Annotated in this window: 52 protein-coding genes and 1 pseudogene (1 of these 53 cut by a window edge); 35 read left to right on the forward strand and 18 right to left on the reverse strand. The window is 71.6% G+C overall.

The genetic code is table 11. The annotated features are described in order from the left end of the window. Nucleotides 1–14: 14 nt before the first annotated feature. Nucleotides 15–734 (forward strand): polyamine aminopropyltransferase, encoded by a 720-nt coding sequence (locus ABD211_RS01205; RefSeq protein ID WP_344125245.1) that lies wholly within the window; start codon nucleotides 15–17, stop codon nucleotides 732–734. Here the strand turns inward: ABD211_RS01205 and ABD211_RS01210 are convergent. Then, complete coding sequence (locus tag ABD211_RS01210) at nucleotides 713–1,000, reverse strand: hypothetical protein (RefSeq protein ID WP_344125247.1); 288 nt, start codon at nucleotides 998–1,000, stop codon at nucleotides 713–715. The genes ABD211_RS01205 and ABD211_RS01210 overlap by 22 nt on opposite strands. Before the next feature lie 375 nt (nucleotides 1,001–1,375). Between ABD211_RS01210 and ABD211_RS01215 the strand changes: the two genes are divergently transcribed. The 7 genes from ABD211_RS01215 to ABD211_RS01245 all read left to right on the forward strand — a co-directional run bounded on the left by ABD211_RS01215 (nucleotide 1,376) and on the right by ABD211_RS01245 (nucleotide 10,354). Further along, nucleotides 1,376–4,384: a hypothetical protein gene (locus ABD211_RS01215; protein WP_344125249.1), complete on the forward strand. Its 3,009-nt coding sequence runs from the start codon at nucleotides 1,376–1,378 to the stop codon at nucleotides 4,382–4,384. Nucleotides 4,385–4,417: 33 nt separating this feature from the next. Then, on the forward strand, nucleotides 4,418–4,792 hold the full coding sequence (locus tag ABD211_RS01220) for a response regulator transcription factor (protein WP_344125251.1): 375 nt from the start codon (nucleotides 4,418–4,420) through the stop codon (nucleotides 4,790–4,792). A 68-nt stretch (nucleotides 4,793–4,860) separates the two neighbouring features. Continuing rightward, entirely contained in the window at nucleotides 4,861–6,846 is a 1,986-nt protein-coding gene (locus ABD211_RS01225) for a HAMP domain-containing sensor histidine kinase (protein WP_344125253.1), read from the forward strand. 18 nt (nucleotides 6,847–6,864) lie between these two features. Next, complete coding sequence (locus ABD211_RS01230) at nucleotides 6,865–7,908, forward strand: HEAT repeat domain-containing protein (RefSeq protein ID WP_344125255.1); 1,044 nt, start codon at nucleotides 6,865–6,867, stop codon at nucleotides 7,906–7,908. A 3-nt stretch (nucleotides 7,909–7,911) separates the two neighbouring features. Further along, nucleotides 7,912–9,348 (forward strand): glycosyltransferase family 2 protein, encoded by a 1,437-nt coding sequence (locus ABD211_RS01235; RefSeq protein WP_344125257.1) that lies wholly within the window; start codon nucleotides 7,912–7,914, stop codon nucleotides 9,346–9,348. Then, nucleotides 9,348–9,503, forward strand: a complete 156-nt coding sequence (locus ABD211_RS01240) for a hypothetical protein (RefSeq protein ID WP_344125259.1) — start codon at nucleotides 9,348–9,350, stop codon at nucleotides 9,501–9,503. The genes ABD211_RS01235 and ABD211_RS01240 overlap by 1 nt, the downstream gene beginning before the upstream one ends. 89 nt (nucleotides 9,504–9,592) lie before the next feature. Then, nucleotides 9,593–10,354 (forward strand): cellulose binding domain-containing protein, encoded by a 762-nt coding sequence (locus tag ABD211_RS01245; protein ID WP_344125261.1) that lies wholly within the window; start codon nucleotides 9,593–9,595, stop codon nucleotides 10,352–10,354. A gap of 3 nt (nucleotides 10,355–10,357) precedes the next feature. On the opposite strand, the gene ABD211_RS01250 is transcribed toward ABD211_RS01245, so the two are convergent. From ABD211_RS01250 to ABD211_RS01265, 4 genes are all read right to left on the reverse strand, one after another. Then, nucleotides 10,358–11,959, reverse strand: coding sequence for a glycosyltransferase 87 family protein (locus ABD211_RS01250; protein ID WP_344125263.1), 1,602 nt, complete (start codon nucleotides 11,957–11,959; stop codon nucleotides 10,358–10,360). Between the two features lie 385 nt (nucleotides 11,960–12,344). Next, entirely contained in the window at nucleotides 12,345–13,151 is an 807-nt protein-coding gene (locus ABD211_RS01255) for an ABC transporter ATP-binding protein (RefSeq protein ID WP_344125265.1), read from the reverse strand. Continuing rightward, nucleotides 13,148–14,074, reverse strand: a complete 927-nt coding sequence (gene ntrB / locus ABD211_RS01260; protein ID WP_344125266.1) for a nitrate ABC transporter permease — start codon at nucleotides 14,072–14,074, stop codon at nucleotides 13,148–13,150. Before ntrB ends, ABD211_RS01255 begins: the two co-directional genes overlap by 4 nt. Next, entirely contained in the window at nucleotides 14,071–15,312 is a 1,242-nt protein-coding gene (locus ABD211_RS01265; protein ID WP_344125268.1) for a CmpA/NrtA family ABC transporter substrate-binding protein, read from the reverse strand. Before ABD211_RS01265 ends, ntrB begins: the two co-directional genes overlap by 4 nt. Nucleotides 15,313–15,531: 219 nt before the next feature. Between ABD211_RS01265 and ABD211_RS01270 the strand changes: the two genes are divergently transcribed. Beyond that, nucleotides 15,532–16,647, forward strand: a complete 1,116-nt coding sequence (locus ABD211_RS01270) for a uroporphyrinogen-III synthase (RefSeq protein WP_344125270.1) — start codon at nucleotides 15,532–15,534, stop codon at nucleotides 16,645–16,647. A gap of 80 nt (nucleotides 16,648–16,727) precedes the next feature. Here ABD211_RS01270 and ABD211_RS01275 read toward each other — a convergent pair whose 3' ends face one another. Then, on the reverse strand, nucleotides 16,728–17,186 hold the full coding sequence (locus tag ABD211_RS01275) for a nitroreductase family deazaflavin-dependent oxidoreductase (protein ID WP_344125272.1): 459 nt from the start codon (nucleotides 17,184–17,186) through the stop codon (nucleotides 16,728–16,730). 17 nt (nucleotides 17,187–17,203) lie between these two features. Beyond that, nucleotides 17,204–17,803, reverse strand: coding sequence for a 2-oxoacid:acceptor oxidoreductase family protein (locus ABD211_RS01280; protein ID WP_344125273.1), 600 nt, complete (start codon nucleotides 17,801–17,803; stop codon nucleotides 17,204–17,206). Between the two features lie 159 nt (nucleotides 17,804–17,962). On the opposite strand from ABD211_RS01280, the gene ABD211_RS01285 reads away from it, so the two are divergent. The 11 genes from ABD211_RS01285 (at nucleotide 17,963) to ABD211_RS01335 (ending at nucleotide 30,130) form a co-directional block, all read left to right on the forward strand. Further along, nucleotides 17,963–19,033: a Rossmann-fold NAD(P)-binding domain-containing protein gene (locus tag ABD211_RS01285; RefSeq protein ID WP_344125275.1), complete on the forward strand. Its 1,071-nt coding sequence runs from the start codon at nucleotides 17,963–17,965 to the stop codon at nucleotides 19,031–19,033. Then, nucleotides 19,030–19,326 carry an NAD(P) transhydrogenase subunit alpha part 2 gene (locus ABD211_RS01290; protein ID WP_344125277.1) on the forward strand — a complete coding sequence of 99 codons (297 nt, stop codon included), beginning with the start codon at nucleotides 19,030–19,032 and terminating at the stop codon, nucleotides 19,324–19,326. The genes ABD211_RS01285 and ABD211_RS01290 overlap by 4 nt, the downstream gene beginning before the upstream one ends. 3 nt (nucleotides 19,327–19,329) lie before the next feature. After that, on the forward strand, nucleotides 19,330–20,724 hold the full coding sequence (locus ABD211_RS01295) for an NAD(P)(+) transhydrogenase (Re/Si-specific) subunit beta (RefSeq protein ID WP_344125279.1): 1,395 nt from the start codon (nucleotides 19,330–19,332) through the stop codon (nucleotides 20,722–20,724). A 23-nt stretch (nucleotides 20,725–20,747) separates the two neighbouring features. Next, nucleotides 20,748–21,206, forward strand: coding sequence for a Crp/Fnr family transcriptional regulator (locus tag ABD211_RS01300; RefSeq protein ID WP_344125281.1), 459 nt, complete (start codon nucleotides 20,748–20,750; stop codon nucleotides 21,204–21,206). Between the two features lie 491 nt (nucleotides 21,207–21,697). Beyond that, on the forward strand, nucleotides 21,698–22,504 hold the full coding sequence (locus ABD211_RS01305) for an ABC transporter permease (RefSeq protein ID WP_344125283.1): 807 nt from the start codon (nucleotides 21,698–21,700) through the stop codon (nucleotides 22,502–22,504). After that, nucleotides 22,498–23,376, forward strand: coding sequence for a carbohydrate ABC transporter permease (locus tag ABD211_RS01310; protein WP_344125285.1), 879 nt, complete (start codon nucleotides 22,498–22,500; stop codon nucleotides 23,374–23,376). Before ABD211_RS01305 ends, ABD211_RS01310 begins: the two co-directional genes overlap by 7 nt. A gap of 33 nt (nucleotides 23,377–23,409) precedes the next feature. Beyond that, a complete protein-coding gene (locus ABD211_RS01315; RefSeq protein ID WP_344125286.1) occupies nucleotides 23,410–25,062 on the forward strand; it encodes an ABC transporter substrate-binding protein in 1,653 nt (550 codons plus the stop codon). Nucleotide 25,063: 1 nt separating this feature from the next. Beyond that, nucleotides 25,064–25,360, forward strand: coding sequence for a GH39 family glycosyl hydrolase (locus ABD211_RS01320; protein WP_344125288.1), 297 nt, complete (start codon nucleotides 25,064–25,066; stop codon nucleotides 25,358–25,360). Continuing rightward, a complete protein-coding gene (locus ABD211_RS01325; RefSeq protein WP_344125290.1) occupies nucleotides 25,353–26,039 on the forward strand; it encodes a hypothetical protein in 687 nt (228 codons plus the stop codon). Before ABD211_RS01320 ends, ABD211_RS01325 begins: the two co-directional genes overlap by 8 nt. 70 nt (nucleotides 26,040–26,109) lie before the next feature. After that, nucleotides 26,110–28,110 carry a beta-galactosidase gene (locus ABD211_RS01330; protein ID WP_344125292.1) on the forward strand — a complete coding sequence of 667 codons (2,001 nt, stop codon included), beginning with the start codon at nucleotides 26,110–26,112 and terminating at the stop codon, nucleotides 28,108–28,110. Next, nucleotides 28,100–30,130 (forward strand): alpha-glucuronidase, encoded by a 2,031-nt coding sequence (locus ABD211_RS01335; RefSeq protein WP_344125294.1) that lies wholly within the window; start codon nucleotides 28,100–28,102, stop codon nucleotides 30,128–30,130. The genes ABD211_RS01330 and ABD211_RS01335 overlap by 11 nt, the downstream gene beginning before the upstream one ends. Before the next feature lie 25 nt (nucleotides 30,131–30,155). Here ABD211_RS01335 and ABD211_RS01340 read toward each other — a convergent pair whose 3' ends face one another. Beyond that, nucleotides 30,156–30,692: a calcium-binding protein gene (locus ABD211_RS01340; RefSeq protein ID WP_344125297.1), complete on the reverse strand. Its 537-nt coding sequence runs from the start codon at nucleotides 30,690–30,692 to the stop codon at nucleotides 30,156–30,158. A 146-nt stretch (nucleotides 30,693–30,838) separates the two neighbouring features. Here ABD211_RS01340 and ABD211_RS01345 point away from each other — a divergent pair, with 146 nt between their 5' ends. Beyond that, on the forward strand, nucleotides 30,839–32,887 hold the full coding sequence (locus ABD211_RS01345; protein WP_344125300.1) for an AAA family ATPase: 2,049 nt from the start codon (nucleotides 30,839–30,841) through the stop codon (nucleotides 32,885–32,887). A 151-nt stretch (nucleotides 32,888–33,038) separates the two neighbouring features. Here ABD211_RS01345 and ABD211_RS01350 read toward each other — a convergent pair whose 3' ends face one another. Continuing rightward, nucleotides 33,039–33,314 (reverse strand): methyltransferase family protein, encoded by a 276-nt coding sequence (locus tag ABD211_RS01350; RefSeq protein WP_344125302.1) that lies wholly within the window; start codon nucleotides 33,312–33,314, stop codon nucleotides 33,039–33,041. A 65-nt stretch (nucleotides 33,315–33,379) separates the two neighbouring features. Here ABD211_RS01350 and ABD211_RS01355 point away from each other — a divergent pair, with 65 nt between their 5' ends. Continuing rightward, nucleotides 33,380–33,625, forward strand: coding sequence for a hypothetical protein (locus tag ABD211_RS01355; protein WP_344125304.1), 246 nt, complete (start codon nucleotides 33,380–33,382; stop codon nucleotides 33,623–33,625). Here the strand turns inward: ABD211_RS01355 and ABD211_RS01360 are convergent. From ABD211_RS01360 to ABD211_RS01380, 5 genes are read right to left on the reverse strand one after another with little or no spacing between them, the layout of a single operon-like run. Then, nucleotides 33,622–34,794: a vWA domain-containing protein gene (locus ABD211_RS01360; protein WP_344125391.1), complete on the reverse strand. Its 1,173-nt coding sequence runs from the start codon at nucleotides 34,792–34,794 to the stop codon at nucleotides 33,622–33,624. The two genes, ABD211_RS01355 and ABD211_RS01360, sit on opposite strands and share 4 nt — an antisense overlap. Next, the gene (locus ABD211_RS01365) at nucleotides 34,791–35,966 is read right to left on the reverse strand and encodes an AAA family ATPase (protein WP_344125306.1); all 1,176 of its coding nucleotides are present in this window, start codon (nucleotides 35,964–35,966) and stop codon (nucleotides 34,791–34,793) included. Before ABD211_RS01365 ends, ABD211_RS01360 begins: the two co-directional genes overlap by 4 nt. Next, on the reverse strand, nucleotides 35,963–37,840 hold the full coding sequence (locus ABD211_RS01370; protein ID WP_344125308.1) for an ankyrin repeat domain-containing protein: 1,878 nt from the start codon (nucleotides 37,838–37,840) through the stop codon (nucleotides 35,963–35,965). Before ABD211_RS01370 ends, ABD211_RS01365 begins: the two co-directional genes overlap by 4 nt. A gap of 18 nt (nucleotides 37,841–37,858) precedes the next feature. Continuing rightward, nucleotides 37,859–39,748: an ankyrin repeat domain-containing protein gene (locus ABD211_RS01375; RefSeq protein WP_344125310.1), complete on the reverse strand. Its 1,890-nt coding sequence runs from the start codon at nucleotides 39,746–39,748 to the stop codon at nucleotides 37,859–37,861. Further along, complete coding sequence (locus tag ABD211_RS01380) at nucleotides 39,745–39,921, reverse strand: hypothetical protein (protein WP_344125312.1); 177 nt, start codon at nucleotides 39,919–39,921, stop codon at nucleotides 39,745–39,747. Before ABD211_RS01380 ends, ABD211_RS01375 begins: the two co-directional genes overlap by 4 nt. A gap of 117 nt (nucleotides 39,922–40,038) precedes the next feature. Between ABD211_RS01380 and ABD211_RS01385 the strand changes: the two are divergent. The 11 genes and pseudogenes from ABD211_RS01385 to ABD211_RS01435 all read left to right on the forward strand — a co-directional run. After that, nucleotides 40,039–40,287 (forward strand): annotated as a pseudogene (locus tag ABD211_RS01385) (hypothetical protein); the annotation flags it as partial. After that, a complete protein-coding gene (locus ABD211_RS01390; RefSeq protein ID WP_344125277.1) occupies nucleotides 40,284–40,580 on the forward strand; it encodes an NAD(P) transhydrogenase subunit alpha part 2 in 297 nt (98 codons plus the stop codon). The pseudogene ABD211_RS01385 and the gene ABD211_RS01390, both read left to right, overlap by 4 nt. A gap of 3 nt (nucleotides 40,581–40,583) precedes the next feature. Next, a complete protein-coding gene (locus ABD211_RS01395) occupies nucleotides 40,584–41,978 on the forward strand; it encodes an NAD(P)(+) transhydrogenase (Re/Si-specific) subunit beta (RefSeq protein WP_344125279.1) in 1,395 nt (464 codons plus the stop codon). A 23-nt stretch (nucleotides 41,979–42,001) separates the two neighbouring features. After that, a complete protein-coding gene (locus tag ABD211_RS01400) occupies nucleotides 42,002–42,460 on the forward strand; it encodes a Crp/Fnr family transcriptional regulator (protein WP_344125281.1) in 459 nt (152 codons plus the stop codon). A 491-nt stretch (nucleotides 42,461–42,951) separates the two neighbouring features. Further along, nucleotides 42,952–43,758 carry an ABC transporter permease gene (locus ABD211_RS01405; RefSeq protein ID WP_344125283.1) on the forward strand — a complete coding sequence of 269 codons (807 nt, stop codon included), beginning with the start codon at nucleotides 42,952–42,954 and terminating at the stop codon, nucleotides 43,756–43,758. Then, nucleotides 43,752–44,630 (forward strand): carbohydrate ABC transporter permease, encoded by an 879-nt coding sequence (locus ABD211_RS01410; protein ID WP_344125285.1) that lies wholly within the window; start codon nucleotides 43,752–43,754, stop codon nucleotides 44,628–44,630. Before ABD211_RS01405 ends, ABD211_RS01410 begins: the two co-directional genes overlap by 7 nt. Before the next feature lie 33 nt (nucleotides 44,631–44,663). Continuing rightward, nucleotides 44,664–46,316, forward strand: a complete 1,653-nt coding sequence (locus tag ABD211_RS01415; protein WP_344125286.1) for an ABC transporter substrate-binding protein — start codon at nucleotides 44,664–44,666, stop codon at nucleotides 46,314–46,316. A gap of 1 nt (nucleotide 46,317) precedes the next feature. Then, nucleotides 46,318–46,614, forward strand: coding sequence for a GH39 family glycosyl hydrolase (locus ABD211_RS01420; RefSeq protein ID WP_344125288.1), 297 nt, complete (start codon nucleotides 46,318–46,320; stop codon nucleotides 46,612–46,614). Then, nucleotides 46,607–47,293, forward strand: a complete 687-nt coding sequence (locus ABD211_RS01425) for a hypothetical protein (RefSeq protein WP_344125290.1) — start codon at nucleotides 46,607–46,609, stop codon at nucleotides 47,291–47,293. The genes ABD211_RS01420 and ABD211_RS01425 overlap by 8 nt, the downstream gene beginning before the upstream one ends. Nucleotides 47,294–47,363: 70 nt before the next feature. Next, nucleotides 47,364–49,364, forward strand: a complete 2,001-nt coding sequence (locus ABD211_RS01430; protein WP_344125292.1) for a beta-galactosidase — start codon at nucleotides 47,364–47,366, stop codon at nucleotides 49,362–49,364. After that, nucleotides 49,354–51,384, forward strand: coding sequence for an alpha-glucuronidase (locus ABD211_RS01435; protein ID WP_344125294.1), 2,031 nt, complete (start codon nucleotides 49,354–49,356; stop codon nucleotides 51,382–51,384). Before ABD211_RS01430 ends, ABD211_RS01435 begins: the two co-directional genes overlap by 11 nt. Nucleotides 51,385–51,409: 25 nt before the next feature. Here the strand turns inward: ABD211_RS01435 and ABD211_RS01440 are convergent, their stop codons facing one another. Continuing rightward, complete coding sequence (locus ABD211_RS01440; protein WP_344125297.1) at nucleotides 51,410–51,946, reverse strand: calcium-binding protein; 537 nt, start codon at nucleotides 51,944–51,946, stop codon at nucleotides 51,410–51,412. A gap of 146 nt (nucleotides 51,947–52,092) precedes the next feature. On the opposite strand from ABD211_RS01440, the gene ABD211_RS01445 reads away from it, so the two are divergent. Then, nucleotides 52,093–54,141, forward strand: a complete 2,049-nt coding sequence (locus tag ABD211_RS01445) for an AAA family ATPase (RefSeq protein ID WP_344125300.1) — start codon at nucleotides 52,093–52,095, stop codon at nucleotides 54,139–54,141. Between the two features lie 151 nt (nucleotides 54,142–54,292). On the opposite strand, the gene ABD211_RS01450 is transcribed toward ABD211_RS01445, so the two are convergent. Next, nucleotides 54,293–54,568 carry a methyltransferase family protein gene (locus ABD211_RS01450; RefSeq protein WP_344125302.1) on the reverse strand — a complete coding sequence of 92 codons (276 nt, stop codon included), beginning with the start codon at nucleotides 54,566–54,568 and terminating at the stop codon, nucleotides 54,293–54,295. A 65-nt stretch (nucleotides 54,569–54,633) separates the two neighbouring features. Here ABD211_RS01450 and ABD211_RS01455 point away from each other — a divergent pair, with 65 nt between their 5' ends. Next, nucleotides 54,634–54,879, forward strand: a complete 246-nt coding sequence (locus ABD211_RS01455; protein ID WP_344125304.1) for a hypothetical protein — start codon at nucleotides 54,634–54,636, stop codon at nucleotides 54,877–54,879. Here the strand turns inward: ABD211_RS01455 and ABD211_RS01460 are convergent. Beyond that, nucleotides 54,876–56,048: a vWA domain-containing protein gene (locus ABD211_RS01460; RefSeq protein ID WP_344125391.1), complete on the reverse strand. Its 1,173-nt coding sequence runs from the start codon at nucleotides 56,046–56,048 to the stop codon at nucleotides 54,876–54,878. The two genes, ABD211_RS01455 and ABD211_RS01460, sit on opposite strands and share 4 nt — an antisense overlap. After that, nucleotides 56,045–56,687: the 3' portion of an AAA family ATPase gene (locus ABD211_RS01465; RefSeq protein ID WP_344125306.1), read on the reverse strand. It continues 533 nt past the right edge of the window; only the last 643 of its 1,176 coding nucleotides appear in the window; its start codon lies off the right edge, out of view — the gene reads right to left on this strand; the stop codon is at nucleotides 56,045–56,047. Before ABD211_RS01465 ends, ABD211_RS01460 begins: the two co-directional genes overlap by 4 nt.

Here is a 56,687-nt window from a genome sequence, read left to right on the forward strand (position 1 = left end):
GGAAGGGCACAGCGGTGAGCGTGCGGTTCGAGGAACTTGCCTGGCACCGGACGCCGATGGGTGAGGTGAGCCTGCGTCGGCGGCTGGACCCGGCGTTGCGCGTCGACGTGTACGAGGTGAAGCTCGACGACGACTTCCTGATGTCCAGCCTGTTCACCGTCGCGGAGGTGGAGCTGGCGCGGCTGGCCCTGGCCGCGTACCCGGGGCCCGGAAACGGCCTGGACGTCGTGGTCGGTGGGCTCGGTCTCGGCTATACCGCCTGCGCCGTTCTGAACGAGCCCCGGGTGGGGTCATTGACGGTGGTGGAGGCCCTTGACGAGGTGATCGGCTGGCACCGCGACGGGCTGCTGCCGTTCGCCACGCCGGTGACCGCGGACCGGCGGAGCAGGCTGGTGCACGGCGACTTCTTCGCCATGTCCCATGGGGCGGGGTTCGACCCGGACCACGCCGGCCGCCCGTTCCACGTCATCGCGGTCGACATCGACCATTCCCCGCAGCACGTGCTGCACCCGAGCCATGCCGGGTTCTACACGGCCGACGGCCTGCGCCACCTCACCCGTCACCTGCACCCTGGCGGGGTGTTCGCGCTGTGGTCCGACGACCCACCCGACGCCGCGTTCGTGGCCACCCTCGAGCAGGTGTTCGTCCGCCCTACCGCGCATGTCGTCACCTTCGCCAACCCGGTCCGCGGCGGCGAGTCCGCCAACACCGTCTACGTGGCCACGGCACCGTAGGGCGGCCCAGGGGTGGAACGGCTACTCCAGGTACGGGCCGGCGTTGCCGACCTGACGCTGGCGGTCAGCGTCCCGCCGGTGACCGCGTCGGTGTAGGTCCCGTTGGGGATGCCCGTGAACGTGGCCGAGCCCGAGACCGTGACCAGCACGAAGCTGTCCACCGAGCCCGAGGTGTAGCGCCGCTTGTAGGCCATCCCGCCGGAGACGCCCTCCGTGGAGTACTGGCCGATCCGCAGCGCGGGGACCGCCCGGCGGACCTGCAGCAAGAACTTCCACCACGGCGAAGATGGAGGCCATCGGCGTACTCAACGGGGTGGTCATGCTGTTCGTGCGAAGCGCGGCGGCGCCGGCCGACGATCTGTACGGTCGCACGGTGCGCGCCGTCATCGGCGGCCTCCTCGGTCAGCCGGAAGCCCGTGACGGTCTGGTTACGTCGGCGCCATTGGCACCGCCCCGCACCCGCACGTGGTCGCCACCCCTGCGAACATGGCCGCGCCGGCAGCGGCAGCCTGCTCGGCTGGTGAGATTCGACGCGAAACGGCTCAGGTGCGCCGAACGCGACGCGACCTTGGCCGTTTGGGCAGGTAGGAGCGGCCGTTCGGCGGCCGGCGCGGGTAGATGATCTTTTTAGAATTGCCGCCGTGCCTGCCCCCCGTGCCTGGCCGTCACTGGTGGCGGCCCTCGTCTCCCTGCTCCTCGGTGCCGTCGTCGCGATCGCCATCGGCGAGGCGCTGGGTCTCAGCTTCACCCCGTCGGACACCCCGCCGGCCGCCCCGCGGTCGGGCCGGGCCGCGCCGATGGTGCCGGCGCCGCGCATCACGGCCATCGGGGTGCCCGCCGACGAGCGGGTGCGCCTCGCGGCGACCGCCGTGGCGGACGCGCTGGTCGACCGGGGTGCACCGGCGCCGACCGTGGGACCGGGCACCGCGGACCTGTCCGTCCGGTTCGTCGCGACGTTCGACGACTCGCCGGAGGCCTACCGGATCCGGACCGAGGCGGGCGGTCGCTACGCGCTCGAGGCCGCCGGGCCGGCCGGCGCGGCGGCAGGCCTCTACGCGCTGGCCGACAAGATCCGCTCGGGCGCGGCGGTCGTCGCCGACGGGACGGTCCAGAAGCCCCGCCTCGGGCTGCGCCTGACCGACTCCGGCTCGGTGGGCCGGGAGCCGGACGCCGCCGCCTTCGCGGCCGGCACCGACTACTCCCTCAACACCGATGTGGTCGCCGAGGCGGTGCTGCCTGCCGCGCCGTGGGTCGACGCCGCCGTGGTCGCCCGCATCGACACACAGTTCCGGTCCTACGTCCGGCATGCCCTGCGCGAGGGCTACAACGGCGTGGTCGTGCCCGGCTTCCTCGAGTACGTGACGTTCGACGGGCTCGGCGTCTACCCGGCCGGCGACCCGCACATCGAGCGCGCCAAGGCCCTGGCCGCCGCGTTCGGGCCCGTCTTCCGGTACGCCCACGACATGGGGCTGCACGTCTACCTGCTCACCGACATGCTCGCCGTGTCGCCCCCACTGGAGGCCTACCTCGACCGTACGGTCGGCGGCCTGAACGTCGAGGACCCGAAGCTGTGGTCGGTCTACCAGGCCGGCCTGTCCGAGCTGTTCGACACGATGCCCTTCGTCGACGGGCTCATGGTCCGCGTCGGCGAGGGCGGCGAGGTCTACCAGGCCGGCTGGGACTACTCGTCGAAGCTCGCCGTGACCAGCGAGGACTCCGTGCGCGCCATGCTGCGGGCGCTACTTGCGACCGTCGGGAGGTACGACCGGGATCTGATCTTCCGGAGCTGGACGGTCGGCGTCGGCGCCGTGGGCGACCTGCACACCAACCCCGAGTCGTACGCGGCGGTGCTCGGGGAGATCGACGACCCGCACCTCGTCGTGTCCACCAAGTACGTGGCCGGCGACTTCTACAGCCACCTGCCGCTCAACCCGACGCTGGCGGTGGGGGACCACCGGCGCATCGTCGAGTTCCAGGCGCGGCGCGAGTTCGAGGGGTTCGGCGCGCTGCCCAACGACCTGGTGGCCGAGCAGGCCCAGGCGTTGCGGCACTTCCTTGAGGTGAACCCGCACGTCGAGGGCGTGTGGAACTGGACGCAGGACGGCGGCCCGCTGCGCGCCGGCCCGATGACCCTCTACCTGCGCACGGGCTTCTGGCAGCTGTACGACCTGAACACCTACGGCACGGCGAGGCTGGCCTGGGACCCGACCGCCGAGCCGGCCCAGGTCACCGCGGACTGGGTCCGGCAGGTGCTCTCGGCCGACCCGGCGACCGCGGACGCGATCAGCGGGGCGCTGGCCCGCTCGCGGGAGGCGATCACCCAGGGCCTCTATATCGGGCCGTTCGCCCGGCAGAGCGTCAGGGCGCTCGGTCTGGAGCCGCCGCCCATGATGTGGATCTTCGAGTGGGACATCGTGACCGGCGACTCGGCGGCGCTGGACAGCATCTACGCCGTCAGCCGCGACCACCTCGACGACGCGATCGCCGAGGGCGACCGGGCCGTCGCGGCCGCGGACGACATGCGCACCCTCGTGGCGGGCACCGACCCGGCGGCCTGGCGCTCGCCCGAGCTGCGGCAGTCGTTCGTAGCCGCCCTGGAGTACGAGGCGAACCTGCTGCGCACGCTGGCCGCCTACCGGACCATGGTGCTGCGCCACGCGCAGTGGCTCGACACCGGCAGCTCGGCGGCGTACGACGCGTGGCGCGACGCCGAGGTCGGCTACCGGCAGGCGCGCGACGAGCACGTGGCCCGCTACGCCGGGAACGTGGACCTGCCGGCGTACAACTTCACGGCCGCGGACCTCGGCAGCGTCCGGGCCGACCGGGACCCCGCGATGGCGTGGGTCGCGCGCGGGCTGCTCGTACTCATCGGACTGGTGTTGTTGTTGGGGGCGACGCGGGCTCGGTTCCCGGGCGCGGCGGCGCTGCGGGCCCTGTTCGTGGCGGCCACCCGGCCCTGGCGGCTGGGCGACCTGCCGGCGCCGACGGGGCGGACCGACCGGATCCTGGTGTGGCTGCTGCCCGCCGTCGTCCTGGTCGCCAGCCGGGCCGCGCTGACCTGGTTCGCCGCCCCGGCGCACCTGGTGGTGACGCTCGGCGGGTGGCTGCTGTTCGCCCTGGTGGCGCGGTGGCTGGTGCGCGGGCGCGACCCGTTCCACCTGTGGGCCGCGATCGGCGGGGTGGCCCTGCTGCGCACGGCGCTCCTGCTGGTCGCGCTCGCGGCCCGCGGCCCCGGCCGGTACTGGCTGAACTTCTGGACCGCGCCCACCTCGCGCACGGTCTACGTCACGATGGCGTTCGCGGCGTTCTGCTGGCTGTTCGTGGTCGTCGGCGTCGTGCTGCGGCGCCGCTACGGGCTCGGCGGCCGGCGCGCCACCGGCGCGGTCATGCTGGCGATGGGCCTGCCGCTCGGCGTACTCGCGGGGTTGGTCGCGACGATCGGGCTGGAGCGCGCCCTGACCGTGTGGAACGACCAGCTGGCGCTGCTGCCCTGGGGCCTGTCGCGCATCCTCGGCATCACGGTCCACCTGGGCATCCCTTCGGCGCTGCCGGCGGCGCTGGCCGCCACGCATTTGGCGGGCGCGGCGACCGGTGCGGTGCTGTTGAGATCAAAATGGGGCTTTGCCCAATTGCGGAGAAACCGGGCGTAGTATCGATGGCAAGGTGATCTTCAAGGGTGGACCATGACTACGGTGCTGGTTGCGGACGACGACGCGGACATCCGTGACCTCGTCGTCTTCAAGCTGGAGCAGCTGGGGCTGGACGTCATCGCCGCACCGGACGGCCAGGTGGCCCTGGACGAGGTCCGCGCCCGGCGCCCGGAGCTCGTGGTCCTCGACATCGCCATGCCGGGGCTGTCGGGCATCGACGTGTGCCGGGAGATCCGCGCCGACCCGCAGATCGCGAACACGCTGGTGGTGATGCTGACGGCGCGCGTGCAGGAGCAGGACGTGGAGGTGGGCTTCTCCGCCGGCGCCGACGACTACGTGACGAAGCCGTTCAGCCCGCGCGAGTTGGTGTCGCGGATCCAGTCCCTGCTGTCCCGCTCGCGGGCCTGACCCGAAGCCACGACATGGCGCGGGCCAGGGTGGCTGCCGCCTCGGCCGGGAATCCCCGTCGCCCTACCGTGGGCGGCCTGCTCCTGTGGACAGCCATCCTGCTCGCCGGCCTGTTCCTGCTGTTCGGCGCGGTCCGCCTCATCGCCGTCGAGCCGTGGTACCAACAGGCCGAGGATCGCCTGAACGACATATACGGGTCGCAGACGGCCAACGACAAGGTGCGTGCCGTGATCGACGCCGGGGAGGTGGCGCTCTCCGGCTACCTGTTGACCGGGAATCCGCAGCTCAAGCGGACCTACGAGAAGGCGGCCGCGGAGGCCCCCGTCGCCATGGCCGATCTGCTGAAACTCGTCGATCCGACCAATCCCGTCGTCGCCGTGATGCGCCAACGCACCGACGAGTGGTGGCGCACGGCCGACCATCTGGTGAACACCACGCCGGGCGCCGCGCAGACGGTCGCCGAGGTCGCCGAGGTGCAGGCCCGCTACCAGGAGGCGGTGTCCGCGAATGCCGTGCTCGACAAGCAGTTCTCCGACGAGTACGCCGATCTCTTCCACGAGGTCAAGAACCTGCGCACGATCAGCGTCTACACGACGATCGCGGCGACCCTCGCCGCGGCGGCCGTCGCCTTCCTGGCGAGCGTGCGGATCACGCGACGGATCGTACGTCCGCTCGACCGCGTGGTCGCGGCGGTGGACCGGTTCGGTCGCGGCGACCTGGACGCCCGGGTGACCGTCGGCAACGAGCCCCGGGAGATCGCGGCGGTGGGCGCCTCGGTCAACCAGATGGCCGACCAGGTAAGCCGGCTGTACGCCGAGGACGAGGCGCAGAACCGGCGCTACGGCGAGGTCCGCCGGCTGGGCATGCTCATGCGCCGGGATCTGGCCGTGGCGGCGGCCATGAGGGCCGCGGCCCAGGGCCTCGGCGAGGTGCTGGGTGCCGACCACGTGGTCGTGCGCCTGATCCGCTACGACGAGGACGCGACCAGCCCGGCGATCTGGAGCGTCCAGGGCGCCGTCGGCGATCCCGCCGCGCTGTCGGCTCTGCCGGTGGACTGGCTGGCCGGCCGGGAGGAGGGGTCCTTCGTGGCGGACGCGGTGCCGGCGACGGACAGCCTCCTGCCGGAAGCGGAACGGGCCGCCCTGCTGGCCGCCGGCGCCGGGCCCGTGATCACCGTCGCCATCGGCCCGGGGGCCGACCCGCTCGGCCACGTCACCCTGATCCGGCGGGTCGGCAGCCCGCCGTGGTCGGACTTCGACGTGCGGATGGCCGAGATGAGCGCCGGCGACCTCGGCCGCTCGCTGGTCAACGCGCGGCTGTTCGAACAGGAGCGGCACCTGGTGGAGCAGCTCCGGCGGCTCAACACCGCCCAGTCGGAGTTCGTCTCCGCGGTATCGCACGACCTGCGTACGCCGCTGACCAGCATCGCCGGCTACCTGGAGCTGCTGACCGAGGAGGAGGCGGGCCCGATCACGTCGGCGCAGGCCAAGATGCTCGCGGTCATCGAGCGCAACACCCTACGCCTGCGCATGCTGATCGAGGATTTGCTGATCCTGTCCCGCATCGAGACCGGCACGTACGACAGCGACAAGCGCCCGGTCGACCTGGCCGCCGTCGTGACCGGGGCGCTGCAGGCGATCGAGCCCACGGCGGCGAAGGCCGACGTGACCGTCCGCGCCGCCGTGCACCCCCCGCTGCCGCTGCGCGGCGACCCGGAACAGCTCGACCGGATGGTGATGAACCTGCTGTCCAACGCGGTGAAGTTCACCCCGGCCGGCGGGACCGTGACGGTCGAGGCCGGCCAGGACGGGGCCGCGGTCGTGATGACCGTGCGCGACACCGGCATCGGCATCCCGGAGGCCGACCAGGAGCTGCTCTTCGGCCGGTTCTTCCGGGCCAGCAACGCGGTGCGCCGGGAGATCCCCGGCACCGGGCTCGGCCTGGCGATCGTGGCGGCGACCGTCCAAGGGCACGGCGGCGTCGTCACCGTGGCGTCGCGGGAGGGGGAAGGGAGCACGTTCACCGTACGTCTGCCGGCCGGCGACTGCGCCTGACGAGGGGATGGGGCATCCGTGGCGATCGTGGTCCTCACCATCGCGATCTTCGTGCTGGCCGGCCTGGTTCTGCTGCTCACGCTCGTGGCCGTGCTCATCCGGATCGTCCGGCACGCGCGCAACCGGCGGCGCGAGCGGCTGGCCAGGGCGCCGCGGCGCGCGCTGCTCGCGTTCGTGGCCGAGGGTGGGCAGGAGGGCATGGAGGACCTGCTGGCCATCCCGCCGGCCGCGTGGCAGGCGGCCGAGCCGACGGCCGTGGCGCTGCTCGAGAAGGTGCGCGGTGAGGCCCATCAGGCGCTCGCCGAGGTGTTCGCCCGCCGGGGCGTCACCACCAGGGCGTTGCGGCAGCTCGGGCATTTCGATGCCGCGCACCGGGCGCGGGCGGCCGAGCTGCTGGGCAACCTGCGGCTCACCGAGGCCGTCGCGCCGCTGTGCCGGTTGCTGGCCGACGGCAAGCCCGAGGTGCGTCTGGTGGCCGTCCGGGCGCTCGGCGCGATCGGTCACCCGGAGGCGGCCGGCCTGCTGCTCGATGCGTTGACCCGCGACGTCCCGGTACACATGGTCGCCGACGCACTCGCGCGGATCGGCGAGGCCGCGCTGCCCGAGGTGCACGGCGCGCTGCGGCGCGACGAGGCGGTGGTCCGGATCACCGCGCTCGAGGCGCTTGGCCTGATCGGCTCGCCGGGATCGGTGCGCGCCATCGTGGAACTCCTGGACCGGGAGGCCGACCCGGACGTGCGGGTGGCGGCGTTCGGCGCGCTGGGTCGGCTCGGGGGCCGCGCGGCCGTCCCGCCGCTGATCACGGCCGTCGCGCCGACCAACCCGCCGGAGGTGCGCGTCGCGGCGGCCCGCGCGCTGGGCGTGGTGGGGGCGGTCGCCGCCGCGGAAACCCTGGCCGGTCTGCTGTCCGACCCGACGTACCGGGTGGCACACGAGGCGGCCGGGTCGCTGGTCCTGCTGGGACCGAAGGGGCAGGCACACCTGCGCCGCAGCGCCGAGGCCGGCGGCGCCCACGCGCGCGAGGCGCTCGCCCTGGCCGAGCTGACGGGCGCGGAGGGCTGACCGATGTGGGCGGAGGTGGCGCGGGGCCTGCTGGAGGGGGCGAACTACCTGATCTTCGGGTACTTCATTCTGATCAACTCCAGCTACCTGGTCCTCATCGTGTTGGCCGCGGGTGAGTTCGTGCGGCACCTGCGCGGCGCGATGTTCACCGGTGCCGACGACCTCTTCCGCAGCCCGCTGTCGCCGGCGGTCTCCCTCATCGTGCCCGCCTACAACGAGGCGGCCGGGATCGTCCCGGCCGTGCAGGCTCTCATCTCGCTGCGCTATCCGCGCATCGAGGTCGTCGTCGTCGACGACGGGTCGACCGACGACACGTTCGACCGGCTCCGCGACCACTTCGACCTGGTGGAGGTGCCCCGGGTGGTGCCCCGCGACGTGCCGCACTCGGGGGCGGTCGAGTCGGTGCACGTGGCCCGCGCCGCGCCCCGCACGCTCGTGGTCGTCCGCAAGGTCAACGGTGGCAAGGCGGACTCGCTGAACGTGGGGCTCAACCTGGCCAGCCACGACCTCGTGTGCATGGTGGACGCCGACTCCGTCCTCGACAACGAGGCCCTGCTGTCGGTCGTGAAGCCGTTCGCGGACGACCCGGTACGGATGGCGGCCACCGGCGGCGTCGTGCGCATCGCGAACGGTTGCCGCGTCACGGCTGGGCGCGTCGTGGACATCCGGATGCCGCGCGAGTGGCTGGTCCGCATCCAGATCGTGGAGTACCTGCGGGCGTTCCTCACCGGACGGACCGGCTGGTCACGCCTCGGCGGCCTGGTGGTGATCTCGGGCGCGTTCGGGGTCTTCCGGCGCGACCTGGTCGTCGCGGCGGGCGGCATGGCCACCGACACCGTGGGGGAGGACGCCGAGCTCGTCGTCCGGCTGCACCGCACGCTGCGCAGGGCGGGTCGGGACTACCGGATCGTCTTCGTCGCGGAGCCGGTCTCGTGGAGCGAGGCGCCGGCCGCCATGCGCCAGCTCGGCACGCAGCGGCGCCGGTGGCACCGCGGCCTCGCCGAGATCCTCACCATCCACCGCGGCATGTTGTTCAACCCGAGGTACGGGCGGGTGGGGATGGTCGCGCTGCCCTACTACCTGGTGTTCGAGCTGTTGGCCCCGTTCGTGGAGCTGCTGGCGTTCGTCCTGCTCCCGGTCAGCCTGATGCTCGGCATCGTGAACCTGGACTTCGCGTGGCGGCTCGCCGTGGCGGCCTACGGGTACGGCATGGTCGTGAGCCTGTCCGCGCTGCTGCTGGAGGAGATGTCGTTCCACCGGTACTCCCGGTGGAGTGACCTGGCCCGGGGGGCGGTCGGAGTGGTGCTGGAGAACGTGGGCTACCGCCAGGTGCTGGCGTACTACCAGGCGCAGGGCGCCTGGTGGGCGTGGCGGGGCAAGAAGGCTACCTGGGGCACCCAGCAGCGCGCCGGCTTCGGCTCCGAATCGGAGGGCGCTTGATGCGCCGGACGACGACGTTCCTCACCGCGGTGCGTGTCACGTCCGCCACCGACGAGAGCTTCCTGCACCTGAAGATCACAGTGGCCGACCCCGGCCGAGCGCTCAAGCCCGGCACCGAACCGCTGTGCGCCGCGTTCGTCGCCCCCGCGAAGTGACGGCCTGCGGTGAGTGCCCCCAGGGACATTGAGACAGCGGCATGGCGATGTTTGAATGTATGTCCATTGTGTACATGCAAGGAGTTGCCATGCTCAGAAGGCCAGCCGTCCTGGCCGTCGGCGCTGCGTTGGCCACGGCCCTAGCCTTGACTCTCACGTTCGCGCCCGGCGCGCAGGCCGCGACGTCGACCCCCACGCCGAGCCCGCCGCCCGGCGACACCACGCCGCCGACCACGCCGACCGGGCTGACCGTCTCGACCAACTGCAGCCTCGAGCTGACCCTGCGCTGGAACGCGTCCACCGACGACGTCGGGGTCGTCGACTACGAGATCTACCGCGCGATGAGCGGCAGCACGTTCGCCCCGTTCGCGACGGCGACGACCACCACGTACGTCGGCCGGCTGGGCGGCTTCAGCCAGTACCAGGTGCGGGCGCGCGACGCGGCCGGCAACGTGTCGGCGTTCACCGCGCCCGTCACCGCGTACGTGCCGCCGTGCCCGCCGCCCACGAGCACCGTGCCGCCGACGACCCGCACGCCCCCGCCGGCCGGTTGCTCCGCCACCTACGCGATCGTCGCCACCTGGCCGGGCGGTTTCCAGGGTGCGGCGACGGTGACCAACACGGGCGCGACGTCGACGACCGGGTGGACCGTCACGCTGACCTTCCCCAACGGCCAGCGGATCACGCAGCTGTGGGGCGGTCGGACGACCAGCACGGCCAGCCCGTACGTCGTCACCAACGAGACGTACAACGGCGTCATCGCGCCGGCCGGCTCCGTCACGTTCGGCTTCATCGGCACGTGGACCGGCGCGAACACGGCGGCCGTGGCCACCTGCACCCGTACGCCGTAGGCGCTACGGGTCGAGTTCCTCCGAGAAGGTGGCGAGCACCCGCCCATGGCCGTCGAGAGCGTCAAGGCGGCCATGGGCGAGGTTCGCGCTGCGGAACGAGAACGTGCGCGTGCCGTCGGCGGTGACGAGGACCGGGATGTCGCGGGCCGACCCGCCGGGCGCCGAGTGGAACTCCAGCCGGGCGACGGCCGGGTCCACGACGCCGTTGACGCGCACCTTCGTCTTCTCCCGACGCACGCCGAAGACCACAGGGGCGCCGGGCGGCAGCGGCTCGGCGAAGTAGAAGTAGCGCGGGTTGGCCAGGTCCGCGGCGGTGTAGGCCTTGAACGTCGGGTCGGCGGCGGCCGGCAGTGGCAGCAGCGCGACGCAGGCCAGGATCGCGGCCGTGGCGGTGGCCCCGCGTAGCCAGGCGCGGGCGCCGCCCGCCCGCCGCACGTACGCGGCCGCCACGACCGTGACGCCGCCCAGGCCGGCCAGGCACACCGCAACGGCGCCGACCGCGCGGGCGTTCTCCAGGGTGAACTGCCACCCCGGGTACGTCGAGATGCCGCGTAGCAGCACCCCGACCGACACGGTCATGACGGCGAGCAGGACGACCCCGGCCATCCGGCGCAGCGCTCCCTCGGCCGCGATGAGAACCATTGCCGCGAGTACGGTCCACAACTGGTGGTGCGTCCACGACACCGGCGACGCGGCGATGGTGGCGCAGCCGACCATCACGGTCGCGCGCGCCGGATGGCCGTGCCGGTGCAGGTGGCGGGCGCGCAGCAGCGCCGCGCCGCAGACGAGGGCCACGAGCGCGGCCCACACGAGCGGCAGCGCGTCCGGCGCGACGCCTGCCCGCAGGAGCATGCCGTGCACCGACTGGTTGCCGAGCGAGGCGAGGTCGCCGATGCGCGAGGTCTGCAGCATCGTGCCGGTCCAGTACCGCCAACTGTCGGCGGGCAGCACCGCGAACGCGACCGCGGCGCACGCCGCGAACGTCCCGGCGGCGCGCGCGGCGTCCCGGTACCGCTTGGCGAGCAGGAAGTACACGATGAACAGCAGCGGCGTCAGCTTGATCGCGGCGGCGATACCGACGAGGACGCCGCGCAGCCGGGCCGGCGTCAGCCCCGCCCCGTCGACGAGCGCGAGCAGCACGATGAGGATGCTGACCTGGCCGAAGCGCAGGTTAGACTGCGCGGGCGCGGACAGCAGCACCCCGCACGCGATCGCGGCCACCGCGACGGGCCGGTGCCGGTCGCCGGCGACGCCCGCGCGGCCGAGTGCCACGGCGATCGCCGCCGCCGCGGCGCACGTGGCCAGCAGCCACAGGATCCGGAGCACGGACTCGGGCACGAACGTCATGGGCTCGAACAGCAGCACGGCAAAGGGCGGATACGTGAAGGGGCCGCCGTTCTCGGCCACATATCCGTACAACGGGTCGCCGGCCCGGACGGTCTGGGCCGCACCGTAGTAGATGTGCAGATCCGACAGCCGGTCGCTGAGCGGCCGGCGCAGGACGAGCACCGACGACACGACGGCGATGACGCCGAACACCGCCCAGAGCGCGGCCGCCCACCAGCGCCTCGGCTGACCAGCGGAAATCACGGAGGTCGCGACCATCGCCCCACCGTAGTAGCCCCGCGCACGCTTACGGAACGGGTTTCCCGTCGCACTAAATTAGGGCAAGCGGTATTATTTCTCCGATATAGAACTACAGCGACCGGGGTGACGTGCGCGAGCAGGCCACCTGGTCGCGCGAGGAGACGTTGGAGTCCACGTCAGCGAGCGCTTCCAGGGCAACGGCTCCTTCGCCGACCAGCTCGCGAACCTGGTCGCGGACGGCTGGCAGCTCGCGGTGCTGAACCGCGACGGCCAGGTCATCCCCGCCGACCTGGCCGAGGTGCTGGCCGTCGGCTGGTTCGACAACGTTCTGCTGATGCGCTGAGGACGACCGGCCGCCCGCTCACGACGCCGTCCCGGCGGCGCAGTGAGCGGGCGACGTCGCTCAGCCCGCGCCCGCTCCCACCCGCTCGGCGTCGTTGTCCGCGATGAGTAGATCCACCAGCTGCTTCTGGATCGCGTCGTACGCGGGATGGTGAACCACTGTCGTGCGGTGGCGGGGTCGGGGGATCGGCACGTCGATGACGGTCCGCACCGACGGGTAGGGCAGGTTCGCCATGACCACGATCCGGTCGGCCAACAGGATCGCCTCGTCCAGGCCGTGCGTCACCATCAGCACCGTCTCGGTCTCCGACTCGCTGTCCCACAGGTCGACGAGCTGCTGCTGCAGCCGCGAGCGGGTCAGCGCGTCGAGCGCGCCGAACGGCTCGTCCAGCAGCAGGGTCCGGGGCGCTACCGCGAACGCGCGGGCCACCGCCGCCCGCTGGGCCATGCCGCCGGACACCTGGCCGGGTCGCTTGTTGCGGTGCTCCCACAGCGACACGGCTGTCAGGTACCGCTCGACCATCTCGTCGACGCGCGCCTTCTTCCAGTCCGGACGGGACTCCTGCACGGCGACCCGGACGTTCTTCAGCAGGCTGAGCCACGGCAGCAGCGAGTAGTTCTGGAACACCATCGCCCGGTCGGGTCCGGGTCCGGACACCACCTGGCCGTCGACCGCGACCGAGCCGCCGTCGGCCTTCACCAGCCCGCCGACGATGTTGAGCAGGGTGGACTTGCCGCAGCCGGAGTGCCCGATGAACGAGACGAACTCGCCCGTACGGATCGTGAGGTCGACCCCGCGGAGCACGTCCTGCGGCGCGTGCCCGCGTCGCTTGAACGACTTGCGGACGCCGCTGATCTGGATGGTCATCCGTGTACCTCCTCGGGGGTGACCCACCGCGACAGCCGCAGCAGCAGCGTGTCCAGGACGAGTCCGATGATGCCGATCAGCACGATCGCGGCGACCACCTTGTCCAGCTCCAGGGCGTTGTAGGAGTTCCAGATGAAGTAGCCGATGCCGGAGTTGCCCTGCAGCATCTCCACCGCCACGATGACCATCCAGCCGATGCCCATCGACAGGCGCAGGCCGGTGATGATGTGCGGCAGCGCGTTGGGGATCAGCACGTGCCACAGGTACGCGCCGGTGCCGAACCTGAACACGCGCGCGACGTTGCGCTGGTCGCGGGGGATGGCGCCGGCACCGGCCGCCGTGTTGATCAGGGTGGGCCACAGCGCGGTGATGAAGATGACGACGACCGCGGCCTGCGCCGCCTCCTGCAGGATGTAGAGCCAGATCGGGAACCACGCCAGGGGCGAGACCGGCCGCAGCACCTGCACGAGCGGGTTGAGCGCCGACCAGATCGGCCGCACGGCGCCCATGATGAGACCGAGCGCGATGCCGACCAGCGCGGCGAGCCCGAAGCCGATGAACACCCGCCGTAGCGAGATGTACAGGTGCAGGCCGATGCCCTTGTCGTTGGTCTCGTTGAAGAACGGCCGGCTGAGCAGATCGCCGAGGGTGCGCGCGCCCTCGGCGGGGCCGGGGACCGTGGTGGAGCCGCGGGCGGCGAAGTACCACAACGCGACGAACACCGCCAGACCGACGAGCGCCCAGCCCGCGGCGGTGGCGAAGGCGAGCAGGCGGGCACCCAGCACGGCGAGCCAGGAAGGTGGTGCCGGGCGACCCTGCCCGGCAACCGTCACGTCGGTGGTCGACGCGAGCGCGGGCAGCGCCTCGGTCGGTCGCGTCGTGGCCGATGCCACGGCGCTCGGTGTCGCGTCGCGCGGGGTCATGGCCGCTTGGCCTCGTCCGCCACGTTCTTCGGGTCGAACGTGATGTTGTCCAGCTTCACCGCGAACGGCGCCATGTCGTCGCCGGGCACCTTGATGCCCTCCTCGGCGGCGACCTTCGCGTACAGGTCCTTGAGGAGGACCCCGTTGGCGATGGCGGCGTAGTCGGGCGCCTCCTTGATCAGACCGAACCGCTGGTACTGCGCGAGGAACCAGTACACGTACGAGCTGCGCGGGAACGGCGTCTCGCCGTCGCGGAAGAACATCATCTGGTCGCCGGTGTAGGTCTTGGCGCCCAACCCGGCACCGAGGTCGTACTGACCGAGCAGGCGGCCCTTGATGTCCGCGGCCGGGGCGTTGACGTAGCCGACGGGAGAGAGCATCTCGGCCAGTTTGCTGCGGTTGGCGAGGTCGTCCAGCCACTTCTGGGCCTTGAGCACGGCCTTCATGATCTCGGCCAGCAGGCCCTGGTCGGCGGTGAGCTTGGCACCCACGACGAGCGCCTTCTCCGGGTGGTGCTGCCAGATGTCCTGGGTGGTGATGTGGGTGAAGCCGATGTCCTTCTGGACCGCCACGGCGCCCCACGGCTCGCCGACGCAGTACCCGTCCTGGTTGTTGGCGGCCATGTTGGACACCATCTGCGGCGGCGGGACAGCCGAGATCTGGATGTTGGAGAGGTCCGCCCTGGTCGCCTTGAGCCAGTACCGCAGCCAGGTGTCGTGCGTGCCACCCGGGAACGTCATCGCCAGCTTCGGCTTCTCCGATTCCAGCAGGGCCTTGGCCGCCGCGAGGTCGCCGTAGCCGGCCTTGGCGTACGCCTTCTTCAGGGTGATGGCCTGGCCGTTGTTGTTCAGCACCATGGCGATCTTGAGGTCGGTCGTGCCCGCCTTGCCGGCGATGCCCGTGGCGACGGAGAGCGGCATGCTGAACAGGACGTGCCCGCCGTCGATCTCGCCGCTGAGCAGGTTGTCGCGCGTCGCCGGCCAGGACGCCTGCTTGATCAGTTCGACGTCGAGGCCGCGTTCGGTGAAATAGCCCAGTTCCTTGGCGGCGATGAGCGGCGCGCAGTCGGTCAGGGCGATGAAGCCCAGCTTTACCTTCTTCAGGTTCTTGCCGTTGGAAGACTGGTTGGTGGGGCTCTCGTCCACGGCGCAGGCGGAGAGCACGCTGCCGGTCGCCGCCAGGGCGGCGGCGGATCCGGCGAGCCGGAAAAGGCCGCGGCGATTCAGTGAGTTGGTCATGGCCGCAGACCGTATGGTCGTCGCAAATCGCGGCCATTGCGCAGCCATCAACACCGCGTCAGGCAAGGTGCACAAGGTCGCTATTGCAATGCCGTTAAAGGCAGCGGTCGTAATGCGTCAGACGCCTCACTTGATGAAAGCCATCAATGCAAGCAGAGGCTTATCATCTCCTGCGCGCCCGGCAATGAACCGGCAACGCGCTGCGCCAAAACTCCCCGCATGACGTCGACCAGCGCGGGCGCGACGCTGACAGGATACACCGTGGTCCTTACAGGTACCGGCCAGCAGCGGGCGGCTACGCTGCTGCGCCAACGCGGCGCGGTCGTCGTCGAGGCGTCCCTGTTGCCCGTCGTGCCGGGCCCACACGATGCGCGCCTGCAGGCCGCCACGCGTCGAATTCTCCGCGATCCGGTGGATCACGTGGTGGTCACCAGCGCGACCGGCTGGGCGCGGTGGTGCGCCGCGGCGGCGTCCTGGGGAGTGGCCGACGCGCTCCTGCGTCAGGTCCGGGGTGCCCGGACGTTGTCGCTGAATACCGCGGTGGGCGCGGCGCTGCGCGAGGCGGGCCTGCGTTCCGAGCCGTCGGCGCCGGCCGGGGACTATCGCGCGGTCACCGACTGGTTGCTCAGCCGCGACCCGCGCTGCCGGCGCGTCGCGGTGGTCGCCGACGAGGCGTTGCCCACCCGGGTCACCCGCCGGCTCCGTACGCGCGGCATTGAGGTGATCGTGGTGCCGACCCACCGGCTCGCGCCCCACGGCGGCCGGACCCGGTTGGGCCGGCTCGCCCGATGGGTGATGCAACGTGAGGTGCACGCGGTGGCCTTCGACACGGCCACGGCGGCGCGGGCCCTGGTCGACGTGACGCACCGCACGGGCCGGGGTGACCTGCTGCGGACCGCACTGACCACCGACGTCGCGGTGGCGACCGGCCACGCGGAGTCGGCCGCGGTGTTCCTCGCCTGGAACGTGCCGGTTTCCTGGGTGCCCGACGGTTCGGCCGAGGCGTTGGCGGGGTGCCTCGGGGAGGCCCTGGTGGCGCGGCGGCGGCAGTTTCGGGCGCGGGGCGAGCGGTTCGCCGTGCAGGGCAACGCCGTGCTGGTCAACGGTGCCACGATCGGGCTCCAGCCCAGACCCGCGATGGTGCTGCGGGCGCTCGCCGACCACCCCGGGCAGACCCTGTCGCGCGCGAGCATCGAGCGGCTCGTATGGATCTCCCCGCGGGCGGGCCGCCCCGCGGTCGAGCTGGCGGTCCGGCGCCTGCGCGAGGACCTCGGCGACTACTCGTGGCTCGTGGTCACCGACATCGGCCGCGGCTACCGCCTGTGGACCGACTGACGCCTATCGTTGCCGCGGACCGCGCCGCGGTGCACAGCGACCCGGCGTACTTCGCCGCCCACGCCCGCACCTGGGATTAGTCAGCCCGGGTCGGGCGTGACGCGGAAGACGGGGAACCGGTCGGCCACCCGCGCGAACTCCGCCTCGGGGGCGCGCCGGTCGACCGGCGCGTGCGGCCGCGCGCCCGGCGCGAGTTCGAGGAAGCGGCGCAGGACCGGCGGTCGGGCCGCAACGTCCACCTCGACGAGCCGCACCCGCTCCGCGTCGCCCCGCCGCAGCACCGCGTGCCCGTGGTCGGCCCGCACGTTGGCGACCCAGTTCGTCCCCTCGCCGAGCATCGACACGAGGTAGCGCTCACCGTCGAGCGGGACCAGCACGAGCGGGAACGACACCAACCGGCCGGTGTGCCGGCCGCGCACCTCCAACGTGACCCCGTGCCGCGGCGCGAGTACGCCGCTGGCGAAGTGCACCGCCCAGATACGGTTGAGGACGCGTGCCAGCAGGTTGGGCCGGTGCCGGTGGTACATCCGACGCTGCATCCCCCCGACCGCGCGGGTCACCGCAGCGCCGCTTCCAGCGGGGCGCACAGGCGCCGGATCTCCGCGACGGTGTGCTCGCGCCCGCGCCGCGCGGCCAGGACATGGTCGGCTGCCGCCCGGGCCGCGACCGCGCGCGAGATGGCCACGGCCATCGCGGTGGCGGTGACCAGGCCGGTCGCCGCCACGAAGGCGCCCAGGAGGGCGGCGTTGGTCGCGCCCGGCCACTGACCGGCCGGGGTCAACCGGGTGGCCGGCACCGCGAGGGCGCGCATGGGTGCCAGGTGCGCGACCCGGTCGCCGAAGCCGAGCTGCTGCCAGGTCGACGCGGAGTTGAGCAGCGCGAGCCCGTCGCGGCGCAGCCCGGCGAGGACGTCCGTCCCGTACAGCAGGGTCTCGTCCTGCACGAGGACCGCGTCGGGAGCCGACTCGAACGGCGCGGGCGTCCTCGGACGCACGGACAGTTCGACGTGGGCCACGGCCGGATCGCCGGCGCGGTGCGGCCCGCCGCCCGCCACCAGGTGGGCGTGCCAGCCGTCGAGCGCGGCGGCCCGCACGAGCAGCCGGGCCATGCCGTGGGTCGCCTGGCCGCCACGGCCGTGGATGCGCACCTGGAACATGTCGTCTCCCCATGGTGGGCGGGGCAGGTGTCCCCATGACCTTAGGCCGGTACAGCACACGTCCGCAGGGGCCTTGGTCCCGTCACGCGGGCCGGCCGGCCCTGGCCCGACACGCCGACCGCCCGCGAGCCTTGGTGCGGACGTGGGAGAGGAGCGGACATGTCAGGCGTGACGGTCGGGGTGGTGGGCGAGGAGGTAGCCGGCGAACGCCGGGTCGCGCTCGTGCCCGACGGCGCGCGGCGGCTACGCGCCGCCGGCGTCGCCGTCATCGTGCAGTCGGGCGCGGGCGTGGGTGGCTGGTTCCCCGACGACGCGTACGCGGCCGCCGGCGCCGTGATCGCGACGCGGGCGGACGTCCTGCGGGCCGCGGACGTGGTGGTGTGCGTGCGGGCTCCGGCGGACGCGGCAGCGGCCATGCGGGAAAGGCAGATTCTGGTCGGCCTGCTGCAGCCGGCGCGCGACGCCGGGGCGGTCGAGTCCTGGGCGCGGGCCGGGGTGACCGCGATCAGCCTCGACCGGCTGCCGCGCACGCTCAGCCGGGCCCAGACGATGGACGCGCTGACCTCACAGGCGAGCGTCGCCGGCTACCGGGCCGTGCTGGTCGCCGCGGCCGCGTACGGCGGGTTCTTTCCGCTGTTGACGACCGCCGCGGGCACCGTCCGGCCGGCGTCCGTGCTGGTCCTCGGCACGGGCGTGGCCGGTCTGCAGGCCATCGGCACGGCCCGGCGGCTCGGCGCGGTCGTCTCGGCGTACGACGTGCGGCCGCAGGCGCGGGCGGAGGCGGCGTCGCTGGGCGCCCGGTTCGTCGACCTGCCGGGCGGGCCGGGCGGCGCGGGCGAGGGCGGGTACGCGCGGGCGCTGACGGCGGAGGAGACCCGGGCGCAGCAGGCGGCGCTGGCGGAGCACATCGCCCGCGCCGACGTGGTGATCACCACGGCGCAGGTGCCCGGCGGGCGGCCGCCGTTGGTCGTCACNGGCGGCAACGTGGCCGGCTCGTCCCCGGACGCCACCGTGGTCACCGACGGCGGCGTGACCCTCATCGGCGCCGCCGACCTGCCGTCCACGATGGCCCCGGCCGCGTCGACGGCATACTCCCGCAACATCGTCGCGGTGCTGGAGCACCTGGTGGTCGACGGCGAACTCGCCATCGACCTCACCGACGAGATCACCTCGGCCATGGTCGTCACCCACGCCGGCGCGGCGCGGCTCCCCAATGGAGGAACCCGATGAGCCCGGACCTGCTCACGGCGGTCACCATCTTCACCCTGAGCCTGCTGGTGGGGGTGGAGGTGATCAGCAAGGTCCCGGCGACCCTGCACACCCCGCTGATGTCGGGCGCCAACGCGATCCACGGGGTCGTGCTGGTGGGCGCCCTGTACGTGGCCGCGTCCGCCCACGACGCCGTCGGCTACGTCGTCGCGTTCCTGGCCGTGGCGTTCGGGGCGGCCAACGTGGTCGGCGGGTACGTCGTCACCGACCGCATGCTCGGCATGTTCCGCTCGCGTCGGGCCCCGGAGGGCTGAGGCATGGACACCCTGGTCGGCTACGTCATGCTCGCCGCCGCGGCCTGCTTCGTGCTGGGTCTGCACCTGATGAACCATCCGGCCACCGCGCGCGCCGGCAACCTGCTCTCCGCGGGCGCGATGGGCGCGGCCGTCCTCGGCGCGGGTGTCGTCATCGTGCGCGACGCGACCATCACGGCGACCGGCTGGCTCGTCCTGGTCGCCGGCGCCGCCACGGGTTCGGCGGCGGGGTTCTACGCCGCCCGGTCGGTGCGGATGACGGCCATGCCCCAACTGGTCAGCCTGTTCAACGCCGTCGGCGGCGGCGCCGCGGCCCTGCTCGCGGTCAGCGACCTCATCGGACCCGGCGAGGCGCTCACGGTCAGGGTGGGCGTGCCGGCCGCCGTCGACATCGCGATCGGCGCGGTGACCTTCACCGGCTCGCTGCTCGCGGCCGCGAAGCTGCAGGGAATGGTCTCCGGCGCCCCGGTGGTGTTCGCGGGCAGCCGCGTCGTCAACGCCGCGCTCGGCGTGACCATGCTGGGCGCCGGCGCCTGGCTGGCCGTCGCGCCCGACAGCGCCGTCGCGCTCGCGCTGCTGGCGGCCGCCGCGCTCGCCTTCGGCGTGACCATGGTCCTGCCGATCGGCGGCGCCGACATGCCGGTGGTCATCTCGCTCCTCAACGCCTTCACCGGCACGGCCGTCGCGATGGCCGGGTTCGTGCTCGGCGAGACCGTCCTCATCATCGCGGGCGCGCTCGTCGGCGCCTCCGGCGGCATCCTCACCAAGCTGATGGCCGACGCGATGAACCGGTCGATCCCGAACATCATCGTCGGCGGCTTCGGCACGGGCGCGGACGCGCCGACCGCCGGCGCCGCGGGCGGTCCGGTGCGCGCGGTCACCGCCGACGACGTCGCGATCCAGCTCGCCTACGCCGCCAAGGTCGTCGTCGTGCCCGGGTACGGGCTGGCGGCCGCCCAGGCGCAGCATGAGATGGCCGCGCTCGCGGACGTGCTGACCGCGCACGGCGTCGAGGTCACCTACGCCGTCCATCCCGTGGCCGGCCGGATGCCCGGGCACATGAACGTGCTGCTCGCGGAGGCCAACGTGCCGTACGAGCAACTGCTGGACATGGACGAGGCCAACCCCGAGTTCACGCGCGCCGACGTGGCGCTCGTCGTCGGCGCCAACGACGTGACGAACCCGGCCGCCCGCCGCCCCGGCAACGCCATCTCCGGCATGCCGATCCTCAACGTGGACCACGCGCGGACCGTCGTGGTGATCAAACGCTCGATGGGCCACGGGTACGCCGGACTGGACAACGAGCTCTACACCCGACCGGCGACCGGAATGTACTTCGCCGACGCCAAGAAGGGCCTGGCCGCGCTGGCCGCGGCGGTGCGCACCTTCGTGAGCTGACCACCCGCGCAGAGGAGGACATCATGGTCATCGACACGATGCAGGACCGGCTCGCCGCGCATCCGTTCCTCGCGGGACTGCCGGTCGAGTGGCTGGAGCCCATGTCGCACCACGCGTGCCGGTCAGCCCGGCACGCCGGCGACCGGCTCTTCCACGAGGGCACCCCGGCCCGTCGCTTCTGGCTGCTCGTCGAGGGCCGGGTCGCGCTGGACACCACCGTGCGCGGCCGGGGCGAGGTCGTGGTGGACACGCTGGGCCCTGGTGCGGTGCTCGGTTGGTCCTGGCTCTTTGTGCCCCGCACCTGGCACTTCGGCGCGGTGGCCGTGGCGCCGACGCAGGCCATCGAGTTCGACGCGGCCGGCGTGCTGCGGCTGTGCGACCGCGACCCGGCGCTCGGGTACGAACTGAGCCGCCGGTTCCTCGCCGTGATGCTGGATCGGCTGCAGGCCACTCGGTCGCGCCTGCCTGACGTGGTGCGTTAGTGGCCTGACCGCGCAGCAGGTGATCCGTCAGGTGGCACCCGCTCTGTGCTCATTGGGCAGTTAGGTGTGCGGCGGGACAGGAAAGCGTCATACACGCACCGCACCGTGGGCAAATATATTGAACAATCTGCATGTGACCTCGATCTATTTATCCTATTTGGACCGCACAGATCCATTCTCGATCTCCCATAACCGCTCGTCGCTGACGCTGTGCCGCTGGGCGAAACGGTGTGCCGCCGGCGCGGGAGACTCCTTGACGCATGGGCATGAGTCGATTAATTTGCGGCCAGGCAATTTAGATTTTACGAAACTTTCGAAGCCACGTCGGCGCGGCCGGCGTGGCTCGGCGCCTGGACAGAAGGGCTGAAATGGCGAATGAGCTGCCAAAGCCGCGGCGGCTGACGTGGCGAAGGGCCCTTCGACGGGACTGGCGGCTGTACTCGTTGGCGCTCCTGCCCCTGCTGTTTTTCGCCATCTTCCGATACGTACCGATGCTCGGGAACGTCATCGCCTTTCGGCGCTACACGCCCGGCGGGAGCCTGTTCGGCGAGCGCTGGGTGGGCCTGCGGTACGTGAAGCTGTTCCTGGGCGACCCCACGTTCTGGCACGTCTTCACGAACACGCTGCTGCTCGGCGTGCTGACCCTGCTCTTCCTGTTCCCGCTGCCGATCGTGCTGGCGCTCCTGCTCAACGAGGTGCGCAGCCGGTTCTTCAAGCGGTTCGTGCAGACCGTGTCGTACCTGCCGCACTTCCTGTCCATCGTGGTCGTGGCCGGTCTGATCTTCCAGATCCTGTCCATGGACGGCGTGGTGAACCAGGCGCTGCAGGCGGTCGGCCACGACCGGATCCCGTTCATGCAGCAGCCCGAATGGTTCCGCACCATCTATGTCTCCTCCGAGGTCTGGCAGACGGTCGGCTGGGGCACGATCCTCTACCTCGCCGCGCTCACCACGATCGACGACAACCTGTACGAGGCGGCGCGCATGGACGGCGCGAACCGCTGGCGCCAGACCTGGCACGTCACGCTGCCCGGCATCCGGCCCACGGCGGTCACCCTGCTGATCCTCAACATCGGCACGTTCATGGCGGTCGGCTTCGAGAAGATCCTGCTGCTGTACAACCCGCTGACCTACCCCACGGCGGACGTCATCTCGACGTACCTGTACCGGGTCGGTGTGGTCTCCGGGTCGTTCAGCTACGCCGCCGCCATCGGCCTGTTCGAGTCGATCATCGGGTTGATCCTCGTGCTCAGCGCGAACACGATCTCCCGCCGCACGGTGGGAGCGAGCCTGTGGTGAAGATCAGGCAGAGCCGGGGGGCCCGGGTCTTCAACGTCGTCAACACGGTGATCCTGCTCGGCGTGGTGGTCGTGACGCTGTACCCCTTCGGCAACGTCCTCGCCCGCTCGTTCAGCGGCGAGCACTACATCCGGTCCGGGCAGGTGAACCTGCTGCCGAAGGGGTTCAACCTCACCACGTACAAGACGGTGATGTCGGACCCGGTGTTCTGGACCAACTACCGCAACACCCTTCTTTACACGGTCGTCGCCACCGCCATCGCGATGGTCCTGACCACCTGCTACGCGTACGTGCTGTCCAAGCACCACCTCAAGGGGCGCGGGCTGCTCGTCGGCGTCGCGCTGTTCACGATGTTCTTCAACGGCGGTCTGATCCCCAACTACGTGCTCGTCAGCGGGCTCGGGCTGCGCAACACCATCTGGGCCATCGTGCTGCCCAACGCGATCAACGTGTTCAACCTGCTGGTGATGAAGGCGTTCTTCGAGAGCCTGCCGGTCGACCTCGAGGAGGCCGCGGCCGTCGACGGGCTCAGCACGTACGGGATCTTCGGGCGGATCGTGCTGCCACTGTCGAAAGCCGTTATCGCCACGATGGTCCTGTTCTACGCCGTGACCTTCTGGAACTCGTGGTTCAGCGCGTTCCTCTACCTCGACCGGACCGACCTGTTCCCGGTCACGGTCTATCTGCGCAACCTGATCGCCGGCGCTACCGGCGGGTCCGACATCGGCACCGCCAGCGAGACCGCGCTGCAGATCGGGGCCAACATCCAGGCGGTGACGATCGTGCTCACCGTCCTGCCCATCATGCTCGTCTATCCCTTCATCCAGCGGTACTTCGTCCGGGGCGTGATGCTCGGCGCCGTCAAGGGATAGCGACACCCCTCAATCCACCGAAAGGGAGCCGTCATGTCCACACTCTCGAGGCGGCAGGTTCTGGCCGCCGCCGGGGTCGCGGGTGCCGCCGCGGTCGTCGGCGGCGCGCTCGCCGGCTGCGACAGCGAGGAGTCCGGGGGCAACCTCGACGACAAGCGCGCGGGCGCCATGGAGAAGTACGCGGTCGGTGACCAGTTCAAGGCCACCGAGCCGATCACCCTGCCGATCATGCTGCTGTCGAACGCGGCATATCCGTACAAGAAGGAGTGGCTTTTCTTCTCCGAGCTGACCAAGCGGACGAACGTCACCCTGGAGCCGACCGTCATCCCGGGCAGCGACTACAACCAGAAGCGGTCCGTGATGATCAGTGCCGGCGACGCGCCCGCGATCATCCCGAAGACGTACCACCCCGACGAGGAGCAGTACATCGCCGGCGGCGCCATCCTGCCCGTCAGCGACTACCTCGACTACATGCCGCACTTCAAGGACAAGATCGCCAAGTGGAACCTGAACGGCGACCTTGACCAGTGGCGTCAGGCCGACGGCAAGTTCTACCTGCTGCCGGGCGTGCACGAGGACGTGTGGATCGACTACTCGCTGGCCGTGCGCACCGACATCATGACCAAACTGGGCATCGCCACGCCGCAGACCTGGGACGACGTGGCCGCCATGCTGCGCACGATGAGGGCGGCGTATCCGGACAACTACCCGTTCTCCGACCGCTGGAGCACGCCGCCGAACCCCGGCGCGAACAACCTGCTCAGCATCACGAGCCAGAACTACGGCACCTGGGCCGGCTGGGCCTGGCTGCCGGCGCAGTGGGACCCGGCGACCAGCAAGTTCGCGTACACGGGCGCCACCGAGCAGTACAAGCAGGTGCTGACGTACCTCAACGGGCTGGTGAAGGAGAAGCTGCTCGACCCGGAGAGCTTCACCCAGACCGACGACAACGCGCGGCAGAAGTTCGCCAGCGGCAAGTCGTTCGTCATCAGCTGCAACGCGCAGACCCTGGTCAACGAGGCCCGCAAGGACATCGAGAAGCTCGCGGGCGCCACCGTCATCAAGATCCCGCAGCCGATGGGCCCGCTCGGCGCCGTCAAGCAGGGCACCCGCCTCGAGAACGGCATCATGATCTCCGCGAAGGCCAGGGACAGCAAGAACTTCGTGGCCATGCTGCAGTTCATCGACTGGCTGTGGTACTCCGACGAGGGCCAGATGTTCGCCAAGTGGGGCGTGCAGGGCACGACCTACACGGGCGGCTACGCCACCAACGACTTCAAGCTGAACCCGGAGATCACCTGGGCCGGCATCAACGCGGGCGCGCCCAAGAGCCTCCAGGTGGAGTACGGCTTCGCCAACGGCGTGTTCGCCTACGGCGGCAGCACCCAGCACCTCGAGTCGCAGTTCTCGCCCGAGGAGAAGGAGTTCCAGAAGGTCATGACGGCGCGGCGCACGCTGCCGCAGCCGCCCCCGCACCCGCTCAACGCCGACGAGCGTGAGCAGGCCTCCCTGTGGGAGACGGGCCTCAAGGACCACGTGAACCAGCAGACGCTCAAGTTCATCCTGGGCCAACGGCCGCTCACCGACTGGGACGCCTACGTCGCCGAGCTCAAGGGCAAGAACATGGAGCAGTACGTGAACCTGGTCAACGGCGCCTACGAGCGCTACAAGAAGGAACACGGCTAAGTTGATCATCGTCCCCGACGGCCCGACCGGCCGGCTGTCCGACGCATGGCGGTTCTGCGTCGGCACCGGCCGGTTCGAGCTCGCCCTGCGTCGCGACTACCAGGACTCGCTCGCGCTCGTCCAGTCCGACATCGGCTTCCGGTACATCCGTGGGCACGGGCTGCTCTGCGACGGCGTCCGGTACTCGTTCACGTACGTCGACCAGGTGATCGACGCATACCGGAAGCTGGGTGCCGTCGTCGACGAGACGCCGCCGTGGCACGAGGACGCGCGGCTGCTGGGGCACGGGCATGAGTAACATCGCGGGCGTGCGCGAGTTCGGGGAGGGGCCGCTGTCGCGGGCGGCCGCGACGGTCTACACCATGCTCGTCGTCGAGATCCTGCTGCTGGTCACCGCGGCGCCCGGGCTGGTCGTGCTGGTCCTGCTCGACCGGGACGTGAGCAACCTGCCGCTCGTCGCGGCGTGCGCGCTGCCGCTGGGCCCGGCCCTGTCCGCCGCCGTCTACGCCCTGCACCACCGGCGGGCGGACGTGGCCGACCTGCGGCCGGCGGCGGCGTTCTGGCGCGGGTACCGGCTCAATGCCGTGGGCGTGCTCAAGGTCTGGGTCCCGGCGCTCGTCTGGCTCGCGATCGTGGCCGTGGGGCTGGCCAACTTCAGGGCCACCGGGCTGCCCGGGTGGTGGGCCGTGCTGCTGGCGCTCGTCGGGGCCGGGGCGTCGCTGTGGACCACGAACGCGCTGGTCATCACGTCGCTGTTCGCGTTCCGGGGACGGGATGTGGCGCGGCTCGCCGGGCACTTTCTGACCCGCACGCCCGGCGTCACGCTCGCGAACGCCTGCCTTCTCATCGTGGCCGGCGGCGTCGTGTGGGTCTCGTCGGAGGCCGTCGCGGCCCTGCTGGGCTCGGTGTTCGTGGCGATGCTGCTGCGCAACAGCCGGCCCCTGTTCGACGCGGTCCGACGGGAGTTCACGGCATGAGCGAGCGTCGCGAGCGAATCATCGGCGCAGGTTTCCTTCATGCCGTCGCCTCGCGAAGCGAGGTGGCGGCATGAAGGTGCTTTTCGGGGGCGATTACAACCCGGAGCAGTGGCCCGAGACGGTGTGGGACGAGGACTACAAGCTGTTCGACCTGGCCGGGATCGACACGGTCACGGTCGGGGTGTTCGCGTGGGCGTCGACGCAGCCCGGGCCGGACGTCTACGACTTCGCCGTGCTGGATCGCGTCGTGGAGCGGGCCGCCGCCGAGGGGCGGGCGGTCTGCCTGGCCACCGGGACCGGCGCGCTGCCGCCGTGGCTCGCCCGCGCCCATCCCGAGGTCAACCGCACCGACTTCGAGGGCCGCCGGCACCGGTACGGGCAGCGGCACAACGCCTGCCCCAGCTCGCCGGTGTTCCGGCGGCTGTCGGCCGAACTGGCCCGCCGGGTCGGGCAGCGCTACGCCGCGCACCCGTCGGTCGTGGCGTGGCACGTCGGCAACGAGTACGGCGGGGCGTGCTACTGCGACCTGTGCGCCGAGGCGTTCCGCGACTGGCTGCGCGCCCGCTACGGGAGCCTCGACGCGCTCAACGAGGCCTGGTACACGACGTTCTGGTCGCACACGTTCACCGACTGGGCGCAGATCGAGCCGCCGTCGGCGCTGACCGAGCACTGGCGCGGCCCCGACCACACCGCGTTCCCCACGATGACGCTGGACTACCTGCGGTTCACCTCCGACGCGCTGCTCGCCAACTTCATCGACGAGAAGGCGGCGATCAGGGAGTCCAGCCCGGACATCCCGGTGACCACGAACTTCATGGGGCTGTACCGGCCGATCGACTACCACCGGTGGGCGCCGCACCTGGACTTCGCGTCGTGGGACAACTACCCGCCCGACGACCGGTCCCACGCCCGGATGGCGCTCGCCCACGACCTCATGCGCGGCCTCAAGGACGGCGCGCCGTTCTGGCTCATGGAGCAGACGCCGAGCTTCACCGCCTGCCGCGACGTCAACCCGCTCAAGCGCCCCGGGATCATGCGGCTGTGGAGCTGGCAGGCCGTCGCGCACGGCGCCGACGCCGTGCTGTTCTTCCAGCTGCGAGCCTCGCGCGGGGCGTGCGAGAAGTACCACGGCGCGGTCATCGGGCACGCGGGCCGGTCGGACACGAGGGTGTTCACCGAGGTCGCCGCGCTGGGCGCGGAACTGTCGCGGCTCGGCGACGCGACCCTGGGAGCCCGCACGCCGGCAGGCGTGGCGCTGCTGTTCGACTGGGACAGCTGGTGGGCGCTGGAGATCACCGACGGTCCGTCGCGGCTGGTTCGCTACCTCGACGTGGTGCTCGCCTACTACCGGGCGCTGTGGGACGCGGGCGTCGACGTGGACGTGCTGCCCGTGGCCGCCGACCTGTCGTCGTACGACGTGGTCGTCGCCCCTGCGCTGTACATGGTCAAGGGTGACCTGGCGGCGCGGCTGGAGCAGGTGGCCGACCGGGGCGGGTCCGTGCTGACCACGTTCCTGTCCGGGCGCGCCGACGAGAACAACAACGCCTTCGGCACGGACGTGCCCGGGCCGCTCGGCCCGCTCCTGGGCGTGCGGGTCGACGAGTGGGACGCCCGGGGGGCCGACGTGGTCAACCCGGTCACCCTCGGCGGCGCGACGGTCGCCTCGAGGCTGCTGTTCGAGCTGGTGGTCCCGCAGGGCGCCGAGGTCGTCGGCACGTACGGGGCCGACTTCTACGCCGGCACGCCGGCCGTGACCCGCAACGCGTTCGGCGCCGGCCACGGCTGGTACGTCGGCGCCGGGCTCGACCAGGCCGGTGTGTCCTGGGTCGTGGAACGGGTGCTCGACGGGCACGACCTGCGCGGCCCGTACCCGCACGTGCCCGACCTGGAGACGACCACGCGCGTCGCCGCGGACGGCACCCGGCTGCGGTTCCTGCTCAACCACGGCGCCGACGCCGTCGACATCGTCGCCCGCGCCGGCGGCGCCGACCTGCTCACCGGCGGTCGCGTTGAGGCGGGCGACCCGATCGGGCTCCCGCCCGGTGGGGTGCTGGTGCTCCGTGAAGACTGACCCCGCGTGGCTGCCGGACCAGGCGTTCCGGGCGATCGGCACCCGGCGCGTCGTGGTGTGCGGCGGCGACGGCCCGGTTGTGCGCACCGTGGTCGATGAGGTCACGCGCGCCTGCGCACGCTACGGTGGTCGGGTCTGGCACGGGACGGCCGGCAGTCCGGACGCGGACGGCGCCGATCTCCTGCTCGTACTCACTGATCTTGATTGTCTGCCTGGGGAGGCAGCGGCCGTTCGTGCGGAGATCGCGCCCGGGCAGCCGCTAGGTAAGGAAGGGTATGCCCTCGCCCGGCCCGCCGGCGCCACGGTCGTGGTGGCCGACGGGCCGGCGGGGCTGCTCTACGGGCTGTTCCACGTCGCGCGGCTCGGCGAGGCGGCGTTCGACGGCTGGCGCCCGCTGGAGGTCCACCGGCCCGCGTCGGCGCGGCGGATGCTGGACCACTGGGACAACATCGACGTCCATCCGGTGATGGGGCAGGTGGAGCGCGGCTACGCGGGTGGGTCGATCTTCTGGCGCGCCGGCGAGCCACGCGACCTTCATCGGGTACGGGAGTACGGCCGGCTGCTGGCCGCCATCGGGGTGAACGCGGTCGCGGTCAACAACGTCAACGTGCACGCGACCGAGGCACGGCTGCTCACCGACCGGCTCGGCGACGTCGCTGCCATCGCCGATGTACTGCGGCCCTTCGGGATCCGCACGCACCTGTCGGTGAGCTTCGCGTCGCCGATGGTCCTCGGCGGTCTGCCAACGGCTGATCCGCTGGATCCTCGTGTCCGCGAGTGGTGGTCCTCGGCGGTCGCGGACGTCTACGCGACCATCCCCGACTTCGGCGGGTTCGTGGTGAAGGCCGACTCGGAGGGGCAGCCCGGTCCCTTCGGGTACGGGCGCACCCACGCCGACGGGGCGAACGCGCTGGCCGCGGCGCTGTCCGACCATGGCGGCGTCGTGCACTGGCGGGCGTTCGTCTACAACCACCGCCAGGACTGGCGGGACCGGACCACCGACCGCGCGCGGGCGGCCTACGACCACTTCGCGCCGCTCGACGGCCAGTTCGCGGACAACGTGATCCTGCAGGTCAAGTACGGTCCGATCGACTTCCAGACCCGCGAGCCCGTCTCGCCCGTCATCGCCGCGATGCCGTCGACCTCGGTGGCGGTGGAGCTGCAGGTCACGCAGGAGTACACCGGCCAGCAGCGGCACGTGTGCTATCTCGGGCCGCTGTGGGCCTCGATCCTGCGGTTCCGGCCATGGGGGCCGGACGGGCGGGCGGTCGCGTCCGTGGCGGGCGACGGCGGCGGGCTGGTCGCCGTGTCCAACGTGGGCGACGACCCGTTCTGGACCGGACACCCGCTCGCCCAGGCCAACCTGTACGCCTTCGGCCGGCTGGCGTGGGACCCGTTCCTCGACCCGCTGGACGTCCTGGACGAGTGGATCTCACTGACCTTCGCGCCGTGCCCGTCCGTGCTGCGGTCGGCGCTGCACGAGATCATGGACTCGTCATGGCAGGTCTACGAGTCCTACACGGCCCCGCTGGGCGTGGGATTCATGGTGAACCCGGGATCCCATTACGGCCCCGGTGTCGACGGGTACGAGTACACGCCGTGGGGGACCTACCACTTCGCCGACCGGGACGGGGTGGGTGTGGACCGCACCCGTGCCTCGGGGACGGGATACACGGGCCAGTACCCGGCGCCGTGGCGCGACGTCTACGAGTCGGTGGCGTCCTGCCCCGACGAGCTGCTCCTCTTCTTCCACCACGTGCCGTACTCGCACGTCCTGCGTAGCGGGCTGCCGCTCATCCAGCACATCTACGACACGCACTTCGACGGCGTCACCAAGGTCGTGGAGATGCGCCGGCGCTGGGCCGAGATCGCCGACTTCGTGAACGCCGCCCGGCACGCGCGGGTCGCGCAACTCCTGGACGAGCAGGTGCGCTGCGCCCAGGAGTGGCGCGACCAGATCAATGCGTACTTCTTCCGCAAGTCCGGGATCCCCGACGCCCGGGGGCGGCACATCCACTAGGTCTCGCTGGTGGACGACCGGCATCTCAGCAGTTGGTGCGGAACTCCACGCCCACGCACGAGTTGACTCCGGCGTCGCCGTCCCCGCTGTCGTAGCCGTCGCCGCCCTGGATCACGTCGTTCCCACTGCCGCCGCCGTTGAAGGCGTCGCCGTGGATCTCATCGCCCTGCGGTCCGCCACTGATGAAGTCGCTGTCCTCCCCGCCGTAGATCACGTCGGCACCGTTGCCGCCGTAGATCTCGTCCTCGCCGCCGAGGCCGTCGACGAAGTCGTCGTCTCCCCGCGCGCAGATGGCGTCGTTGAAAGCACTGCCGACGATGGTGTCCGCCTGGCTGCTGCCGATCACGAACACCGGGCCCGGCTCATTGGCACCGTTGTAGAGAGGGCCGAGAACGGTCAGGTCCCGTACGGCGTACCCGGCAGGAACGTTCCCGCCTGAGTACGGACCGCAGTTGTCCGGAACGACCGCGAAGGCCGGCGATGGGCTCACGGCGATGAGGCCGGCCGTTGCCAGCGCGCAGGTTGCCGCGATAGCGCCGAGTCTGGTCGACGTTCGTGTCATGGTGCTGCCCTCCTCGTGTGGATACCCGAGGATCGGCCGCGCGGGTGTTCACTCTCCAGGTCACATTGCTGCCAGTCACTGTCCAAACGCCGCGGGTGGGCGGACCATGAAATCGCGCTGGTGCCGGACGAACGGGAGGTGACGGCATGTCCACGCGCCTCGGCGACCTGCTGGACAACGCCAGGCGGGAGCGGTTCGTGGGGCGCCGTCGTGAGGTGGCCAGCTTCGACGACGCCCTCGACAAGCGATCGCCGCAGCGACTGCTGTTCGTGCACGGCGAAGGAGGCATCGGCAAGACCACCCTGCTGCTGGAGTTGCGTGCGCGTGCCCTCGCGGCCGGCCGGCCGGTCATCCACGTCGACGGTCGCGATATCGACCCGTCGCCCCAGGGGATGGCCACTGCTCTCGGCCTTCGCCCGGGCGACGACACGGTCGCGTCGCTGCCCGCCGGCGCCGTCCTGCTCGTGGACGGCTATGAGCAGATGGCCCCGGTCGACGTCTGGCTGCGCGACGTGTTCGTCCCCGGTCTGAGCGCCGACAACGTCGTCGTCCTGGCCGGCCGGGATCCGCCCGCCGCCCCCTGGCGTACCGACCCGGGATGGCGGCACCTCGTGGCGGTCCACCGCCTCGATCCTTTGGTCCCGGCCGAGAGCTTCGAACTCCTCGCCCACGCCGGCGTCGACCCGTCCGTCCGGCCGCATCTTTTGCGACTCGGGCGCGGCCATCCCCTGACCATGGCCCTGCTCGCCGACCTTGCCGAAACCGGCGAGGTACCTGACACGCTGGCCGACGTACCCGACCTGGTCTCGGCGTTGCTGGCGTCGTTCCTGCGCGACACGCCGGGCGAGGCCCATCTGATCGGTCTCGCGACCTGCGCCCTCGCGTGGTTGACGACCGAGGACCTGCTTCGACAGGTGGTCGGCGCCGACGCTGCCGTGGTGTGGCAGTGGCTGGCACGGCAGCCGTTCGTCACGGCCGGCCCGCGTGGGCTGTTCATCCACGACCTGGCCCGCGATGTGCTGGACGCCGAGTTCGAACGCCGCTCGCCCGAGCGGTATGCCGCCTATCGGCGGATCGTTCAGGCCCACGCACTGGCCGGCCTGCGAGCCGCCACCGGCGTTGACCGGCAGCCCTATGCCCAACAGCTGAACTTCCTGCACCGAAAAGGCCCGCTGGCGGCCGCGATCTCCGTGCTTCGCGCCCAGGGCTCCGCCGCGGTGGTGCCGGCCCGTCCCGACGAACACGACCAGATCTGCGCGATCATCGAGAAGTTCGAGGGGCCGACGAGCGCCCGGTTCGCCCGTGCCTGGCTCAGCGAACAACCCGAGCGGCTCAGCGTTGTCCGGACCGGCGATGACGTCGCCGGCTTCGCCCACCACCTGCGGTGCCCGACCGGTTCGCCGCTGGAGGAGCGGGACCCGGTCGTGCGCGCCGTGCTCGACCACGTCGCGCGGGAGGGGCCGGTCCGTCCCGGGGAACACGTCGACATCACCCGGTTCCTCGCCGGGGCGCGGGAACATCAACGTGACCTCTACGCGGTGCTGGTCGCGAGCGTGTCGAGCATCATCGAATGGTCGACCAGCCCACTCGCCTGGTCGTTCGCCACCACCGTCGACATCGGGTACTGGGAGCCCTTCTTCGAGTACCTCGCCTTCACCCGGCTGACCGAGGCGGACGTCGACGGCCTGCAGCATGTCGTCTACGGCATCGACTGGCGACGCGTGCCGGTCGAGGACTGGCTCGACCTGATGCGCGAACGCGGGCACTCCGGCGACACCGGACCGCCGCCCGCGGCCATCATGCGCCCGCCCGCGCTCGACCGGGCCCGCTTCGCCGTCGCGATCCGTACGGCGCTGCAGACCCTGCACCGACCCGATCACCTCGCCGCCAACCCGCTCATGGGTTCCGCGCTCGCGGCGACCGCTACCGGACCCGACGTCGCCCAACTCCGGGCCACGATCGAAAACGCCGTGACGTGCCTCGGCGACGAGCCGAAAGGCGACCAGCTCCGCGCTGTCCTGCACCGCACCTATCTACGTGCGGCCCCCACCCAGGAAGCCGCGGCCGAGGTCCTCGGCCTGCCGATGAGCACCTACCGCCGCTATCTCGCCAGGGCGGTCGATCACCTCACCGAGCTGCTATGGACCGTGGAGATCGGTGAGGTGCGCCGAGCGCAGTTCGATGTTCGAGCGTGAGCGGTAGCACGCCGACAGGTCACCACTGCTGTCAGCGACTTCGAGACGGGCCCACGGGCTGGAGTGGCGTCGTCCATCCCCGACGCCCGGGGTCGGCGGATCTTCTGGAAAGCCAGCGGGGCCAGGTCGAGCTCATCGATCGGGGGTCCGATCAGCCTGGGACAGCTCGGAATCGGACGCCAGGTCGTCCCAGGGCCGTCAGGCCATACCCGCCGGTCGTCGTGCGGACCAGAACGCCGGCGGTCACCAGGTGGCCCATCAGGCGCTCCAACGCGTCCGGGTCCGCGTCCGTCACGGCGGCCGCGGTCGCGGCCGGGACGGAGCCGGCCGCGATGTGGTCGGCCAACCGCAACGTCGCCGCGACGCGGATGGCCATCGGCGTCACCAGGTCGGCAGCCGCCCACAGACGGGGCGAGAACGTCCGCATGGCTCTTGGCCGGAGGATTCGCAGATCACGGGGTACAACGCGGCGGATCCGAGTAGCGTTCTCATATGTCCAATCGCAGGCATCTCACCCCGCCGTCGGACGTCCTGCACCACGCGGCGAGGGCCGCCGAGGAGGAGCCCTTGTCGGCCGGGCCGGGTGCTCCACAGGCCCGCCCGCACCAGGCGTCCGCCCGTGAAACCGCCCATGAGCAGGCGATGGCGGACCGGGCCCGGTCGAGCCGGTCGGCCACCATGGTCAACCAGTCGGACTCGATGCGCCTGAAGAAGGGCAACTCCGGCCGGCATCACTAGTCGTTGACGCGGACGGACTCGATCCAGGAGGGCGGCGGCGGCGGATCCCCGCCGATGAGGCCGGCGATCACCCGCGTGCCGACGGGCTCGTCGGGCCAGGGGGTGAAGCCGTCGGTGAGGACCACGATCACGTCCGGGCGCTGCGGCTGCGCCAGCGCGGCCGTGATCCCCTCGCGCATGTCGGTGCCCCCGCCGCCGGAGAACTCCAGTTCCTCGGCGCGGGAGACGTGCTGCACCACGTGCACGGCCGCGTCGCAGGACAGGACGGTGACCCGGTTGCCGCGGATGCCGATGTCGCGCAGCACGCCGGCGACCTCCGCCATCGCCTCGGCGAGGTCGTCGTCCGACATCGAACCGGAGGTGTCCACCACGATCGTCACGCACGGCACGGGGCGGCGCAGGCTGGGCAGCACGACGGTGGCCTGGCTGGCCGAGCGCCGCGACGGCCGCCGGTACGTGTAGTCGACCGCGCCGCCCGCCCAGGCGACCGCCTGCCGGACGTTGCCGGCCAGCACCTGGCGCCAGTCGACGGTGGGTTCGAGGACCTCGTCGGCCCAGCGGCGCCAGCCGTTCGGCACCGAGCCGCGGGTGCGCTGGTGGGACCGGATCGCGTCGGCCGTGATCCGGCGGATCGCGTCCGCCTCGGTGGGGGACACCGACGTCGCCGCGCCGTCCGGCCCCAGGTCCCACGGCTCCACGCCGCCGTAGACGCCGGAGCCGCAGCGCGGGCATGGCGGCTGCGCAGGGATGTCCGGCAGGTACTGCTCGAACAGCAGCCCATTGGGCAGCCCGAACGTCGCCGGCCGGATGTGGTCGCGCGGTAGCGCCAACCCGTCGGCGACCAGGTCGTCGTTGATCTCGCAGTCCTGGGCGAGGTTGACCCGGGCACGGTCGCCCTGCAACTGCGCGGGCAGCCGCTCGGCCCGCCCGTGATGGTCGCGCAGCAGGTGCGACACCTCGTGGATCCACACCCCGGCCAGCTCGTTCACCGGCGTGCCGTCGACGAAGCCGGCGTTCACGTAGCACCGCCACAGCCGGTCCACCGCCATGGTCGGCACGATCTCGGAGGGCACGACGGCGAGCGTGTACAGCGCCGACGCCAGGTACGGCCGGTCGCTGGCCGCCCGGTAGCGGGCCGCCAGCAGCTTCGTGCGGTCCAGCGCGCTCAGACCAGCGCCCCGGACAGCGCGAGGATGTTGACGAACGCGTCGAGCTGCGGCGGGGCCGGCCAGCGCGGGTCGCGCATGGCCGCGAGGTCGGCCGCGGCCCGGGCGGCGACGTCGGGCACGCCCGCGTCGACCGCTTTGGCCAGCACGACCCAGCCGGCCTCCCACCGCTGCTGGCTCGTGTTGGCCTGCACGGCCGCGACCACCGCGGTGAGGAACGCCAGCTGCCGGTCGCCGCGCTCGGGCAGCGCGAACGCCTCCGGCCGGGCGAGCACCCGGTCGGGGTCGGGCAGGTCGAGCTCCTCGGCGAACGTGAGCAGCTCGATGCCCGCGCCGTCGCCGATCGCGCCGACCAGCGCCGCGCCGAGCGGCTCCCGGTCGGCCCCGCAGGCGTCGGCGAAGGTCAGCAGCCGCAACGCCATCTCCCAGGTGCGCGGCGACGGCCAGGCGCGGCCCCGGGCCTGCGCGTCGGCGGGCATGTGGTGGGCCAGGCCCGGCCGCGCGGTGAGGAAGCCGGCGAGGATGCCCCGGGCGCGCGCGAGCGCCGCGTCCACCCGCTCCGGCTTGATCGTCGGCACGGTCACCGCCGGCCACGTCCCGGACAGGCCGCGCGCCACGACCCGCGGGTCGTGCGTCCAGTTCAGGTGCACGAAGCGGTTGGCCAGCGGCGGACTCAGGTGCCAGCCGTCGGCCGCGCTGGCCGGCGGGTTGGCCGCCGCCACGATGCGCACCTGCTCGGGCAGCGTCAGGCTGCCGACGCGCCGCTCCAGCACCACCCGCAGCAGCGCCGCCTGCACGGCCGGCGGCGCGGACGACAACTCGTCAAAAAAGAGCAGACCCTTGCCGATACGGGCGACGCGCACCGCCCAGTCCGGCGGCGCCATCGGCACGCCCTGGTTGGCCGGGTCCTCCCCGATGATCGGCAGCCCGGAGAAGTCGCTCGGCTCGTGGATGCTCGCGATCACGGTCTCCAGCGGCAGCGCCAGCGCGGCGGCGAGCTGTTCGAGCGTCGCGGACTTGCCGATGCCCGGCTCGCCCCACAGCAGGACGGGCAGGTTGGCTGCCACGGCCAGCGCCAACGCGTCGGCCTGACTGCTCGTGGCGGGCTCGGTGCGCGCGCCCCGGATGCGCCGCACCAACGTGTCGGCCAACATCAACTGATCTTCGCTGGTCATTGTTCTTTCCGGTCGTAAGCGGCGGTAACGGCGGCGCGAAGAAAGTCGAGGTCGTCCCGCTTGGAGTTATCGATCATGTAGCGGAGCGACTGGCGCCGGTACGTATCGCCGGCGGCCGGGTCGGCGCCGGCCGCGAGCATCGCCCGCATGACCTCCGCCGGAGAGTCGACCTGCACCTGGGTCATGAGCGGGGTGTACCGCTGCGTGCTCTGACGGTTCACGTCGACGCCCGCCGTGACCAGCCACGGCACGATCTCGGCGGCGTCCGGCGAGCGCAGCACGTGCAGCAGGTTGCCGCCGGTCCGGTCGATGGTGAGCGGATCGGCGCCGGCGGCGATGAGCGCGTGGAAGAGGCTCGCGGAGCCGCCGTCGTAGAGCACCCCGGCCAGCGGGGTGCGGCCGAACAGGTCGCGGGTGTTGATGTCGAGGCCGGCGGCGAGCAGCCGGTTGAGCAGCGTCACCCCGCCGATTTTGACCAGGTGGTGCAAGGGTCCGGCGTCCCAGCGGTCGCGCAGACCGCTCGGGTCCACGCCCATGTCGAGCACGCTGACGAACGTGTCGGTGTCGCCATGGGTGATCGCCGCGACCGCGTGCCAGCGCAGCTGCTTCAGCGGCCGGGGCAGCCGGGACCTGGTCGCCCCGTGCCAGGCGTCGACGGCGTTGACGCAGGCCGGTGCCTCGCCGCCGAGGGCGCGCAGGACGCGTTCGCGGCGTCCCTCCTCCTCGGTGTGCTCATGGGTGTACGGCCGCCCGTCGCGCCAGCCGACCTGGTGCCACTGTCTGCCGCAGCGCACCCGGACCGCCGACACGTCCAGAGCCGGCGCGGGCGGGTGGTAGCCGGGGTCCGGCTGGTCCGGGAACAGCGCGGCCCGAACCAGCGGGTGGACCTCGTCGCTGCTGATCCGTCCGGTGCGTAGCAGCTCCAGGTCGGCCGGTCGCTGCCACAGCGGCCGGTCCAGGCGGGGGACGTTCTCGACGTCGGCGGTGGACCAGTGGCGATGGGTCGCTATCAGCTGTCCGGGCGCGCCGAGGGACAGCAGCACGCGTTGCCCACCCCAGTCGTTGGTGCCCCGAACCATGACCATCGGCGGCCCGGACGGCCGCTCCAGCATCTGTCGGACCACGGGCACCAGCACCGGGACCATCGCGCTGAACGCCTCGGGAAAGGCCGCCTCGGGCGAACGTCGGGCGTACTCGTCGCTCGGCTGCAGGTCGGACGTGACGCCGGCGATCTCCCAGGCCTGCCCGATCCGGCCCTCGTCCTGCAGGTCGATGACCCGTTCCAGGAGCGCCACCGGGTCATCGGAGGCGGCGTCGGCGCGGTACGGGCGCCCGTCGCGGGCGAAGAACGGTGCCCGGTCACCCCCGAACCGGGGCAGCAGCAGGTGGGTGGCGTGGGCGTCCCACAGGTACCGCGATCCGGCCCAGTCCTCCAACGGCTGACGCGTCCGGGGGTCGCCGACATGCAGCTGCGGGACCTGGGGACGCTCGTCGGCCACCGGGTTGCGCACGTACAGCGCGAGACTGTCGCAGTACCAGGCCAGCGCGACCCGCCAGCGGGGCAACAGCAGGCCCGAGCCGCCCGCGGCGTGCCGCGGCAGGTGCCACCGCACCAGGTCGGGCGCGAGGCGGCGCAGGTCGTCGGTGAGCCGCGCCGCGATCTCGTTGCCGTGCCGGTCGGCGACGTCCGCTAGGTCGATATGGACGTCGAACCGGGCGGCCGCGCAGGCGCCCCGCCAGTCCCCGGCCTCGCGCCGCGCGGTCGCCCCGGCCACCATCCGCGCCGGCATGCCGTACCGGCGGGCAGCGAGCCAGCCGGTCGCGTTGGCGTTGACGAAGACGCTGCGAGCGGAGCGGCCCTCGGGTGGGCTCACGTGCGCGCGGCCCGGGGGTCAGTCATCGTCGTCGTCCGCGTACTCGGGCTCCGCCACCCCGGCCGCCTTCGCCGCGGCCACCAGGAAGTCGAGGTCGTCCCGGTCGTACTGGTCGATCATCTCGAGAATGGTCTGTTCGGTGTACTCGTCGGAGCAGTTGGGGTCCGCGCCCGCGTCGAGGGTGGCCCGCAGCGTGGCGGCCGGCGCGGAGGTCAGCACCTGGGCCAGGAGCGGCGGGCGCCCGTACTCGTCGGTGTCGGTGAGGCTGACGCCCGCCTCGACCAGCCACGGCACGATACGGTCGGCCTCGGTCGAGCGGAGCAGGTGCAGCGTCGAGTCGCTGGCGATGTCGACGGCGAGGGGGTCGGCACCCGCGTCCAGCATGGCGCGGGCCAGGTCGGCGGACGCGCCGTCGAAGAGGGCGGCGGCGAGCGGGGTGCGCTCCTTCCCGTCGCGGCCGTTGATGTCCATGCCGGCGGCGAGCAGCCGCTTGAGCAGCGCCTCCTGGTCGCCGTGCAGCTTCGCGAGCTTGTGCAACGGCCCCCGGTTCCACCGGTCGCGCACGCCGACCGGGTCGACGCCCACGTCCAGCAGGTGGGTGAACTCGTCGGCGTTGCCGTGCGCCAGCGCCGTCAGGGCGTGGCTGCGCAGTTCGCGCAGGGCCCGGGGCAGCCGGGCCGTGGTCGACCCCTGCCAGGTCTCGGCGACGGTGAAGCAGCCGGGCACCTCGCCGCCGAGGGCGCGCATGACGCGCTCGCGCTGCGCCTCCTCCTCGGTGTGGTCGTGGGTGTACGTGCGCCCGTCGCGCCAGCCGACCTTGTGCCACTGCCCGCGGCAGCGCACCGGCACCGCCGTCGCGGCGACGGACGGCACGCGCGGCTGGTAGCCCGGGTCGGCCTCGTCCGGGAACAGCGCCGCACGCACCAGGGGGTGCAGCTCGGCGGTCGTGATCCGGTCGGTGCGCAGCAGTTCGACGTCGGGGAACCGCTGCCAGTGCACCCGGTGCAGCTCGAGCATGTCGCGGGTGTTCCGGTCCGCCCGCGACGCCCGCAGTTCGCCGTCGTCCAGGCGCAGCAGCACGGGCGACGTCCAGCCGAAGGACGGCCGCAGCAGGATCCCGTCCGGTGCGTCCGGCCCGTTCAGCAGCCGTCGGGCGACGGGAACGAGCGCCGGGACCATCGCCCCGAACCCTTCCGGGAACTGGTCATCGGCGCCCGGGTCGCCCCACCGCCGCTTGGCCTCCGGGAAGGTCGCCGGCACCCCGGCGACGGCCCACGCCTGCTCGACCTCGCCCGCGTCCTGCAGGGTCAGGACCCGTTCCATCAGCGCGACCGGGTCGTTGTCCACGCCATCCGCGGCCCGGGGCCGACCGTCGCGGTCGAAGAACGGCGTCCGGTCGCCGCCGCCGACCCGGTGCAGCAACAGGTGGGTCTCGCGCGCATCCCACAGGTAACGGCCCTGGATCCAGTCGTCCTGGCGCCCCCGGGCGAGGGGGAGCGGCGCGAGGCGCAGCTCCGGCCGCTGCGGGCGCTCGATGTGGGCGGGCGTGACGACGTACAGCGTGACGTCGCCGTAGGCGGCGAGCCGGATCTTCCGATCGGGCGTGAGCAGGCCCATGCCGTCCCGGCCCCGGCGTGGCAGATGCCACCGTACGAGATCGGGCACGAGATGGCGCAGGTCGTCCTCGACCCGGCCGGCCACCTCCGCGCCGAACCTGTTGGCCACGTCCGGCAGGTCGATGGCGACGTCGACGCCAGCGGCCGCGCAGGCGCCCCGCCAGTCGCCGGCGAGACGGCGCTCACCGGCCCCGGCCACCATCCGGGCGGGGACCGCGAACCGGCGGGCCGTCAGCCAGCTGGTGGCGTTGTGGTCGACGAACGCGCGCCGGGCCAGGGTCTTGTCCGTCATCGGTACACGCTCGCGATGGCCATGATGTCCTCGGGGGCCGGGGTGGCAGGACGTAGGGCGACGGCGGCGACCCGCTTGAGCCGGCGCGGCACGCCGGTGCCGAGACCCAGCAGCTCGAGGTCGGTGCCCGCGTCGAGGGCGGCGACGAGCAGCCGGGCGCCGCGCCCGGTCACGCCGGTGTTGCGCAGGTCCAGGCGCCGCAGGCCGCTGCCCGGCAGGGCGGCGGCCAGCGCCGCCGCGACCTCGTCGCCGACCGTGTTGTCCTCGGCGGCGAGCGCGAGNGAGGCGGCAACGTGGCCGGCTCGTCCCCGGACGCCACCGTGGTCACCGACGGCGGCGTGACCCTCATCGGCGCCGCCGACCTGCCGTCCACGATGGCCCCGGCCGCGTCGACGGCATACTCCCGCAACATCGTCGCGGTGCTGGAGCACCTGGTGGTCGACGGCGAACTCGCCATCGACCTCACCGACGAGATCACCTCGGCCATGGTCGTCACCCACGCCGGCGCGGCGCGGCTCCCCAATGGAGGAACCCGATGAGCCCGGACCTGCTCACGGCGGTCACCATCTTCACCCTGAGCCTGCTGGTGGGGGTGGAGGTGATCAGCAAGGTCCCGGCGACCCTGCACACCCCGCTGATGTCGGGCGCCAACGCGATCCACGGGGTCGTGCTGGTGGGCGCCCTGTACGTGGCCGCGTCCGCCCACGACGCCGTCGGCTACGTCGTCGCGTTCCTGGCCGTGGCGTTCGGGGCGGCCAACGTGGTCGGCGGGTACGTCGTCACCGACCGCATGCTCGGCATGTTCCGCTCGCGTCGGGCCCCGGAGGGCTGAGGCATGGACACCCTGGTCGGCTACGTCATGCTCGCCGCCGCGGCCTGCTTCGTGCTGGGTCTGCACCTGATGAACCATCCGGCCACCGCGCGCGCCGGCAACCTGCTCTCCGCGGGCGCGATGGGCGCGGCCGTCCTCGGCGCGGGTGTCGTCATCGTGCGCGACGCGACCATCACGGCGACCGGCTGGCTCGTCCTGGTCGCCGGCGCCGCCACGGGTTCGGCGGCGGGGTTCTACGCCGCCCGGTCGGTGCGGATGACGGCCATGCCCCAACTGGTCAGCCTGTTCAACGCCGTCGGCGGCGGCGCCGCGGCCCTGCTCGCGGTCAGCGACCTCATCGGACCCGGCGAGGCGCTCACGGTCAGGGTGGGCGTGCCGGCCGCCGTCGACATCGCGATCGGCGCGGTGACCTTCACCGGCTCGCTGCTCGCGGCCGCGAAGCTGCAGGGAATGGTCTCCGGCGCCCCGGTGGTGTTCGCGGGCAGCCGCGTCGTCAACGCCGCGCTCGGCGTGACCATGCTGGGCGCCGGCGCCTGGCTGGCCGTCGCGCCCGACAGCGCCGTCGCGCTCGCGCTGCTGGCGGCCGCCGCGCTCGCCTTCGGCGTGACCATGGTCCTGCCGATCGGCGGCGCCGACATGCCGGTGGTCATCTCGCTCCTCAACGCCTTCACCGGCACGGCCGTCGCGATGGCCGGGTTCGTGCTCGGCGAGACCGTCCTCATCATCGCGGGCGCGCTCGTCGGCGCCTCCGGCGGCATCCTCACCAAGCTGATGGCCGACGCGATGAACCGGTCGATCCCGAACATCATCGTCGGCGGCTTCGGCACGGGCGCGGACGCGCCGACCGCCGGCGCCGCGGGCGGTCCGGTGCGCGCGGTCACCGCCGACGACGTCGCGATCCAGCTCGCCTACGCCGCCAAGGTCGTCGTCGTGCCCGGGTACGGGCTGGCGGCCGCCCAGGCGCAGCATGAGATGGCCGCGCTCGCGGACGTGCTGACCGCGCACGGCGTCGAGGTCACCTACGCCGTCCATCCCGTGGCCGGCCGGATGCCCGGGCACATGAACGTGCTGCTCGCGGAGGCCAACGTGCCGTACGAGCAACTGCTGGACATGGACGAGGCCAACCCCGAGTTCACGCGCGCCGACGTGGCGCTCGTCGTCGGCGCCAACGACGTGACGAACCCGGCCGCCCGCCGCCCCGGCAACGCCATCTCCGGCATGCCGATCCTCAACGTGGACCACGCGCGGACCGTCGTGGTGATCAAACGCTCGATGGGCCACGGGTACGCCGGACTGGACAACGAGCTCTACACCCGACCGGCGACCGGAATGTACTTCGCCGACGCCAAGAAGGGCCTGGCCGCGCTGGCCGCGGCGGTGCGCACCTTCGTGAGCTGACCACCCGCGCAGAGGAGGACATCATGGTCATCGACACGATGCAGGACCGGCTCGCCGCGCATCCGTTCCTCGCGGGACTGCCGGTCGAGTGGCTGGAGCCCATGTCGCACCACGCGTGCCGGTCAGCCCGGCACGCCGGCGACCGGCTCTTCCACGAGGGCACCCCGGCCCGTCGCTTCTGGCTGCTCGTCGAGGGCCGGGTCGCGCTGGACACCACCGTGCGCGGCCGGGGCGAGGTCGTGGTGGACACGCTGGGCCCTGGTGCGGTGCTCGGTTGGTCCTGGCTCTTTGTGCCCCGCACCTGGCACTTCGGCGCGGTGGCCGTGGCGCCGACGCAGGCCATCGAGTTCGACGCGGCCGGCGTGCTGCGGCTGTGCGACCGCGACCCGGCGCTCGGGTACGAACTGAGCCGCCGGTTCCTCGCCGTGATGCTGGATCGGCTGCAGGCCACTCGGTCGCGCCTGCCTGACGTGGTGCGTTAGTGGCCTGACCGCGCAGCAGGTGATCCGTCAGGTGGCACCCGCTCTGTGCTCATTGGGCAGTTAGGTGTGCGGCGGGACAGGAAAGCGTCATACACGCACCGCACCGTGGGCAAATATATTGAACAATCTGCATGTGACCTCGATCTATTTATCCTATTTGGACCGCACAGATCCATTCTCGATCTCCCATAACCGCTCGTCGCTGACGCTGTGCCGCTGGGCGAAACGGTGTGCCGCCGGCGCGGGAGACTCCTTGACGCATGGGCATGAGTCGATTAATTTGCGGCCAGGCAATTTAGATTTTACGAAACTTTCGAAGCCACGTCGGCGCGGCCGGCGTGGCTCGGCGCCTGGACAGAAGGGCTGAAATGGCGAATGAGCTGCCAAAGCCGCGGCGGCTGACGTGGCGAAGGGCCCTTCGACGGGACTGGCGGCTGTACTCGTTGGCGCTCCTGCCCCTGCTGTTTTTCGCCATCTTCCGATACGTACCGATGCTCGGGAACGTCATCGCCTTTCGGCGCTACACGCCCGGCGGGAGCCTGTTCGGCGAGCGCTGGGTGGGCCTGCGGTACGTGAAGCTGTTCCTGGGCGACCCCACGTTCTGGCACGTCTTCACGAACACGCTGCTGCTCGGCGTGCTGACCCTGCTCTTCCTGTTCCCGCTGCCGATCGTGCTGGCGCTCCTGCTCAACGAGGTGCGCAGCCGGTTCTTCAAGCGGTTCGTGCAGACCGTGTCGTACCTGCCGCACTTCCTGTCCATCGTGGTCGTGGCCGGTCTGATCTTCCAGATCCTGTCCATGGACGGCGTGGTGAACCAGGCGCTGCAGGCGGTCGGCCACGACCGGATCCCGTTCATGCAGCAGCCCGAATGGTTCCGCACCATCTATGTCTCCTCCGAGGTCTGGCAGACGGTCGGCTGGGGCACGATCCTCTACCTCGCCGCGCTCACCACGATCGACGACAACCTGTACGAGGCGGCGCGCATGGACGGCGCGAACCGCTGGCGCCAGACCTGGCACGTCACGCTGCCCGGCATCCGGCCCACGGCGGTCACCCTGCTGATCCTCAACATCGGCACGTTCATGGCGGTCGGCTTCGAGAAGATCCTGCTGCTGTACAACCCGCTGACCTACCCCACGGCGGACGTCATCTCGACGTACCTGTACCGGGTCGGTGTGGTCTCCGGGTCGTTCAGCTACGCCGCCGCCATCGGCCTGTTCGAGTCGATCATCGGGTTGATCCTCGTGCTCAGCGCGAACACGATCTCCCGCCGCACGGTGGGAGCGAGCCTGTGGTGAAGATCAGGCAGAGCCGGGGGGCCCGGGTCTTCAACGTCGTCAACACGGTGATCCTGCTCGGCGTGGTGGTCGTGACGCTGTACCCCTTCGGCAACGTCCTCGCCCGCTCGTTCAGCGGCGAGCACTACATCCGGTCCGGGCAGGTGAACCTGCTGCCGAAGGGGTTCAACCTCACCACGTACAAGACGGTGATGTCGGACCCGGTGTTCTGGACCAACTACCGCAACACCCTTCTTTACACGGTCGTCGCCACCGCCATCGCGATGGTCCTGACCACCTGCTACGCGTACGTGCTGTCCAAGCACCACCTCAAGGGGCGCGGGCTGCTCGTCGGCGTCGCGCTGTTCACGATGTTCTTCAACGGCGGTCTGATCCCCAACTACGTGCTCGTCAGCGGGCTCGGGCTGCGCAACACCATCTGGGCCATCGTGCTGCCCAACGCGATCAACGTGTTCAACCTGCTGGTGATGAAGGCGTTCTTCGAGAGCCTGCCGGTCGACCTCGAGGAGGCCGCGGCCGTCGACGGGCTCAGCACGTACGGGATCTTCGGGCGGATCGTGCTGCCACTGTCGAAAGCCGTTATCGCCACGATGGTCCTGTTCTACGCCGTGACCTTCTGGAACTCGTGGTTCAGCGCGTTCCTCTACCTCGACCGGACCGACCTGTTCCCGGTCACGGTCTATCTGCGCAACCTGATCGCCGGCGCTACCGGCGGGTCCGACATCGGCACCGCCAGCGAGACCGCGCTGCAGATCGGGGCCAACATCCAGGCGGTGACGATCGTGCTCACCGTCCTGCCCATCATGCTCGTCTATCCCTTCATCCAGCGGTACTTCGTCCGGGGCGTGATGCTCGGCGCCGTCAAGGGATAGCGACACCCCTCAATCCACCGAAAGGGAGCCGTCATGTCCACACTCTCGAGGCGGCAGGTTCTGGCCGCCGCCGGGGTCGCGGGTGCCGCCGCGGTCGTCGGCGGCGCGCTCGCCGGCTGCGACAGCGAGGAGTCCGGGGGCAACCTCGACGACAAGCGCGCGGGCGCCATGGAGAAGTACGCGGTCGGTGACCAGTTCAAGGCCACCGAGCCGATCACCCTGCCGATCATGCTGCTGTCGAACGCGGCATATCCGTACAAGAAGGAGTGGCTTTTCTTCTCCGAGCTGACCAAGCGGACGAACGTCACCCTGGAGCCGACCGTCATCCCGGGCAGCGACTACAACCAGAAGCGGTCCGTGATGATCAGTGCCGGCGACGCGCCCGCGATCATCCCGAAGACGTACCACCCCGACGAGGAGCAGTACATCGCCGGCGGCGCCATCCTGCCCGTCAGCGACTACCTCGACTACATGCCGCACTTCAAGGACAAGATCGCCAAGTGGAACCTGAACGGCGACCTTGACCAGTGGCGTCAGGCCGACGGCAAGTTCTACCTGCTGCCGGGCGTGCACGAGGACGTGTGGATCGACTACTCGCTGGCCGTGCGCACCGACATCATGACCAAACTGGGCATCGCCACGCCGCAGACCTGGGACGACGTGGCCGCCATGCTGCGCACGATGAGGGCGGCGTATCCGGACAACTACCCGTTCTCCGACCGCTGGAGCACGCCGCCGAACCCCGGCGCGAACAACCTGCTCAGCATCACGAGCCAGAACTACGGCACCTGGGCCGGCTGGGCCTGGCTGCCGGCGCAGTGGGACCCGGCGACCAGCAAGTTCGCGTACACGGGCGCCACCGAGCAGTACAAGCAGGTGCTGACGTACCTCAACGGGCTGGTGAAGGAGAAGCTGCTCGACCCGGAGAGCTTCACCCAGACCGACGACAACGCGCGGCAGAAGTTCGCCAGCGGCAAGTCGTTCGTCATCAGCTGCAACGCGCAGACCCTGGTCAACGAGGCCCGCAAGGACATCGAGAAGCTCGCGGGCGCCACCGTCATCAAGATCCCGCAGCCGATGGGCCCGCTCGGCGCCGTCAAGCAGGGCACCCGCCTCGAGAACGGCATCATGATCTCCGCGAAGGCCAGGGACAGCAAGAACTTCGTGGCCATGCTGCAGTTCATCGACTGGCTGTGGTACTCCGACGAGGGCCAGATGTTCGCCAAGTGGGGCGTGCAGGGCACGACCTACACGGGCGGCTACGCCACCAACGACTTCAAGCTGAACCCGGAGATCACCTGGGCCGGCATCAACGCGGGCGCGCCCAAGAGCCTCCAGGTGGAGTACGGCTTCGCCAACGGCGTGTTCGCCTACGGCGGCAGCACCCAGCACCTCGAGTCGCAGTTCTCGCCCGAGGAGAAGGAGTTCCAGAAGGTCATGACGGCGCGGCGCACGCTGCCGCAGCCGCCCCCGCACCCGCTCAACGCCGACGAGCGTGAGCAGGCCTCCCTGTGGGAGACGGGCCTCAAGGACCACGTGAACCAGCAGACGCTCAAGTTCATCCTGGGCCAACGGCCGCTCACCGACTGGGACGCCTACGTCGCCGAGCTCAAGGGCAAGAACATGGAGCAGTACGTGAACCTGGTCAACGGCGCCTACGAGCGCTACAAGAAGGAACACGGCTAAGTTGATCATCGTCCCCGACGGCCCGACCGGCCGGCTGTCCGACGCATGGCGGTTCTGCGTCGGCACCGGCCGGTTCGAGCTCGCCCTGCGTCGCGACTACCAGGACTCGCTCGCGCTCGTCCAGTCCGACATCGGCTTCCGGTACATCCGTGGGCACGGGCTGCTCTGCGACGGCGTCCGGTACTCGTTCACGTACGTCGACCAGGTGATCGACGCATACCGGAAGCTGGGTGCCGTCGTCGACGAGACGCCGCCGTGGCACGAGGACGCGCGGCTGCTGGGGCACGGGCATGAGTAACATCGCGGGCGTGCGCGAGTTCGGGGAGGGGCCGCTGTCGCGGGCGGCCGCGACGGTCTACACCATGCTCGTCGTCGAGATCCTGCTGCTGGTCACCGCGGCGCCCGGGCTGGTCGTGCTGGTCCTGCTCGACCGGGACGTGAGCAACCTGCCGCTCGTCGCGGCGTGCGCGCTGCCGCTGGGCCCGGCCCTGTCCGCCGCCGTCTACGCCCTGCACCACCGGCGGGCGGACGTGGCCGACCTGCGGCCGGCGGCGGCGTTCTGGCGCGGGTACCGGCTCAATGCCGTGGGCGTGCTCAAGGTCTGGGTCCCGGCGCTCGTCTGGCTCGCGATCGTGGCCGTGGGGCTGGCCAACTTCAGGGCCACCGGGCTGCCCGGGTGGTGGGCCGTGCTGCTGGCGCTCGTCGGGGCCGGGGCGTCGCTGTGGACCACGAACGCGCTGGTCATCACGTCGCTGTTCGCGTTCCGGGGACGGGATGTGGCGCGGCTCGCCGGGCACTTTCTGACCCGCACGCCCGGCGTCACGCTCGCGAACGCCTGCCTTCTCATCGTGGCCGGCGGCGTCGTGTGGGTCTCGTCGGAGGCCGTCGCGGCCCTGCTGGGCTCGGTGTTCGTGGCGATGCTGCTGCGCAACAGCCGGCCCCTGTTCGACGCGGTCCGACGGGAGTTCACGGCATGAGCGAGCGTCGCGAGCGAATCATCGGCGCAGGTTTCCTTCATGCCGTCGCCTCGCGAAGCGAGGTGGCGGCATGAAGGTGCTTTTCGGGGGCGATTACAACCCGGAGCAGTGGCCCGAGACGGTGTGGGACGAGGACTACAAGCTGTTCGACCTGGCCGGGATCGACACGGTCACGGTCGGGGTGTTCGCGTGGGCGTCGACGCAGCCCGGGCCGGACGTCTACGACTTCGCCGTGCTGGATCGCGTCGTGGAGCGGGCCGCCGCCGAGGGGCGGGCGGTCTGCCTGGCCACCGGGACCGGCGCGCTGCCGCCGTGGCTCGCCCGCGCCCATCCCGAGGTCAACCGCACCGACTTCGAGGGCCGCCGGCACCGGTACGGGCAGCGGCACAACGCCTGCCCCAGCTCGCCGGTGTTCCGGCGGCTGTCGGCCGAACTGGCCCGCCGGGTCGGGCAGCGCTACGCCGCGCACCCGTCGGTCGTGGCGTGGCACGTCGGCAACGAGTACGGCGGGGCGTGCTACTGCGACCTGTGCGCCGAGGCGTTCCGCGACTGGCTGCGCGCCCGCTACGGGAGCCTCGACGCGCTCAACGAGGCCTGGTACACGACGTTCTGGTCGCACACGTTCACCGACTGGGCGCAGATCGAGCCGCCGTCGGCGCTGACCGAGCACTGGCGCGGCCCCGACCACACCGCGTTCCCCACGATGACGCTGGACTACCTGCGGTTCACCTCCGACGCGCTGCTCGCCAACTTCATCGACGAGAAGGCGGCGATCAGGGAGTCCAGCCCGGACATCCCGGTGACCACGAACTTCATGGGGCTGTACCGGCCGATCGACTACCACCGGTGGGCGCCGCACCTGGACTTCGCGTCGTGGGACAACTACCCGCCCGACGACCGGTCCCACGCCCGGATGGCGCTCGCCCACGACCTCATGCGCGGCCTCAAGGACGGCGCGCCGTTCTGGCTCATGGAGCAGACGCCGAGCTTCACCGCCTGCCGCGACGTCAACCCGCTCAAGCGCCCCGGGATCATGCGGCTGTGGAGCTGGCAGGCCGTCGCGCACGGCGCCGACGCCGTGCTGTTCTTCCAGCTGCGAGCCTCGCGCGGGGCGTGCGAGAAGTACCACGGCGCGGTCATCGGGCACGCGGGCCGGTCGGACACGAGGGTGTTCACCGAGGTCGCCGCGCTGGGCGCGGAACTGTCGCGGCTCGGCGACGCGACCCTGGGAGCCCGCACGCCGGCAGGCGTGGCGCTGCTGTTCGACTGGGACAGCTGGTGGGCGCTGGAGATCACCGACGGTCCGTCGCGGCTGGTTCGCTACCTCGACGTGGTGCTCGCCTACTACCGGGCGCTGTGGGACGCGGGCGTCGACGTGGACGTGCTGCCCGTGGCCGCCGACCTGTCGTCGTACGACGTGGTCGTCGCCCCTGCGCTGTACATGGTCAAGGGTGACCTGGCGGCGCGGCTGGAGCAGGTGGCCGACCGGGGCGGGTCCGTGCTGACCACGTTCCTGTCCGGGCGCGCCGACGAGAACAACAACGCCTTCGGCACGGACGTGCCCGGGCCGCTCGGCCCGCTCCTGGGCGTGCGGGTCGACGAGTGGGACGCCCGGGGGGCCGACGTGGTCAACCCGGTCACCCTCGGCGGCGCGACGGTCGCCTCGAGGCTGCTGTTCGAGCTGGTGGTCCCGCAGGGCGCCGAGGTCGTCGGCACGTACGGGGCCGACTTCTACGCCGGCACGCCGGCCGTGACCCGCAACGCGTTCGGCGCCGGCCACGGCTGGTACGTCGGCGCCGGGCTCGACCAGGCCGGTGTGTCCTGGGTCGTGGAACGGGTGCTCGACGGGCACGACCTGCGCGGCCCGTACCCGCACGTGCCCGACCTGGAGACGACCACGCGCGTCGCCGCGGACGGCACCCGGCTGCGGTTCCTGCTCAACCACGGCGCCGACGCCGTCGACATCGTCGCCCGCGCCGGCGGCGCCGACCTGCTCACCGGCGGTCGCGTTGAGGCGGGCGACCCGATCGGGCTCCCGCCCGGTGGGGTGCTGGTGCTCCGTGAAGACTGACCCCGCGTGGCTGCCGGACCAGGCGTTCCGGGCGATCGGCACCCGGCGCGTCGTGGTGTGCGGCGGCGACGGCCCGGTTGTGCGCACCGTGGTCGATGAGGTCACGCGCGCCTGCGCACGCTACGGTGGTCGGGTCTGGCACGGGACGGCCGGCAGTCCGGACGCGGACGGCGCCGATCTCCTGCTCGTACTCACTGATCTTGATTGTCTGCCTGGGGAGGCAGCGGCCGTTCGTGCGGAGATCGCGCCCGGGCAGCCGCTAGGTAAGGAAGGGTATGCCCTCGCCCGGCCCGCCGGCGCCACGGTCGTGGTGGCCGACGGGCCGGCGGGGCTGCTCTACGGGCTGTTCCACGTCGCGCGGCTCGGCGAGGCGGCGTTCGACGGCTGGCGCCCGCTGGAGGTCCACCGGCCCGCGTCGGCGCGGCGGATGCTGGACCACTGGGACAACATCGACGTCCATCCGGTGATGGGGCAGGTGGAGCGCGGCTACGCGGGTGGGTCGATCTTCTGGCGCGCCGGCGAGCCACGCGACCTTCATCGGGTACGGGAGTACGGCCGGCTGCTGGCCGCCATCGGGGTGAACGCGGTCGCGGTCAACAACGTCAACGTGCACGCGACCGAGGCACGGCTGCTCACCGACCGGCTCGGCGACGTCGCTGCCATCGCCGATGTACTGCGGCCCTTCGGGATCCGCACGCACCTGTCGGTGAGCTTCGCGTCGCCGATGGTCCTCGGCGGTCTGCCAACGGCTGATCCGCTGGATCCTCGTGTCCGCGAGTGGTGGTCCTCGGCGGTCGCGGACGTCTACGCGACCATCCCCGACTTCGGCGGGTTCGTGGTGAAGGCCGACTCGGAGGGGCAGCCCGGTCCCTTCGGGTACGGGCGCACCCACGCCGACGGGGCGAACGCGCTGGCCGCGGCGCTGTCCGACCATGGCGGCGTCGTGCACTGGCGGGCGTTCGTCTACAACCACCGCCAGGACTGGCGGGACCGGACCACCGACCGCGCGCGGGCGGCCTACGACCACTTCGCGCCGCTCGACGGCCAGTTCGCGGACAACGTGATCCTGCAGGTCAAGTACGGTCCGATCGACTTCCAGACCCGCGAGCCCGTCTCGCCCGTCATCGCCGCGATGCCGTCGACCTCGGTGGCGGTGGAGCTGCAGGTCACGCAGGAGTACACCGGCCAGCAGCGGCACGTGTGCTATCTCGGGCCGCTGTGGGCCTCGATCCTGCGGTTCCGGCCATGGGGGCCGGACGGGCGGGCGGTCGCGTCCGTGGCGGGCGACGGCGGCGGGCTGGTCGCCGTGTCCAACGTGGGCGACGACCCGTTCTGGACCGGACACCCGCTCGCCCAGGCCAACCTGTACGCCTTCGGCCGGCTGGCGTGGGACCCGTTCCTCGACCCGCTGGACGTCCTGGACGAGTGGATCTCACTGACCTTCGCGCCGTGCCCGTCCGTGCTGCGGTCGGCGCTGCACGAGATCATGGACTCGTCATGGCAGGTCTACGAGTCCTACACGGCCCCGCTGGGCGTGGGATTCATGGTGAACCCGGGATCCCATTACGGCCCCGGTGTCGACGGGTACGAGTACACGCCGTGGGGGACCTACCACTTCGCCGACCGGGACGGGGTGGGTGTGGACCGCACCCGTGCCTCGGGGACGGGATACACGGGCCAGTACCCGGCGCCGTGGCGCGACGTCTACGAGTCGGTGGCGTCCTGCCCCGACGAGCTGCTCCTCTTCTTCCACCACGTGCCGTACTCGCACGTCCTGCGTAGCGGGCTGCCGCTCATCCAGCACATCTACGACACGCACTTCGACGGCGTCACCAAGGTCGTGGAGATGCGCCGGCGCTGGGCCGAGATCGCCGACTTCGTGAACGCCGCCCGGCACGCGCGGGTCGCGCAACTCCTGGACGAGCAGGTGCGCTGCGCCCAGGAGTGGCGCGACCAGATCAATGCGTACTTCTTCCGCAAGTCCGGGATCCCCGACGCCCGGGGGCGGCACATCCACTAGGTCTCGCTGGTGGACGACCGGCATCTCAGCAGTTGGTGCGGAACTCCACGCCCACGCACGAGTTGACTCCGGCGTCGCCGTCCCCGCTGTCGTAGCCGTCGCCGCCCTGGATCACGTCGTTCCCACTGCCGCCGCCGTTGAAGGCGTCGCCGTGGATCTCATCGCCCTGCGGTCCGCCACTGATGAAGTCGCTGTCCTCCCCGCCGTAGATCACGTCGGCACCGTTGCCGCCGTAGATCTCGTCCTCGCCGCCGAGGCCGTCGACGAAGTCGTCGTCTCCCCGCGCGCAGATGGCGTCGTTGAAAGCACTGCCGACGATGGTGTCCGCCTGGCTGCTGCCGATCACGAACACCGGGCCCGGCTCATTGGCACCGTTGTAGAGAGGGCCGAGAACGGTCAGGTCCCGTACGGCGTACCCGGCAGGAACGTTCCCGCCTGAGTACGGACCGCAGTTGTCCGGAACGACCGCGAAGGCCGGCGATGGGCTCACGGCGATGAGGCCGGCCGTTGCCAGCGCGCAGGTTGCCGCGATAGCGCCGAGTCTGGTCGACGTTCGTGTCATGGTGCTGCCCTCCTCGTGTGGATACCCGAGGATCGGCCGCGCGGGTGTTCACTCTCCAGGTCACATTGCTGCCAGTCACTGTCCAAACGCCGCGGGTGGGCGGACCATGAAATCGCGCTGGTGCCGGACGAACGGGAGGTGACGGCATGTCCACGCGCCTCGGCGACCTGCTGGACAACGCCAGGCGGGAGCGGTTCGTGGGGCGCCGTCGTGAGGTGGCCAGCTTCGACGACGCCCTCGACAAGCGATCGCCGCAGCGACTGCTGTTCGTGCACGGCGAAGGAGGCATCGGCAAGACCACCCTGCTGCTGGAGTTGCGTGCGCGTGCCCTCGCGGCCGGCCGGCCGGTCATCCACGTCGACGGTCGCGATATCGACCCGTCGCCCCAGGGGATGGCCACTGCTCTCGGCCTTCGCCCGGGCGACGACACGGTCGCGTCGCTGCCCGCCGGCGCCGTCCTGCTCGTGGACGGCTATGAGCAGATGGCCCCGGTCGACGTCTGGCTGCGCGACGTGTTCGTCCCCGGTCTGAGCGCCGACAACGTCGTCGTCCTGGCCGGCCGGGATCCGCCCGCCGCCCCCTGGCGTACCGACCCGGGATGGCGGCACCTCGTGGCGGTCCACCGCCTCGATCCTTTGGTCCCGGCCGAGAGCTTCGAACTCCTCGCCCACGCCGGCGTCGACCCGTCCGTCCGGCCGCATCTTTTGCGACTCGGGCGCGGCCATCCCCTGACCATGGCCCTGCTCGCCGACCTTGCCGAAACCGGCGAGGTACCTGACACGCTGGCCGACGTACCCGACCTGGTCTCGGCGTTGCTGGCGTCGTTCCTGCGCGACACGCCGGGCGAGGCCCATCTGATCGGTCTCGCGACCTGCGCCCTCGCGTGGTTGACGACCGAGGACCTGCTTCGACAGGTGGTCGGCGCCGACGCTGCCGTGGTGTGGCAGTGGCTGGCACGGCAGCCGTTCGTCACGGCCGGCCCGCGTGGGCTGTTCATCCACGACCTGGCCCGCGATGTGCTGGACGCCGAGTTCGAACGCCGCTCGCCCGAGCGGTATGCCGCCTATCGGCGGATCGTTCAGGCCCACGCACTGGCCGGCCTGCGAGCCGCCACCGGCGTTGACCGGCAGCCCTATGCCCAACAGCTGAACTTCCTGCACCGAAAAGGCCCGCTGGCGGCCGCGATCTCCGTGCTTCGCGCCCAGGGCTCCGCCGCGGTGGTGCCGGCCCGTCCCGACGAACACGACCAGATCTGCGCGATCATCGAGAAGTTCGAGGGGCCGACGAGCGCCCGGTTCGCCCGTGCCTGGCTCAGCGAACAACCCGAGCGGCTCAGCGTTGTCCGGACCGGCGATGACGTCGCCGGCTTCGCCCACCACCTGCGGTGCCCGACCGGTTCGCCGCTGGAGGAGCGGGACCCGGTCGTGCGCGCCGTGCTCGACCACGTCGCGCGGGAGGGGCCGGTCCGTCCCGGGGAACACGTCGACATCACCCGGTTCCTCGCCGGGGCGCGGGAACATCAACGTGACCTCTACGCGGTGCTGGTCGCGAGCGTGTCGAGCATCATCGAATGGTCGACCAGCCCACTCGCCTGGTCGTTCGCCACCACCGTCGACATCGGGTACTGGGAGCCCTTCTTCGAGTACCTCGCCTTCACCCGGCTGACCGAGGCGGACGTCGACGGCCTGCAGCATGTCGTCTACGGCATCGACTGGCGACGCGTGCCGGTCGAGGACTGGCTCGACCTGATGCGCGAACGCGGGCACTCCGGCGACACCGGACCGCCGCCCGCGGCCATCATGCGCCCGCCCGCGCTCGACCGGGCCCGCTTCGCCGTCGCGATCCGTACGGCGCTGCAGACCCTGCACCGACCCGATCACCTCGCCGCCAACCCGCTCATGGGTTCCGCGCTCGCGGCGACCGCTACCGGACCCGACGTCGCCCAACTCCGGGCCACGATCGAAAACGCCGTGACGTGCCTCGGCGACGAGCCGAAAGGCGACCAGCTCCGCGCTGTCCTGCACCGCACCTATCTACGTGCGGCCCCCACCCAGGAAGCCGCGGCCGAGGTCCTCGGCCTGCCGATGAGCACCTACCGCCGCTATCTCGCCAGGGCGGTCGATCACCTCACCGAGCTGCTATGGACCGTGGAGATCGGTGAGGTGCGCCGAGCGCAGTTCGATGTTCGAGCGTGAGCGGTAGCACGCCGACAGGTCACCACTGCTGTCAGCGACTTCGAGACGGGCCCACGGGCTGGAGTGGCGTCGTCCATCCCCGACGCCCGGGGTCGGCGGATCTTCTGGAAAGCCAGCGGGGCCAGGTCGAGCTCATCGATCGGGGGTCCGATCAGCCTGGGACAGCTCGGAATCGGACGCCAGGTCGTCCCAGGGCCGTCAGGCCATACCCGCCGGTCGTCGTGCGGACCAGAACGCCGGCGGTCACCAGGTGGCCCATCAGGCGCTCCAACGCGTCCGGGTCCGCGTCCGTCACGGCGGCCGCGGTCGCGGCCGGGACGGAGCCGGCCGCGATGTGGTCGGCCAACCGCAACGTCGCCGCGACGCGGATGGCCATCGGCGTCACCAGGTCGGCAGCCGCCCACAGACGGGGCGAGAACGTCCGCATGGCTCTTGGCCGGAGGATTCGCAGATCACGGGGTACAACGCGGCGGATCCGAGTAGCGTTCTCATATGTCCAATCGCAGGCATCTCACCCCGCCGTCGGACGTCCTGCACCACGCGGCGAGGGCCGCCGAGGAGGAGCCCTTGTCGGCCGGGCCGGGTGCTCCACAGGCCCGCCCGCACCAGGCGTCCGCCCGTGAAACCGCCCATGAGCAGGCGATGGCGGACCGGGCCCGGTCGAGCCGGTCGGCCACCATGGTCAACCAGTCGGACTCGATGCGCCTGAAGAAGGGCAACTCCGGCCGGCATCACTAGTCGTTGACGCGGACGGACTCGATCCAGGAGGGCGGCGGCGGCGGATCCCCGCCGATGAGGCCGGCGATCACCCGCGTGCCGACGGGCTCGTCGGGCCAGGGGGTGAAGCCGTCGGTGAGGACCACGATCACGTCCGGGCGCTGCGGCTGCGCCAGCGCGGCCGTGATCCCCTCGCGCATGTCGGTGCCCCCGCCGCCGGAGAACTCCAGTTCCTCGGCGCGGGAGACGTGCTGCACCACGTGCACGGCCGCGTCGCAGGACAGGACGGTGACCCGGTTGCCGCGGATGCCGATGTCGCGCAGCACGCCGGCGACCTCCGCCATCGCCTCGGCGAGGTCGTCGTCCGACATCGAACCGGAGGTGTCCACCACGATCGTCACGCACGGCACGGGGCGGCGCAGGCTGGGCAGCACGACGGTGGCCTGGCTGGCCGAGCGCCGCGACGGCCGCCGGTACGTGTAGTCGACCGCGCCGCCCGCCCAGGCGACCGCCTGCCGGACGTTGCCGGCCAGCACCTGGCGCCAGTCGACGGTGGGTTCGAGGACCTCGTCGGCCCAGCGGCGCCAGCCGTTCGGCACCGAGCCGCGGGTGCGCTGGTGGGACCGGATCGCGTCGGCCGTGATCCGGCGGATCGCGTCCGCCTCGGTGGGGGACACCGACGTCGCCGCGCCGTCCGGCCCCAGGTCCCACGGCTCCACGCCGCCGTAGACGCCGGAGCCGCAGCGCGGGCATGGCGGCTGCGCAGGGATGTCCGGCAGGTACTGCTCGAACAGCAGCCCATTGGGCAGCCCGAACGTCGCCGGCCGGATGTGGTCGCGCGGTAGCGCCAACCCGTCGGCGACCAGGTCGTCGTTGATCTCGCAGTCCTGGGCGAGGTTGACCCGGGCACGGTCGCCCTGCAACTGCGCGGGCAGCCGCTCGGCCCGCCCGTGATGGTCGCGCAGCAGGTGCGACACCTCGTGGATCCACACCCCGGCCAGCTCGTTCACCGGCGTGCCGTCGACGAAGCCGGCGTTCACGTAGCACCGCCACAGCCGGTCCACCGCCATGGTCGGCACGATCTCGGAGGGCACGACGGCGAGCGTGTACAGCGCCGACGCCAGGTACGGCCGGTCGCTGGCCGCCCGGTAGCGGGCCGCCAGCAGCTTCGTGCGGTCCAGCGCGCTCAGACCAGCGCCCCGGACAGCGCGAGGATGTTGACGAACGCGTCGAGCTGCGGCGGGGCCGGCCAGCGCGGGTCGCGCATGGCCGCGAGGTCGGCCGCGGCCCGGGCGGCGACGTCGGGCACGCCCGCGTCGACCGCTTTGGCCAGCACGACCCAGCCGGCCTCCCACCGCTGCTGGCTCGTGTTGGCCTGCACGGCCGCGACCACCGCGGTGAGGAACGCCAGCTGCCGGTCGCCGCGCTCGGGCAGCGCGAACGCCTCCGGCCGGGCGAGCACCCGGTCGGGGTCGGGCAGGTCGAGCTCCTCGGCGAACGTGAGCAGCTCGATGCCCGCGCCGTCGCCGATCGCGCCGACCAGCGCCGCGCCGAGCGGCTCCCGGTCGGCCCCGCAGGCGTCGGCGAAGGTCAGCAGCCGCAACGCCATCTCCCAGGTGCGCGGCGACGGCCAGGCGCGGCCCCGGGCCTGCGCGTCGGCGGGCATGTGGTGGGCCAGGCCCGGCCGCGCGGTGAGGAAGCCGGCGAGGATGCCCCGGGCGCGCGCGAGCGCCGCGTCCACCCGCTCCGGCTTGATCGTCGGCACGGTCACCGCCGGCCACGTCCCGGACAGGCCGCGCGCCACGACCCGCGGGTCGTGCGTCCAGTTC

Source organism: Luedemannella flava (assembly GCF_039528515.1).
Lineage (GTDB): Bacteria > Actinomycetota > Actinomycetes > Mycobacteriales > Micromonosporaceae > Luedemannella > Luedemannella flava.

What these genes read in the sequence shown, in the direction of transcription:
- ABD211_RS01220 (WP_344125251.1), top strand. Translation starts at nt 4,418, where the DNA reads ATGACTACGGTGCTGGTTGCGGACGACGACGCGGACATCCGTGACCTC.
- ABD211_RS01235 (WP_344125257.1), top strand. Translation starts at nt 7,912, where the DNA reads ATGTGGGCGGAGGTGGCGCGGGGCCTGCTGGAGGGGGCGAACTACCTG.
- ABD211_RS01240 (WP_344125259.1), top strand. Translation starts at nt 9,348, where the DNA reads ATGCGCCGGACGACGACGTTCCTCACCGCGGTGCGTGTCACGTCCGCC.
- ABD211_RS01245 (WP_344125261.1), top strand. Translation starts at nt 9,593, where the DNA reads ATGCTCAGAAGGCCAGCCGTCCTGGCCGTCGGCGCTGCGTTGGCCACG.
- ABD211_RS01250 (WP_344125263.1), bottom strand. Translation starts at nt 11,959, where the DNA reads ATGGTCGCGACCTCCGTGATTTCCGCTGGTCAGCCGAGGCGCTGGTGG.
- ABD211_RS01255 (WP_344125265.1), bottom strand. Translation starts at nt 13,151, where the DNA reads ATGACCATCCAGATCAGCGGCGTCCGCAAGTCGTTCAAGCGACGCGGG.
- ntrB (WP_344125266.1), bottom strand. Translation starts at nt 14,074, where the DNA reads ATGACCCCGCGCGACGCGACACCGAGCGCCGTGGCATCGGCCACGACG.
- ABD211_RS01265 (WP_344125268.1), bottom strand. Translation starts at nt 15,312, where the DNA reads ATGACCAACTCACTGAATCGCCGCGGCCTTTTCCGGCTCGCCGGATCC.
- ABD211_RS01270 (WP_344125270.1), top strand. Translation starts at nt 15,532, where the DNA reads ATGACGTCGACCAGCGCGGGCGCGACGCTGACAGGATACACCGTGGTC.
- ABD211_RS01275 (WP_344125272.1), bottom strand. Translation starts at nt 17,186, where the DNA reads ATGCAGCGTCGGATGTACCACCGGCACCGGCCCAACCTGCTGGCACGC.
- ABD211_RS01280 (WP_344125273.1), bottom strand. Translation starts at nt 17,803, where the DNA reads ATGTTCCAGGTGCGCATCCACGGCCGTGGCGGCCAGGCGACCCACGGC.
- ABD211_RS01290 (WP_344125277.1), top strand. Translation starts at nt 19,030, where the DNA reads ATGAGCCCGGACCTGCTCACGGCGGTCACCATCTTCACCCTGAGCCTG.
- ABD211_RS01295 (WP_344125279.1), top strand. Translation starts at nt 19,330, where the DNA reads ATGGACACCCTGGTCGGCTACGTCATGCTCGCCGCCGCGGCCTGCTTC.
- ABD211_RS01300 (WP_344125281.1), top strand. Translation starts at nt 20,748, where the DNA reads ATGGTCATCGACACGATGCAGGACCGGCTCGCCGCGCATCCGTTCCTC.
- ABD211_RS01305 (WP_344125283.1), top strand. Translation starts at nt 21,698, where the DNA reads ATGCTCGGGAACGTCATCGCCTTTCGGCGCTACACGCCCGGCGGGAGC.
- ABD211_RS01315 (WP_344125286.1), top strand. Translation starts at nt 23,410, where the DNA reads ATGTCCACACTCTCGAGGCGGCAGGTTCTGGCCGCCGCCGGGGTCGCG.
- ABD211_RS01325 (WP_344125290.1), top strand. Translation starts at nt 25,353, where the DNA reads ATGAGTAACATCGCGGGCGTGCGCGAGTTCGGGGAGGGGCCGCTGTCG.
- ABD211_RS01330 (WP_344125292.1), top strand. Translation starts at nt 26,110, where the DNA reads ATGAAGGTGCTTTTCGGGGGCGATTACAACCCGGAGCAGTGGCCCGAG.
- ABD211_RS01340 (WP_344125297.1), bottom strand. Translation starts at nt 30,692, where the DNA reads ATGACACGAACGTCGACCAGACTCGGCGCTATCGCGGCAACCTGCGCG.
- ABD211_RS01345 (WP_344125300.1), top strand. Translation starts at nt 30,839, where the DNA reads ATGTCCACGCGCCTCGGCGACCTGCTGGACAACGCCAGGCGGGAGCGG.
- ABD211_RS01350 (WP_344125302.1), bottom strand. Translation starts at nt 33,314, where the DNA reads ATGCGGACGTTCTCGCCCCGTCTGTGGGCGGCTGCCGACCTGGTGACG.
- ABD211_RS01355 (WP_344125304.1), top strand. Translation starts at nt 33,380, where the DNA reads ATGTCCAATCGCAGGCATCTCACCCCGCCGTCGGACGTCCTGCACCAC.
- ABD211_RS01365 (WP_344125306.1), bottom strand. Translation starts at nt 35,966, where the DNA reads ATGACCAGCGAAGATCAGTTGATGTTGGCCGACACGTTGGTGCGGCGC.
- ABD211_RS01375 (WP_344125310.1), bottom strand. Translation starts at nt 39,748, where the DNA reads ATGACGGACAAGACCCTGGCCCGGCGCGCGTTCGTCGACCACAACGCC.
- ABD211_RS01390 (WP_344125277.1), top strand. Translation starts at nt 40,284, where the DNA reads ATGAGCCCGGACCTGCTCACGGCGGTCACCATCTTCACCCTGAGCCTG.
- ABD211_RS01395 (WP_344125279.1), top strand. Translation starts at nt 40,584, where the DNA reads ATGGACACCCTGGTCGGCTACGTCATGCTCGCCGCCGCGGCCTGCTTC.
- ABD211_RS01400 (WP_344125281.1), top strand. Translation starts at nt 42,002, where the DNA reads ATGGTCATCGACACGATGCAGGACCGGCTCGCCGCGCATCCGTTCCTC.
- ABD211_RS01405 (WP_344125283.1), top strand. Translation starts at nt 42,952, where the DNA reads ATGCTCGGGAACGTCATCGCCTTTCGGCGCTACACGCCCGGCGGGAGC.
- ABD211_RS01415 (WP_344125286.1), top strand. Translation starts at nt 44,664, where the DNA reads ATGTCCACACTCTCGAGGCGGCAGGTTCTGGCCGCCGCCGGGGTCGCG.
- ABD211_RS01425 (WP_344125290.1), top strand. Translation starts at nt 46,607, where the DNA reads ATGAGTAACATCGCGGGCGTGCGCGAGTTCGGGGAGGGGCCGCTGTCG.
- ABD211_RS01430 (WP_344125292.1), top strand. Translation starts at nt 47,364, where the DNA reads ATGAAGGTGCTTTTCGGGGGCGATTACAACCCGGAGCAGTGGCCCGAG.
- ABD211_RS01440 (WP_344125297.1), bottom strand. Translation starts at nt 51,946, where the DNA reads ATGACACGAACGTCGACCAGACTCGGCGCTATCGCGGCAACCTGCGCG.
- ABD211_RS01445 (WP_344125300.1), top strand. Translation starts at nt 52,093, where the DNA reads ATGTCCACGCGCCTCGGCGACCTGCTGGACAACGCCAGGCGGGAGCGG.
- ABD211_RS01450 (WP_344125302.1), bottom strand. Translation starts at nt 54,568, where the DNA reads ATGCGGACGTTCTCGCCCCGTCTGTGGGCGGCTGCCGACCTGGTGACG.
- ABD211_RS01455 (WP_344125304.1), top strand. Translation starts at nt 54,634, where the DNA reads ATGTCCAATCGCAGGCATCTCACCCCGCCGTCGGACGTCCTGCACCAC.